The following is a 57,671-nucleotide window of genomic DNA, read 5'->3' as shown; positions in this document are numbered from 1 at the left end:
TCGGCTGGTTGTAACCGACCATCGCCGGCAGCCGGGAGTCCCCGATGCCGCGATAGTCGTAGGTGAGCACCGCGCAGCCGCGATGGGCGAGATAGGAGGCAAAGCCGCGATAGATCTTTCGCGGGACGGCGGTCGCCGAGTTGATCAGCACGGCATGCCGCTTGGCGCCGCGCGGCAGGAACAGGGTGCCGGTCAGCACATACCCATCGGTCGCCGGGAAGCTGATCTCGTCGATGAAAACGTCGTCGCGCGCCGCGTCCATGGGCAGCCGGAGTCCCGCCAGTTTCTTTGCAACTTCCCAGCAAATGCGAATTTGGCTTTTCCCGCAAGGGTTTGCAGTGCGAAATGGATTTACAACTGGCGGGGCGGGGCCAGCCTGTGTATAAGGCGGCCCTCGCAACCCACAGATCAGGTTGTACTTTTCGCTTCACGGAGAGATTGCGATGTCCGAGCGGTGGACGCCCGAGTCCTGGCGCAGCAAGCCGGTGCTACAGGTGCCCGATTATCCCAACGCCAAAGCCCTGGCCGACGTCGAGGCGCAGCTTGCGACCTTTCCGCCGCTGGTGTTTGCGGGCGAGGCGCGCAATCTGAAGAAGGCCCTGGGCCGCGTTGCGGCCGGCGAGGCGTTCCTGCTCCAGGGCGGCGACTGCGCCGAGAGCTTTGCCGAGCACGGCGCCAACAACATCCGCGACTTCTTCCGCGTGCTGCTCCAGATGGCGGTGGTGCTGACCTATGCCGGCGCCGTCCCCGTGGTGAAGGTCGGCCGCATCGCCGGCCAGTTCGCAAAGCCGCGGTCCTCGCCGACCGAGAAGGTGAATGGCGTCGAGCTGCCGAGCTATCGCGGCGACATCGTCAACGACATCGCCTTCACCAAGGAAGCGCGCATGCCGGATCCGCAGCGCCAGCTGATGGCCTACCGCCAGTCGGCCGCGACGCTGAACCTGCTTCGCGCGTTTGCGACCGGCGGCTTCGCCAATCTCGGCAGCGTGCATCAGTGGATGCTCGGCTTCCTCAAGGATTCCCCGCAGTCCCGCCGCTACAAGGAGCTGGCCGACCGCATCTCGGATGCGCTCAATTTCATGCGCGCCTGCGGCCTCGATCTCGAAAGCCACCCCGAGCTGCGCGCCACCGATTTCTACACCAGCCACGAGGCGCTGCTGCTCGGCTATGAGCAGGCCATGACCCGCGTCGATTCCACCACCGGCGACTGGTACGCGACGAGCGGCCACATGATCTGGATCGGCGACCGCACCCGCCAGCTCGATCACGGCCATGTCGAATATTTCCGCGGCATCAAGAACCCGATCGGATTGAAGTGCGGCCCGTCGCTGAAGGCCGACGAGCTGCTCAAGCTGATAGACGTGCTCAATCCCGACAACGAGCCGGGCCGGCTGACGCTGATCGGCCGCTTCGGCTCCGACAAGGTCGGCGAGCACCTGCCGAACATGATCCGCGCCGTGCAGCGCGAGGGCAGGGTGGTGGTCTGGTCGTGCGATCCCATGCACGGCAACACCATCACCTCCACGTCGGGCTACAAAACCCGGCCGTTCGACCGCATCCTCTCGGAGGTGAAGTCGTTCTTCGCGATCCACGCGGCCGAAGGCACCCATGCCGGCGGCGTGCATCTGGAGATGACCGGCCAGGACGTCACCGAATGCCTCGGCGGCGCCCGCGCCATCACGGACGAGGATCTCAACGACCGCTACCACACGGTCTGCGATCCCCGCCTCAATGCCGAGCAGTCCATCGACATGGCTTTCCTGGTTGCGGAGCTGCTCAAGCAGGAACGCGCCGGCAAGGCCAAGCCGATGCCGGCCGCAGCGGGGCTCTAAGACCTTGCTGCGGATCTGGAAGGCCACGATCAATTCCCGCAACGGTCTGGCCTTTGCGTTCCGCTCGGAGCAGGCCGTCCGCGAGGAGATCTTTGCGCTCCTTGTGTCGCTGCCGGTCGCCTGGTTCATTGGCGCGACCGCGATGCGGGCGGTCGAGCTGGTCTGCGCGGTCGCGTTCGTGCTGGTCGTCGAGCTGCTCAACACCGCGATCGAGAAGCTTGCCGACCGCCTGACCATGGACCACGACAAGCAGATCGGCCGGGTCAAGGACATGGGCTCGGCCGCGGTCGGCGTTGCGCTGCTGATGGCCGGCGCGTTCTGGATCTTTGCCATCGTCGAGCGGCTGGGTTTCGTCTAGCCAAAGGGATCGGACAGCGGGGGGCCATGACCGAACGTCTCAACGTATTCGCCGTCACGCTCGCCCAGCTCAATCCGACCGTGGGCGACATCGAGGGCAATGCCGCGAAGGCGCGGGCCGCGCGCGCGCAGGCCAAATCCGACGGCGCCGATCTCGTCCTGTTTCCGGAATTGTTCATCGCCGGCTACCCGCCGGAGGATCTCGTGCAGAAGCCGGCCTTCCAGGCCGCCTGCCGTGCCGCGATCGAGAGCCTCGCACGCGAGACCGCCGATGGTGGCCCGGCGATGCTGGTCGGCACGCCCTGGGTCGAGGACGGCGGGCTCTACAATGCCTGTGCGCTGCTCGACGGCGGCCGTATCGCGGCGCTGCGCTTCAAATGCAATCTGCCGAACTACGGCGTATTCGACGAGAAGCGGCTGTTTGCGCGCGGGCCTGCCGCAGGGCCGGTCACCGTACGCGGCGTGCGCATCGGCGTGCCGATCTGCGAGGATATCTGGCTGGAGGAGTCCGAGGATTACGAGAACGTGGTCGAGACGCTGGCCGAGACCGGCGCCGAGATCATCCTGGTGCCGAACGGCTCTCCTTACGCCCGCGACAAGAACGACGTGCGCCTGTCGGTGGCGGTCGCGCGCGTCACCGAGAGCGGGCTGCCGCTGGTCTATCTCAATCAGGTTTGCGGCCAGGACGAGCTGGTGTTCGACGGCGCTTCCTTCGTGCTGAACGGCGACCTCTCGCTCGCGGCGCAACTGCCCGCCTTCGAAGAGAGCATCACCACGTTGCGCTTCACGCGTAATGGCGAGGACTGGCGCTGCACGGGTCCGATCGCCGCCCAGCCGGAGGGCGACCATGCTGATTACGCCGCTTGCGTGCTGGGCTTGCGCGACTACGTCGCCAAGAACGGCTTTCCGGGCGTGCTGCTCGGCATCTCCGGCGGCATCGACTCTGCCCTGTGCGCAGCGATCGCGGTCGATGCGCTCGGCGCCGACCAGGTGCACGGCGTAATGCTGCCTTATCGCTACACGGCAGCACACTCGATCGCGGACGCCGGCGAGCTCGCCGGCCATCTCGGCATCCGCTACGAGGTTCTGCCGATCGCAGAAGCGGTGACCGGCTTCGAAACTATCCTGTCCGGCATCTTCAAGAACCTGCCGCCAGATATCACCGAGGAAAACCTTCAGGCCCGCACCCGCGGCACGCTGCTGATGGCGATCTCCAACAAGACCGGCTTGATGGTGGTGACGACGGGCAACAAGTCGGAGATGTCGGTCGGCTACGCCACGCTCTATGGCGACATGAACGGCGGCTTCAACCCGATCAAGGACATCTACAAGACGCAGGTGTTTCGCCTGGCAAGCTTGCGCAACGGCTGGAAGCCGGATGGCGCGCTTGGCCCCGCCGGCGAGGTGATCCCGCCCGACATCATCACGCGCCCGCCGACGGCGGAATTGCGCGAGAACCAGACCGACCAGGATTCGCTGCCGCCTTACGACGTGCTCGATGCCATCCTGGAGCGCCTGGTCGAGCGCGAGGAGCCGCTCGAGGCGATCATCGCCGCCGGCTTCGACCGCGAGACAGTCACCCGCATAGACCATCTGCTCAACGTCGCCGAATACAAGCGCCGCCAGGCCGCGCCCGGCGTGAAAGTGACGGCCAGGAACTTCGGTCGTGACCGTCGCTATCCCATCACCAACCGTTTTCGCGACAAGGGCGAGCCGCTGCCGGCGCACGACGAAACACTGGTCTCGCGCGGCAGCGGGGCGTCGATCGACGCGTTCGAGGGGTGAGCGGTAGCGCTGTCACGGCACATTCCGCCGTCATCATCCGCGAACGCGATGATCGAGCAAGCTGCGGCCTGTGCTTGGTCGGCCGAATTCGGCCATAGAGCATTCATAGGCATGCGCCCAAGCTGGTGGCGAGCGGACGCAGTATGGCAGACGAAATCTCTTTGGACATGGAAGACCTCCGAGAGGTTGCCGCCTATGCGGCGGAAAATGCCGTGGATGTGCTGGAGATATTCGAGCGATCGTATCCCGCGGATTTCCGTCCACGTGACGCAGTCGAAGCCGCGCGGACGTTCGCGCAGGGAGGCAAGCGGGCAAAGGCTCTGCGCGATGCAGCTTGGGCGGCGCTGAAGGCAGCAAAGGAAGCCGAAGATGCGGCAGCGAGCCAGGCTGCGCGAGCGGCGATGAGCGCCTCATCCGCGGCCTATCTTCATCCCCTGGCGCGATCGACCCAGGTCAGGCACATCCTCGGCGCGCCGGCCCACGCGGCCCGGGCCGTCGAACTTGCAACGGCTGGGGATCCCGGGGGCGGTGCCGATTATGTTGAGCGCGCCGTCCGTCGCGCGACGCCAAGGCTTGTCGAGGTCCTGCGGCGCTATCCGGCAGCACCGCCCGGCGGCGGGCGGGTAGGCGAACTGCTGCGCTCAATCGACCGGAGGCTTCGCGATGGGCTTGCGTAAGCTGTCTGCCGGTCACTCATTCCGCTGTCATCATCCGCGAAGACGGATGATCCAGTACTCTGCGGCGGGCGTTGTGGAAACAAACTGCTGCCGCGGAATACTGGATGCCCCGCCGGAGCCTGTCATCGGGCTCGCGGGGCATGACAGTGGAGTGAGGAGCGAACTCCCGTACTGCTACGACGGGCCTGCGAAGAACAGCACCCGAAGGAAGTGCGTATACTCGGATTCGAGCACCATGATCGCGACAAATACCAGCACCGCAATCGGCGGCGCCAGGATCGCATAGGCCAAGGCCAGCCGCTCCCAGGCCATGTGCATGAAGACGGCGACGATCAGGCCGGCCTTCAACACCATGAACAGCAGGATCAGCGACCACCTGAGATAGCCCTGCAGGCCGAAGTAGTCGACGAGGTACGAGAACGTGCTGAGGACAAACAACCAGCCCCAGACCACGAGGTAGAGCCTGATCGGGTGCTGTTGACCCTTGGCGTGAACGGCTCCTGTTGCGACTGCGCCATGCGCCGGAGCGTGGAGCTGGCCTTCCATGTGTACCGCCGCGTTTGTCATGCGCCGACCTCACCAAAGATAGAACAAGGCAAAGATGAACACCCACACGAGATCGACGAAGTGCCAGTACAGGCCCATGATCTCGACGATCTCGTAATAGCCCTTGCGGCTCGTGAAGAAGCCGCGCCTCTCGACGTCGAAGTCGCCACGCAGGACCTTCCGCGCAATAGCGATCAGGAAGATCACGCCGATGGTCACGTGGGTGCCGTGAAAGCCGGTGATCATGAAGAAGCTCGCGCCGAACTGCGGCGCGCCCCACGGATTGCCCCAGGGCCGGACGCCCTCCATGATCAGCTTGGTCCATTCGAACGCCTGCATTCCGACGAAGGTTGCGCCGAAGGCTGCCGTGACCAGCATCAAGGCTGCGGTTCTGACGCGATCGCGGCGGTAGCCGAAATTGACAGCCATCGCCATCGTGCCGCTGCTGCTGATCAGGATGAAGGTCATGATGGCGATCAGGATCAGCGGAATGTGGTTGCCGGCGATGTTGAGGGCGAAGACTTCGCTCGGGTTGGGCCACGGCACGGTCGTCGACATGCGCGCCGTCATGTAGGAGAGCAGGAAGCAACTGAAGATGAAGGTGTCGCTGAGGAGGAAGATCCACATCATGGCCTTGCCCCAGGACACGTTCTTGAACGTGCGCTGATCGGAGGCCCAGTCGGCGGCGATGCCGCGCCAGCCGTCAAGCCGCGCAGGCGATTGGCCCGAATGTGTCAGCACGGTTTCAGCCATCTGGTCTCGCCTCCCTAGCTCAGCAATTGGCGACAGATGTTGACGAAATCGTCGGTCCAGCCCGTGAGAAGCCCGAGCAGGACAAGCCAGACCAGGAGCAGGAAGTGCCAGTAGATGGCGCATAATTCGACGCTCAAGCGCATGTCGGCGCTTCCGGAACTGCGCCACACCTTGACCGAGGTTCTGCCCAGCGCCACCAGGCCGCCCGTCAGATGCAGCCCGTGCAGCGCGGTCAACAGGTAGAAGAAGGAATTGGCCGGATTGGACGCCACGAAATAACCGGCCGCGTTGAGCTGCTGCCAGGCCAGGAGCTGTCCGGCGAGGAAGATCACGGCAGATGCTCCGCCCGCGAGCAGGCCGATCATGACGTCCTCAGCATCGTGGCGGCGCGCGGCCATGTACGACCATTGCAGCGCGACGCTGCTCAGGACCAGGACGCCCGTGTTGAGCCACAGCAGCCGCGGCACGGGCAGCGCCCGCCAGTCCACCACGTTCATGCGCATCGAATAGGCGCTGATGAAGAGGACGAACAACGCGCTCGCGACGGCGAGAAACACGCCAAGTCCGATCTTCGCCGCCGGCCATGTCATGGCATCGCCGCCGGGGAATTGACCGGCCGGGCCTTCCTCCAGCCACGGCTTGGCCGTGAGCCGCTGCTGCATCAGCCACCATCCAGCGATCGCCGCGATCACAGCCAGGAACAGGATGATGGCGCTCACGAAGCAGCTCCCTCGACGACATGCGTCGCGCGCGGCGGCTGGTTCTGCGGAATGAAGTCCTCCTCGGCGCCGGGTACGCTGTAGTCATAGGCCCAGCGGTAGACGATCGGGAGCTCCTTCCCCCAGTTGCCGTGCCCGGGGGGTGTCTCCGGCGTCTGCCATTCCAGCGTTGTCGCCCGCCACGGATTGCCGCCCGAGGCCTCGCCCTTGAACAGGCTCCAGACAAGATTGAACAGGAACACCATTTGGCTGAAGCCGACAGCCAGGGCCACAACGGAAATGAAGGCGTTCAGTGAATGGGCCGAAGACGGGATGAATGCCGCATCGCCAAGTTCGAAGTACCGGCGCGGGACCCCAAGAAGTCCAAGATAGTGCATGGGGAAGAAGATCAGGTAGGCGCCGAGGAACGTGACCCAGAAGTGAAACTTGCCGAGGACGTCGTTCAGCATCCGACCCGTGACCTTGGGGTACCAATGATAGATCGCGCCGAGCACGACCATGATCGGCGCCACGCCCATCACCATGTGGAAGTGCGCGACCACGAACATGGTATCCGAGAGGGGAACGTCCACGACGACGTTGCCGAGGAAGAGGCCGGTCAGCCCGCCGTTCACGAAGGTGATGATGAAGCCGAGGGCGAACAGCATCGGCACCCTGAGATGAATATCGCCGCGCCACAGGGTCAGCACCCAGTTGTAGACCTTGATCGCCGTGGGGATGGCGATGATGAGCGTCGTCGTGGCGAAGAAGTAGCCGAATTGCGGGAACATGCCGCTCACATACATGTGGTGCGCCCACACGATGAAGCTGAGCGCGCCGATGGCCACGATCGCCCATACCATCATGCGGTAACCGAAGATGTTCTTGCGCGCATGCGTGCTGATCAGATCGGAGACGATGCCGAAGGCGGGCAAGGCGACGATGTAGACCTCGGGGTGGCCGAAGAACCAGAACAGGTGCTGGAACAGCAGCGGGCTGCCGCCGCCATATTTCGAAAGCGTGCCCATCTCGAGGAGCGAGGGCATGAAGAAGCTGGTTCCCAGGAGACGGTCGAACAGCAGCATCACCGAGGCAACGAAGAGCGCGGGGAATGCCAGCAAGGCCATGACCGTTGCCGTGAAAATTCCCCACACCGTCAGAGGCAGGCGCATCAACGTCATGCCGCGGGTGCGCGCCTGGAGCACCGTGACCACATAATTCAGCCCGCCCATGGTGAAGCCGATGATGAACAGGATCAGGGACGCCATCATGAGAATGATGCCCCAATCCTGCCCGGGCGTTCCGGAGAGGATCGCTTGCGGCGGATACAGCGTCCAGCCGGCACCTGTCGGTCCGCCGGGCACGAAGAACGTCGAGGCTAGCACCAGGACCGCAAGCAGGTAGACCCAGTAGCTCAGCATGTTCACGTAAGGAAAGACCATGTCCCGGGCGCCGACCATCAGCGGGATCAGGTAGTTGCCGAAGCCGCCCAGGAACAATGCGGTGAGCAGGTAGATCACCATGATCATGCCGTGCATGGTGATGAACTGGAGGTACTGGTTGGCGTCGATGAAGGAGAATGTGCCGGGGAATCCCAGTTGCAGTCGCATCAGCCATGACAGCACCAGGGCCACCAGCCCGATGGCGGAGGCTGTCAGCGAGTATTGAATGGCGATGACCTTGGCGTCCTGCGAGAAGACATACCGTGTCCACCAGCTCCTCGGATGATAGAGCTCGACATCAGGTACTTCGGCAGGCGGGATGCCCGCAATCCTGTCATAGGGAATATCGACCATAGAAAACCTCCTCGGTCGTTTCCATCGGGGACGATGAGTTGACCTCACGCACCCGATCTATCTTCGCGGCGGCGCCTCGCTACTTGCCGCCGGATTGGTACGTCGCCTTCACAACCGCCTTGCCACCCGACAACTCTGCAAACGTCTTCTGTTGCTCCAGCCAGGCGTGATACTCGCCCTCTTCGTCGACGATGACCTTGGCCCGCATCTGATAATGAGCAGCGCCACAGAGCTCTGCACAGAGAACGTCGAACGTTCCGGTTCGGATGGGCTTGATCCAGAAGTAGGTCACCGCGCCCGGGACCATGTCCATCTTGGCCCGGAACTCGGGCACGTAGAAATCGTGCAGGACGTCGACCGAGCGGAGGAGAATCTTGACCGGCTTTCCCACTTGAAGGTGCAGGTCGCCGCTCTCGATCACGACGTCGTCCTGAGCATGTGCATCGTCGCGATTGAGGCCCATCGGGTTGTCGGGATCGATGTTGCGGACATCAGATGTGCCCATCCGCCCATCCTTGCCCGGAAGACGGAAGCTCCATTGCCATTGCTGGCCCATGACCTCGACCTCGGTGGCATCCGCAGGCACCGTCACGAACTGGTGCCAGACGATGAGGCCCGGCGCCAGCATGGCCGCGACGCCGACGCCGGTCCCGACGCTCAGCCACCATTCGAGCCTTTTGTTTTCCGGATTGTAGTCAGCCCGTCTTCCCTCTTTGTGGTGAAAGCGGAAGACGCAATAGGCCATGAACGCGATGACCGCGACGAACACGAACCCCGTGATCCAGAACGTGATGTTGATGGTGTGGTCGATATAGGCCCAGTTCGTGGCGATCGGCGTCCACCACCACGGGCTGTAGATGTGAAACAGCACCGAGCCGATCGCGACCAGAAGCAGTATCAGTGCGACAACCATCCTGATTCATCCTTGCCATCGAAGGCTGCGGATACGAATCCAGGGCGGAGCTCATGTCTGTCGCGATGGCTGGCCTTTCTTGGTTGGCATCTTTGCCATCGCCGGCCTGTTGCCTCGCCCCTTCCACCGGTCGCGAAATCAAGAGAACGGTCGCGACCACCAAACTCATCGGCGCTGAGGGCGTCTGCGTTTAAAATGATACCTGCCTAACCCGGCGTCAAGCACGTAGACGTGCTGACGTGGCGCGGGCGTTGCGGTCGCCAGGCAAGTTGGGCGTGTCAGGCGGCGGGGTCTTGGCTGACGCAACGCACAAATCTGTGCACGTGCACAATTCACCCACCGTTTGCAGCCGTGCCCCGTGCGCGCTAAGTTCGTGAGACAGGTCGCGGCGGGTTCCGTCCGGCCAGGCTCGTTTCGCTGAACCTGAGTTGCCGTACCCGGCCCATCGCGTTCTCGCTCGTGAAGCGGACACGCGTGGCTGGAAAGCGCGTGTTGTAGCCAGCGCGATTTTCAGCACGGGAGGGTGCGTTCATGGCCACTCTGTACTCCCACGGCATGATAAGGCGGCACGTCTTCGGCGAAGCGGCCTCTTATCCCATTCGTAAGATCGATCTGTCCGACCTGACCCGCGCGCTACGCCTGGGTTGGGAGGATTTCCAGGCAATGCCAAGTCACGCGATCGTCGTGTGCGTGATCTATCCCGTCCTCGGCCTCGTCCTGTTCAGGGCGGTCCTCGGCTATTCGGTGCTGCCGCTATTGTTTCCGCTGGCCGCCGGATTTGCCTTGATCGGTCCCTTTGCCGCGATTGGTCTCTACGAGCTCAGTCGTCGCCGCGAGCGCGGCGAGGAGGTCGATGCATGGGACGCGATCAAGGTGCTGCGCGCACCGTCGTTCGGCGCCATGCTCGAGCTCGGCGTACTGCTGCTCGTCCTGTTCGGGGCCTGGATCGGTGTCGCGAACGCGATCTACGTCACCATCTTCGGTCACGCGCCGGCTGCAAGCATTCCCGATTTCGCAACGCGCGTCCTGACGACGCCGGAAGGCTGGTCGCTGATCATCGTCGGTTGCGGTGCCGGCTTCCTGTTTGCGGTCGTGGCCCTGTGCATCAGCGTCGTGTCGTTCCCGTTGATGCTCGACCGGCATGCGACTGCAATCGATGCGATCCGCACGTCGCTCCGCGCAGTGGCGGAGAATCCGGTTGTGATGGCCGGGTGGGGCCTCATCGTGGCGGCGCTGCTGGTGATCGGCTCGCTCCCGTTCTTCGTCGGTCTCGCCGTCGTTCTGCCGGTGCTCGGCCATGCCACCTGGCACCTCTATCGGCGGGTGATCGAGCCGAACCCAAATCCCCCGGACGAACCTCCACCGCCGCCGCAGGGAAAGCGCTACGCAGCGGACTTTCCGGCAAATCTCTTCCCGTGGAGCCGCGAGCGCGAGCAGTAACAGCGAAACGGCCGCCCCTGGCGGCCGCCTTCGCGGGACATGACAAAGAATAACGACCTATTTCTGCTGCTGCGGCAGGAAGGTCGGGCCGACCGAGCGGATCGGCTTGTTCTCCGAGCTCGTCGCCGGCGTGCTCGTATCGGCAGGCGGTGTCGCAGCCGGCGCGGTGGCGGTCGTCGGCGCCGGGGGCGCGCCCTTCTTGCCATTCGCCGCAGGCGTGCCCTTGTTGAGCCGCTGCTGCTGCATTTTCTTGGCGCTCTCCTCGGTGACGATGATGTCACCCTGCTGCTCGGCGGCGGCCTTGTCGTCGGCGGATTTCAGCGCGTCGGCCCAGCTCTGGCCCGCGGCCTTGCAGGAGCAGGACGGGTTGAACTCGCTGCGGAATTTGAACGCGGTCGGCAGCGCCGTGTAGGGTTGGCCGGAGACCGACACTGCCGAGTTCATGTCCTCGCCCGGATTGCGATAGGCATAGAGCGAGGCTTCCGCCGCCGGGCACAGCGCCTTGCAGGTCTTCTCGTCATCGGGGAAGCGGGCCGGGACGGTGGCAAAGGAGATCGGGAAATAGGCGCCGTCGCAGGTGCGCACGCACACGGTGCGGAAGGTGCCGGACTGCGGGCCGAGATCGGAGGGTGGCACGGCTTGCGGATTGTTGGGGTTGTTGCCGCCGCCGAACAGATTGCTGAGGAAGTTGCCGCCGCCCTGCGACTGGGCGGCGTTGACATATTGCGGGCCGCAATTGTTCTGCGCCAGCGCCATCAGCACCGAGCGGCGCTGGCTGTCGCGCTCGGGGCTGAAGCCGCCGGGACCGCCGCCGCGCAAGCGCTCGAGATTGCCGGTGATCTGATCCAGATTGGCGCGCATCTGCTGGATCTGGGTGTTGACCGGGCCGCATTGCGCCGACTGGCCGTTGAACAGCGAGAAGAAGCCGGAGGAATCGCAGCCCATGCGCTTGGCCTGCATGGTGACGCGGTCGAGCTCGGCCTGCTGACGGGTCTGGGAATCCTGGTAGCGGCGGATCTGCTCTTCGCGTGCGGGGTCACCACCACCGCCGCCGCGATCGAGCGCGGCGAGCTGGCCTTCCAGCCGCGCGCACATCGGATTCGGGCCAAGCCCGTTCTGACCGGGCTGCGGCGGCGGTCCGGGCGGGCCGGCCTGCGCGAACGCGCCGGTGGCGAGCACAACCGTGCTCAAGAGCACGGTGCTGGCGAGGAGGATGCGGGCACGGGAGAGGGACAAAAATTCAGGCATATCCGCCATTCTAGCGAGGTCACGGCCCAGCATGAGTTGGGGGCCGAAGCGCGCCCTCCCATAGCCGCTTCCTGCGGCATCGTCACGTCGTTTCGGGGGCCAAAGATTGGGCCTAAGGTGCGCCAGTTCCGAGCAAATTCAGCGCTGGCAGGTGATTGCAACATATTCGTCGCAGCGGCCATGGGAGCAGTTTGCGCCGGTTTTGGGGACGGAGCCGGTAATTTCGTCGGGATCGACCCGGCGATAGGCCGCAGCCTGGGCAAAATCCCGTGACTGGCAATAGGTACGCGCGACCTGCGCGCCGCACTTTTCGCCCCTAGCGAGGCATTGGTCGATGCCGTAGCCGTCGGCCTGGTTGGCGATGATGAAGACGCGGGTCTCGGCGGATGCGCTGGAGGCGGCGACGATGAAGGCGCAGGACATGAGCGCGAACAAGGATCGCATGAAAACACCTTGGGGCAAAAAGAAGGAACCGCCAGTTCCAGAATGGGCTCAAATGGTTAAGGATCATGAACCATCATGGCGGGGCGATCGCGCTTTGCGGAGATAAAACGGCGTTTTCGCGGCTCTCTTGACGCGGGGCCGCCTCATAGCCCATATGTGGCCGCATGAACGGTCTCCTCGCCATTTGCGCCATTTGCCGCGAGATTACGAGCTAGCGATTCGCTGGCTGGAGCCGTCTTTTCTCAAACACATTGAGAGCCTTGGACGCCCGGCCGAGAGGGATGGGTTGTCATGGAATTGCGTCTTCACGATACTCTGACGAGAGAAAAGCGCACCTTTGTGCCGCTCGATCCGAACAACGTCCGCATGTATGTCTGCGGACCGACGGTCTATGACTTCGCCCATATCGGCAATGCGCGGCCCGTGATCGTGTTCGACGTGCTGTTTCGGCTGTTGCGCCATCTCTATGGCGAGGCGCACGTCAAATACGTCCGCAACATCACCGACGTCGACGACAAGATCAACGACCGCGCCGCGCGGGATTTTCCCGGCCTGCCGCTGAACGAGGCGATCCGCAAGGTCACCGAGCAGACGGGAAAGCAGTTTCACGCCGACGTCGACGCGCTGGGCGCGCTCCGGCCGAGCGTCGAGCCGCGCGCGACCGAGCACATCGCCGAAATGCGCGAGATCATCGAAAGGCTCGTCGCCGGCGGCTTTGCCTATGTCGCCGAGGACCATGTGCGGTTCTCGCCGCAGGCGATGAACGCGGCCAACGCCTCGCTGCCGCGCTATGGCGCGCTGTCCAATCGCTCGCTGGACGAGATGGTCGCCGGCGCCCGTGTCGATGTCGCGCCCTACAAGAAGGGCAACACCGACTTCGTGCTGTGGAAGCCGTCCAAGCCCGGCGAGCCGTCATGGCCGTCGCCGGCCGGCATCACGGCGGAGGGCCGTCCCGGCTGGCACGTCGAGTGCTCGGCGATGGCCTGGAAACATCTCGGCGAGCATTTCGACATCCACGGCGGCGGCATCGATCTCGTGTTTCCGCATCACGAGAACGAGCTTGCGCAGACCTGCTGCGCGTTCCACCAGCAGCGCATGGCGAACTACTGGATGCACAACGGCTTTCTGCAGGTCGAAAGTGAGAAGATGTCGAAGTCGCTCGGCAACTTTATCACCATTCGCGAGCTGCTCGCGGACTGGCCGGGCGAGGTGCTGCGCCTGAACATGCTGAAGACGCATTACCGCTCGCCGATCGACTGGACCATGAAATCGCTGGAAGAGAGCGCGAAGACGCTCGACGACTGGTATCGTGTCGCGGCCGACGTCGAACCCGGCAGGCCGGCTGTGTCCGTGGTCGAGCCGCTGCTCGACGATCTCAACACGTCGCTCGCGATCGCCGCACTGCACAGCCTGCGTGGCAGCGATGTACCCGCTCTTGCGGGTTCGTTGCGGCTGCTTGGCTTCCTGTCCGAGAGCGCTGCACAGTGGGAAGGCCGCAAGCAACAGGCGAGCGGTGTCGATGTCCAGGAAGTCGAGCGCCTGATCTCGGAGCGAACGGCCGCCCGTAGCCGCAAGGATTTCAAGGAATCCGACCGCATCCGCGATCTGCTTGCCGCGATGGGCGTTGCGATCAAGGACTCCAAGGACGGGACGACCTGGGAGATCGCGCGATGAAACGGCCTGACACGCCTTTCCCGCGGCACTGGCTCTACTACATCGCGCTCAAGATCCTGCTGCTCGCGGCGGCCGTGGCGCTGGTGCTGAAACTCTATGGGATGTGGTGAAGACGATGGGACAGACCTTGCCTAAGCCCGGCTTGCGGCCCTTCCTGCCGGCGGACGTGCCGGTGCTCGCCGCGATCTTCGCCGCCAGCATCGAGGAGCTGACCGGCGACGACTATAGCGAGGCGCAGCAGGAAGCCTGGATGGAGGCGGCCGAGGACGAGGAGTTCGGCAAGCGGCTCGCATCCGACCTGACGCTGATCGCGACGCTCGATGGCTCGCCCGTCGGCTTCGCTTCGCTCCGCGGCAACGATCACATCCGCATGCTCTATGTGCATCCGGCAGTCGGCAGGCAGGGCATCGCGACCATGCTGGTCGATGCGCTGGAGAAACTTGCCGGCGGTCGCGGCGCGACGGGCCTGTCGGTCGATGCCAGCGACACCGCGCAGGAGTTTTTCGCCAAGCGCGGCTACACCGCCCAGCAGCGCAACAGCGTCACCATCAACGACGAGTGGCTCGCCAACACCACCATGAAGAAGACGCTCGGAGCCGCGCAATGAGCAAGGAGCGCCTCTATCTCTTCGACACCACGCTGCGCGACGGCGCGCAGACCAACGGCGTCGATTTCACGCTGACCGACAAGCAGGTCATCGCGGCGATGCTCGATGATCTCGGCATCGACTATGTCGAGGGCGGCTATCCCGGCGCCAATCCGCTCGACACCGAGTTCTTCGGCACCAGGCCGAAGCTCAGCCATGCGCGCTTCACCGCCTTCGGCATGACGCGCCGGGCGGGGCGGTCGGTCTCCAACGATCCCGGCGTCGCCGGGCTGCTTGAAGCGAAGGCGGATGCGATCTGCTTCGTGGCAAAATCTTCGGCCTATCAGGTGCGCGTCGCGCTGGAGACGACGAAGGAGGAAAACCTCGCCTCCATCCGCGACAGCGTCGCCGCCGCGAAGGCTGCTGGCCGGGAGGTCATGCTCGACTGCGAGCACTTTTTCGATGGCTACAAGGAAGATGCGAGCTTCGCGCTCGCCTGCGCGAAAGCCGCCTATGAGGCCGGCGCGCGCTGGGTGGTGCTGTGCGACACCAATGGCGGCACCATGCCGAACGAGGTCGAGACGATCGTCACCGAGGTGACGAAGCATATCCCTGGCGATCATGTCGGCATCCACGCCCATAACGATACCGAGCAGGCGGTGGCCAATTCGCTCGCCGCGGTGCGCGCCGGCGCACGGCAGATCCAGGGCACCCTGAACGGCCTTGGCGAGCGCTGCGGCAACGCCAATCTCTGCTCGCTGATCCCGACGCTGAAATTGAAGAAGGAGTTTTCGGACGCCTTCGAGATTGGCGTCACCGCCGAGAAGCTCGCAACGCTCGTCAAGGTCTCGCGCACACTCGACGACATGCTCAACCGCGTGCCGAACCGGCATGCGGCTTACGTCGGCGAGAGCGCCTTCGTCACCAAGACCGGCATCCACGCCTCCGCCGTGCTGAAGGATCCGCAGACCTATGAGCACGTGTTGCCGGAACTGGTCGGCAATCACCGCAAGGTGCTGGTGTCGGACCAGGCCGGCCGCTCCAATGTCATCGCCGAGCTCGACCGCGCCGGCATTGCCTATGAGAAGAGCGATCCGAAGCTGACGCGGCTCGTCGAGGAGTTGAAGGAGCGCGAGGCGCAGGGCTATGCCTATGAATCCGCCAACGCTTCGTTCGACCTGCTGGCGCGCCGCACGCTCGGCAAGGTGCCGCAATATTTCGAGGTCGAGCAGTTCGACGTCAATGTCGAGCAGCGCTACAACGCGCTCGGGGAGCGCGTCACCGTGGCGCTCGCGGTGGTCAAGGTCGACGTCGCCGGCGAGCACCTGATCTCTGCGGCCGAAGGCAACGGCCCCGTCAACGCGCTCGACGTTGCCTTGCGCAAGGATCTCGGCAAGTACCAGAAATACATCGAGGGGCTGAAGCTGATCGATTACCGCGTGCGTATCCTCAATGGCGGCACCGGCGCGGTCACGCGCGTGCTGATCGAGAGCGAGGACGAGAACGGCGACAGCTGGACCACGGTCGGCGTGTCCCCGAACATCATCGACGCCTCGTTCCAGGCGCTGATGGATTCGGTGATCTACAAGCTCGTGAAGTCGGGGGCGCCGGCGTAAGGCTTGGTGTCGTCATTCCGGGGCGCCTCGAAGAGGCGAACCCGGAATCTCGAGATTCCGGGTTCGATGCTTTGCATCGCCCCGGAATGACGAGGAGGAGAGAGGGGAGCTCGTCCATTGATCGATCACATCTCCGTCGGCGTCATCGATCTCGATCGCTCCGCAAAATTCTACGAGGCCACGCTCTCCGCGCTCGGGCTCGCGCGCCTCGTCACCCGGCCGCGCACGGTCGGTTTCGGCAAAGCCTATCCGGAGTTCTGGATCAATCTGCGCGAGGGCATGCCGCGCGTCCTGCCGGAGAGCGGCGTGCACATCTGCCTGCGGGCGAAGACAATCAGCGAGGTCGATGCGTTTCATGCCGCAGCTGTCGCAGCCGGTGGCGCATCCGACGGCGCGCCGGGCATCCGCCCGCACGACCGCGTGCGCTATTACGCGGCCTTCGTCACCGATCCCGACGGCAACCGGATCGAAGCGGTGACGTTTCCGAGCGAGTAGGGCGCTACAGCCGCCGCGCCACTTCCGGCGCGAGCTGCTTTTCCGCCTCGGCGATCTGGGCGACCGCGGTTTTCAGCTTCGGCAGGATCTCCTCGATCCGATCGGCCTTGAGGATGTCGACCGAGAGGCCGGCGCGAATGAACTCGGTCTGGCGCATGTGCGACAGCAGCGAGAGCAGCGGCTCCCAGAAATTGTCGATATTGGCGAGCAGCACCGGCTTGGCGTGACGGCCGAGCTGTTTCCAGCTCAACTGCTCGACCAGCTCCTCCAGCGTGCCGACGCCGCCCGGCAGCGCCACGAAGGCGTCAGAGCGTTCGAACATCAGCCGCTTGCGCTCGTGCATGTCGGGGGTGACGATCATCTCCTGCACGCGCGTCAGCGCGTTCTCGCGCATCCGCAGGAAGTCGGGGATGATGCCGGTGACGGTGCCGCCGTGATCGAGCACGGAGGTCGCGACCGCGCCCATCAGGCCGAGCGATCCGCCGCCATAGACGAGGCGGATGCTGTTCTCGGCGAGCGCCTTGCCGAATGCCTTGGCGCCTTCGGTGAAGCTGGGATTGGTTCCGGGGCCGGAGCCGCAGTAGACACAGACGGTTTTGATCGTGCTCATTGGTGCCATGATGCATTGCAGCGAAGGGGCGTCAAGCCCAAACGGTGATTCGAGCCCACCGGAAATCTACCGGTAAATGGCGACAAACAATCAAAGATTCGCCATCTGGCGGGGTGCGCTGGCATCGGGAAGGCTCTATATGACAGGCGAAAATCGTTAATCGCGGCGACGCCCGCATCCGGCGGGCTTTCAGGCTTCTTGATGGACCAACCTCAATCGTTCGACGGCGCCGACGTTCCCGATCCTGCCGGCGGGTCGCCGGCCGGGGCCACGCTGATGGGCACGCTCGCGCATCTGTGGCCCTATATCTGGCCAAGCGACCGCTTCGACCTGAAGATGCGCGTGGTCTGGTCGATGGTGCTGCTGCTCGCGGCCAAGCTGATCACGCTGACGGTGCCGTTCAGCTTCAAATGGGCGACCGATGCGCTCACCGGCGACAACACCGCGCCGGTGCAGGCCGACAATTGGCACCTCTGGGTGATCGCCGCGCCGCTATTGCTGACCGCGAGCTATGGCGCGATGCGCATCGTGATGGCGGTGCTGACGCAATGGCGCGACGGCATCTTCGCACGCGTCGCCATGCATGCGGTGCGCAAGCTCGCCACCATCACCTTCATCCACATGCACGAGCTGTCGCTGCGCTTCCACCTCGAGCGCAAGACCGGCGGCCTGACGCGCGTGCTCGAGCGCGGCCGCGAGGGCATCGAGGTCATCGTGCGCATGGTGATCCTGCAGCTGATCCCGACCATCGTCGAGGTCTCGCTCCTGATGGCCGTGCTGCTCTGGCAGTTCGACTGGCGCTACGTGGTCGCGACGCTGATCACGGTCACACTCTACATGTACTACACCTACATCGCGACCGAATGGCGGATCGGCATCCGCCGCAAGATGAACGATTCCGACACCGAGGCGAATACCAAGGCGATCGACTCGCTGCTCAACTACGAGACCGTGAAATATTTCAGCGCCGAGGCGCGCGAGGCGCAGCGCTACGACAAGTCGGTGGAGCGCTACGAGGAGGCGAGCATCCGCACCTATACCTCGCTCGCCGTTCTCAACACCGGCCAGGCCGTGATCTTCACGCTGGGGCTGACCGCGACGATGATGATGTGCGCGATCGGCGTGCGCAACGGCACCAACACGGTCGGCGATTTCGTGCTGGTCAACGCCATGATGATCCAGCTCTACCAGCCGCTGAACTTCATGGGCATGGTCTATCGCGAGATCAAGCAGGCGATCATCGACATCGAGAAGATGTTCGGCGTGATCGGCCGCGAGGCCGAGATCAAGGACGCGCCCGATGCGCAGCCGCTCGTCGTCTCCGCCGGCACGGTGCGGTTCGATGACGTGCGCTTTGCCTATGAGGCGACCCGGCCGATCCTGAAAGGCATCAGCTTCGAGGTGCCGGCCGGCAAGACCGTTGCGATCGTCGGTCCGTCCGGCGCGGGCAAGTCGACGATCTCGCGGCTGCTGTTCCGCCTCTACGACGTCTCCGGCGGCAGGATCCTGATCGACGGTCAGGACATCCGCGAGGTGACGCAGAACTCGCTGCGCGCCTCGATCGGCATGGTGCCGCAGGACACCGTGCTGTTCAACGACACCATCCGCTACAATATCCGTTACGGCCGCTGGGACGCTGACGACGCCGAAGTCGAGCAGGCCGCGCGCCTCGCCCAGATCGACCATTTCATCCGCATGGCGCCGAAGGGCTACGAGACCCAGGTCGGCGAGCGCGGCCTGAAACTGTCGGGCGGCGAGAAGCAGCGCGTCGCAATCGCGCGCACCGTGCTCAAGGCGCCGCCGATCCTGGTGCTGGACGAGGCGACCTCCGCGCTCGACACCCACACCGAGCACGAGATCCAGGGCGCGCTCGACCGCGTCGCCAAGAACCGCACCTCGCTGGTGATCGCGCACCGGCTCTCGACCATCGTGGGGGCCGACGAGATCATCGTGCTGGACCAGGGCCGTATCGCCGAGCGCGGCACCCACGCCAAGCTGCTTGCGCACGGCGGGCTCTACGCCAGCATGTGGAACAGGCAGCGCGAGGCCGAAGCGGCACGGGAGAAGCTGGCCAGGATAGCCGACAGCAGCGAGGCGCCCAACCGGGAGCCGCCGCAGGTCACGGACCCACTCACGACCCCGGCGGCGGCGGAGTGACCTTGTCTCCGGTCCCAACTCTGGCCTAAACAACTCCAACGCGCGGGTGCCCCCGCGCGGCATCAACCTTTCAGCGGCAGATAGCGATGTCCATTCTCGATTCGATCCAGCGTCAGATCCCGCCGATCCACAAGGAGGGCTATCCCTTCATCGGCGGCTTTGCGCTGGCCAGCCTCGTCCTGTTCTGGCTGTGGTCGCCTTTGGGATGGATCGGCACGATCCTGACCGTGTGGTGCGCGCTGTTCTTCCGCGATCCCGTGCGCGTGACGCCGGTGCGCGAGGGTCTCGTGGTGTCGCCGGCCGACGGCCGCGTCTCGATGATCACCATGGCACTGCCGCCGGCCGAACTCGGCCTCGGCGACCGGCCGCTGCCGCGCATCTCGGTGTTCATGAGCGTGTTCAACTGCCACGTGAATCGCAGCCCGGTGGCGGGCAGGGTGGACCGCATCGCCTACCGGCCCGGCCTGTTCATCAATGCCGAACTCGACAAGGCGAGCGAGGACAATGAACGCAACTCGCTCGTGATCTCGACCTCGCAGGGCCGCATCGGCGTGATCCAGATCGCGGGCCTCGTGGCAAAACGCATCGTCTGTTTCGTCAAGGAGGGGCAGGCGATCGGTGCCGGCGAGCGCTTCGGCCTGATCCGCTTCGGCTCGCGGCTCGACATCTATCTGCCTGTTGGCACCAAGGCGCTGGTATCGGAAGGGCAGACCGCGATCGCCGGCGAGACGATCCTGGCCGACCTTGCCGCCGAGGACCCGAACCGCGCCTACCGCGCCGGTTAACCAATAGTCGGTGCTCGAGGGCCTTCCGCCGCAATGGCGGAGGGGGACGCGGCTTGCTATATCTCGCCTTGAGGTGAGGACCAGCAATGACGCCCTATGATTTGAGAGATCCCGACGTCCGCCGCCGGCGGTTCCGCCCGATCCCGGTGCGGATGCTGGTGCCCAACGTCATCACGCTGCTGGCGATCTGCGCCGGCCTGACCTCGATCCGCCTGTCGATCGAGGGGCGGATGTCGCTCGCCGTCTACGCCATCGTGTTCGCGGCCGCGCTCGACGGTATCGATGGCCGCATCGCGCGCTTGATCAAGGGCCAGTCGAAGTTCGGCGCCGAGCTCGACAGCCTCGCCGACTTCGTCAATTTCGGCGTCGCGCCCGGCCTGATGCTGTATTTCTGGCAATTGCACGAGCTCGGCAATGCCGGCTGGATTGCCGCCATGGTGTTCGCGATCTCTGGCGGCCTGCGCCTGGCGCGCTTCAATGCCACGATGGACGATCCCAACAAGCCGGCCTTCGCCGCCAATTTCTTCACCGGCGTGCCGGCGCCGGCCGGCGCGATCACGGTGCTGCTGCCGATCTATGTCGCGTTCCTCGATCTCGGGCGCACCCCTGCGGCGGTGACGGCGGCCTACACGCTGTTGATCGCCTTCCTGATGGTGTCGCGCCTTCCGGTGTTCTCCGGCAAGACCAAGCGGATGCGCGTGCCGCCCGAACTGGTGCTGCCGGCGTTCGTCGCCGTGATCGTCTTCATCGCGCTCTTGATCGCCTATCCCTGGCACGTGCTGTCGATCGGCACGGTGCTGTATCTGCTCTGCCTGCCGCTCGGCTACAAATCCTATCGCGACCAGGCGCGCGCGATGGAAGCTGCCACGCCGGCGGGAGGCGAGGTCCCGTCGCCGCCTTCGGCGCCGACGCTGACCAACCTGTCGGAGCCGCCGCACGACGACGATCGGCCCGGGCGGCTGCACTGAGCGTTTTTCGCGGGATATCTGCCATGAGGCGCGCTGAGTTGGGTTGAGGCTCGATCTCGGCTATATCGCCCTGTGCCGGCGGCATCGCGCCAACAGCGGCCGCCAATCTGGGAGAGAACGCCGTGACCAATACCGCGACCGGGCCGCTGCCCGCTTCCGTCCTCGAAGCGCTGGGCCGCTATGACACGCCGACGATCTGCAATGCCATGGAGATCGTGGCGCCGGAGCGCCGGCTGATCGGCTACACCACCAAGCCGCTGGTCTGCCCGTTCCCCGATCTGCCGCCGATCGTCGGCTACGCCCGTACGGTTGCGATCCGCTCGGTGCTGAAGTCCTCGCTTCCCGCGGAGGAGCAATCCAAGCGCCGTATCGAATATTACGAATATGTCGGCACCGGCCATGGTCCGCGCATCTCGGTGATCCAGGACATCGACGGTCCCGACGTCGGCTACGGCGCATTCTGGGGCGAGGTGCAGAGCAACGTGCACAAGGCGCTGGGCTGCCTCGGCGTCATCACCGACGGCTCGATCCGCGATATCCCGCAATGGGCACCTGGTTTCCAGGCGCTGGCCGGCTCGATCGGCCCCTCGCATGCCTGGGTGCACGCGGAGAGCTTTGGCGGCGAGGTGCGCGTTGCGGGCATGACCGTGAAGTCGGACGATCTCATCCACGCCGACCAGCACGGCGCCATCGTGATCCCGCTCGACATTGCCGCGAAACTGCCCGAGGCGGCCGAGCTCTGCGGCCGCCGCGAGACGCCGATCCTGGAGATCGCCCGCAGCCCCGATTTCTCGCTGGAGAAGCTGAAGGCCGCGCTGAAGCGCTCGGCGGAGATTCACTGAGCGCGCGACGGAAGCCCTACGGCCGCGACGACGGCCGCAGGGCGCCCTGTTCCTCCAGAAACAGGGCGGCCTGATCCGGCTCGCCGAGCACCGCGGCGGCGCATCCGATCAGGGTGAAGCCGCCGGCAATATCCCACAGGGTGATGTCGTCCGCATTATCCGGGACGTGAATCAGGCGCGCTGCGATCACGGCGAAGGCAGCCTCGACAAAGAGCAGAGCGCTGAACACAGGCAGGACCAGCTCCGGCTCGAGCAGATGGACCGCCAGCACCGCGGGCAGCGCGGTGAGAAGACCGAACAGTGTCAACATGGCCAATGGCTCCCGCGATGGAGCAGCCGTAGGGCGATAGAATATCGCCACGATCCCTCGTCACCGATGTGGCGCAGGGCCGCAGTCGGAGGACGTACAATGAAAATGAAGGGCAAGACGGTCCTGATCACCGGCTCCACCGACGGCGTCGGCCGCTACGTCGCGCGCCGGCTTGCCGAAGAAGGGGCAGGGGTCCTGATCCATGGCCGCGATGCGGCGCGTGCGAAGGCAGTGAGCGACGAGATACTGAAGGCCGGCGGTGTCGCGCCGACCTTCTATCAGGCCGACCTGTCGTCGATGTCGGGCACGCGCGCACTCGCCGAGGCTGTGAAGCGCGATCACCAGCGCCTCGACGTGCTGGTCAGCAATGCCGGCATCGGTTCGCAGAATGACGGGCCGCAGCGGCAAGTCAGTGCCGACGGTCACGAGCTGCGATTTGCCGTGAACTATCTCGCCGGTTTCCTGCTCGTCCATCTGTTGCTGCCGTTGCTGAAGGCCGGGGCGCCTTCGCGCATCGTCAACGTCGCCTCGCTCGGCCAGCACCCGATCGATTTCGAGGACGTCATGATTGCGAAGGGCTACAGCGGTTCACGTGCCTATGCGCAGAGCAAGTTGTCGCAGATCATGTTCACGATCGATCTTGCGGAAGAACTGCAAGGCACCGGCATCACCGTGAACGCGCTGCACCCCGCGACCTACATGAACACCACGATGGTGCGCGCCGGCGGCATCACGCCGATGTCCACGGTGCAGCAAGGCGGTGCTGCCATCCTGCACCTCGTCGAGGGCGACGATGTTGCCGACAAGAGCGGGGCGTTCTTCAACGGCATGAACGAGGCGCGCGCCAATCCGCAGGCCTATGATGCCGAGGCACGCAAGCGCCTCCGCGCGCTTAGCCTGGAGCTGACGGGCCTGTCGTCCTAACGCGACCGGTTATGGTTAGCGAAGTGTTGAGATTCGTGCCGCTGGACGGCAATCGCAGCGCCTGCGGCGCGGCGTACCACACTGTCCAGACTTAACCTTTACGCGGCTTTAAGGGCGGCGCTCTAGGGTTTCCGATGCGGTTCGGGGTTGGGCCGCACCATCGGCCAGGACGGCCGTTGTTGCGTTCGCGTTGGAGTCTCCCATGGATATCATGACGGGCGTTGGCCTCACGGCGGGCATCATCGTCATTACCGCGATGATCTTCATGGGTGGCGATCTCCACATGTTCATCTCCGAACATGCCATGATCATCATCTTCGGCGGCTCGATCTCCGCCACCATGATCCGCTTTCCGCTCTCGGCGCTCCTGCACGGCCTTCCGCTCGGCGCCAAGTTCGCCTTCACCATGAGTCGCCTGTCGGCCCACGACCTCGTCGACGAACTCGCCCGCATCGCCGAGATCGCCCGCAAGCAGGGTCCGGTGGGTCTCGAAAAGGTCGAGACCGACGAGCCGTTCCTCGCCAAGGGCATCCGCTACGTCGCCGACGGTTACGACCTCGACTTCATCCGCGACAATCTCGAGCGCGACCGCGACAACTTCCTGATGCATCTGGACGAAGGCAGCAAGATCTACCGTGCCATCGGCGACTGCGCCCCGGCCTTCGGCATGATCGGCACCCTGATCGGCATGGTGCAGATGTTCGCCAACATGACCGACCCCTCCAAGCTCGGCCCGTTCATGGCGACCGCACTGCTCGCCACCCTCTACGGCGCGCTGGTCGCGAACCTGTTCTGTCTGCCGATCGCGGACAAGCTGCACGGCAAGCTGCTGGATGAAGAGACCAACCGCACCCTGATCATCGACGGCATCCTGATGATCCGCGACTCCAAGAGCCCGACCTTGGTGCGCGAAATGCTGCTGGCCTATCTGCCGGAGAAGCATCGTCACGCCGAAGGCGAGCCGGTGCCGGCCTGATCGCGCGCACCGGGATCTAGGTCATGGCCAAGAAGAAACGCGGCGATGCGCATGGGGGCGGTCACGGCTGGTTCGTGACCTTCGCCGACCTCATGGGCCTGATGATGAGCTTCTTCGTCATGCTCGTCGCGTTCTCGACGCAGGATGCCAACAAGCTGAAGATCGTCGCCGGCTCGATGCGCGACGCCTTCGGCGTGCAGAGCGAAGCGCGCTACGCCGGCATCGTCGAGTCCGACGGCCTGCCGACACGCCCGCGGCTGAAGAACGTCGACCACATCCAGCCGGAGGACGCCTCCAACACGCCGACGCCGGACCAGGAGGACCGCAACCGCACGTCGGGCGCGAAGATCAAGGTCGACCGCAATTTCGCGCTCGCCGCGGCCTCGCTGCGCCAGGCGTTGCAGGACATGCCGGAGCTGACCGAGATGTCCAAGCACATCATGTTCGAGGAGACCAAGCAGGGTCTCAATCTCGAGATCGTCGACCAGGACGGCCGCTCGATGTTCGCCGACGGCTCCAAGGTGCCCTACGACCGCACCCGCCGCCTGATCGAGAAGCTCGCGATTCCGCTCAAGGCAACGCCGCTCCGCGTCTCCATCGCTGGCCATACCGCGGCCGGATTCGTGCCGGTCCGCAGCGACTACGGCGCCTTCGACCTGTCGGCCGATCGCGCCAATGCCGTGCGCCAGATCCTCGAACGCGAGGGCCTGCCGCCGTCGCACATCTTCGCCGTCTCCGGCAAGGCGGATACCCAGCCGCTGTTTCCGGACGATCCCTCGCTCGCGGCCAACCGGCGGGTGACGATCACCCTGATGCGCGAAGATCCGCCGCTGCCGCCGAATCTGAAGCCATAGGCCACTTGCGCTACCATCCTACCTGAGGCATGTCGTCGCGCGGGCCACGAACGTGGCCACGCCGTCACAGCATCCGGCTCCGCGCCTGCTAAGATGGCGTGCCGATTGACAGGCGCGCCGGAAACGTCAAAAGGCGCCGGATCAATTCTCGGGAAGAAGCGTTTCTAGTTCCTCATGACGGCGAGCATCACATCGACCGACGCTCAGGAAGGGCAAGGGCCGGTCACCTCGGGTTTCTGGGCCCTCACGCTTGGGAGCATCGGCGTTGTCTTCGGCGATATCGGCACCTCGCCGCTCTATGCATTCCACGAGGCCGTCAAGGGCGCGGCCCATGGCGAGCCGGTCTCGCGGGTCATTGTGCTGGGCGTGCTCTCGCTGATCCTGTGGGCGCTGCTGATCGTCGTGACCGCCAAATACGTCCTGCTGCTGCTGCGCGCCGACAATAACGGGGAGGGCGGCACGCTCTCGCTGATGGCGCTCGGCCAGCGCGCGCTCGGGCGGCGAAGCTGGGTTTTGCTCGCGCTCGGCGTGGTCGGCGCCTCCATGTTCATCGGCGATTCCATGATCACGCCGGCGATCTCCGTGCTCTCGGCGGTCCAGGGCCTCAAGCTCGCAACCCCCGCGTTCGAGCACTACGTGGTGCCGCTCACGGTCCTCATCCTGGCGCTGCTGTTCGCGGTCCAGAGCAAAGGGACCGCGCTGGTGGCCTCGGCCTTCGGGCCGGTCATGGTGGTATGGTTCGCCGTCATCGCGGTGATGGGGGCCGTCCACATCGCCGACGATCCCTCCGTGCTGGCGGCGATCAACCCCTATTACGCGGTGCAGTTCGTGCTGTCGCACGGCACGATTGGCCTCGTGACGCTTGGCGCCGTGTTCCTGGCGGTGACCGGGGGCGAGGCGCTCTATGCCGATCTCGGCCATTTCGGCCGCAAGCCGATCCAGTCGGCCTGGATGTTCTTCGTGCTGCCCGCACTCTTGATCAATTATTTCGGGCAGGGCGCGCTGGTGCTGTCCGATCCCGCCGCGATCGAGCATTCCTTCTATCGCATGGTGCCTGAAAGTCTGGTGCTGCCGCTGGTGGGCCTTGCGACCGCTGCGACCGTGATCGCGAGCCAGGCGGTGATCACCGGTGCCTATTCGCTGGTTTATCAGGCAGTGCAGCTCGGCCTGCTTCCCCGCTTCGAGGTGCGCTACACCTCCGAGACTCACGCCGGCCAGATCTATCTGCCGCGTGTGAACCGGCTGCTGTTGATCGGCGTGATGCTGCTGGTCCTGCTGTTCCACACCCCCAGCAATCTGGCCTCGGCCTATGGCATCGCGGTCTCCACCACCATGGTCGCCGACGGCATCATGGGCTTCGTCGTAATCTGGAAGTTGTGGAACTGGCGCGCTGCCACGGCTGCTGCCGTGATCGTGCCCTTCGTCGTCGTCGACCTGAGCTTCTTCAGCGCCAATCTCTTGAAGTTGCTGGAGGGCGCCTGGGTGCCGCTGCTGTTCGGCGCGGCCATGGCGGGGACGATCTGGACCTGGCGGAAAGGCTCGGCAATCCTGATCCAGAAGACGCGCCGGATCGAAGTGCCGCTGGACGATCTGATCCGGAGCCTGGAGAAGCGGCCGCCGCACATCGTCAAGGGCACCGCGGTGTTCCTGACCAGCGATCCCGCTTTCGTGCCGACGGCGCTGCTGCACAACCTCAAGCACAACAAGGTGCTGCATGAGCACAACGTGATTCTGACGATCGAGACCGCGCAGACGCCGCGGGTCGATCTGTCGGAACGATTCCGGATGGACAAGGTCAGCGACAAGTTCTCGAAGGTCCGCCTGCGCTTCGGCTACATGGAGCAGCCGAACGTGCCGAAGGCCCTTGCGATCGCGCGCAAGCAGGGCTGGCAGTTCGATATCATGTCGACCTCGTTCTTCGTATCGCGCCGCTCGCTGAAGGCTTCGGCGCAGTCGGGCATGCCGCTCTGGCAGGACCATTTATTCATCGCGCTGAGCCGATCGGCCAACGACGCCACCGACTATTTCCAAATTCCGACCGGTCGGGTGGTTGAAGTCGGCACCCAGGTCACTATTTGAACGCGATTGGCGGACATATGCGGTTTTTGCATGCCAAGGGCCCAAAATCGGGCTAGGCTATGCCGGCAGCGCAGGCCTATAAGCCCGCGCGCTCCCTTCCGCCGTTGTGCCGTGAGCATCTTTAGAGGCCATCAGTCTCTCCCATGACAAGCGACGTAGCAGTTCCCGCCCCGGAAACGGCGGCGGCCAATGGGCTTGGCGATGCCCACACCACCGCCGGTTTCGGCGCGCTGACGCTCGGCAGCATCGGCGTCGTCTATGGCGATATCGGCACCAGCCCGCTCTACGCGTTCCGCGAGGCGGTAACGGCGGCCTCGGGCGCGGAAGGGGCGCCCACGACGGCCGCCGTGCTCGGTGTGGCCTCGCTGATCCTGTGGGCGCTCGTCGTCGTGGTGACGCTCAAATACGTCGTGATCCTGCTCCGCGCCGACAACAATGGCGAGGGCGGCACGCTCGCCCTCATGGCGCTGGCCCAGCGCGCGGTCGGCACGCGCGGGGCGACCATCGTCCTGCTCGGCATCATTTCCGGCGCCCTGTTCTACGGCGATGCCGTGATCACGCCGGCGATGTCGGTGCTGTCGGCCATCGAAGGCATGAAGGACGTCACCCTGACCTTCGAGCCTTACATCGTTCCGCTGACCGTGGTGATCCTGGTCGTTCTGTTCGCGGCGCAATCGCACGGCACCGCCCGCGTCGCGGCGTTTTTCGGTCCGGTGATGTGCGTCTGGTTCGCGGTGATCGCGATCGCGGCGATCGGGCCGATCATGCGGCAGCCGCAGATCCTGTTCGCGTTGAACCCGCTCTATGCGGTGTCGTTCATGCTCCATCACGGCATCATCGGCTTCGTCACGCTGGGCGCTGTGTTCCTGGCGGTCACCGGCGCCGAGGCGCTCTATGCCGATCTCGGCCATTTCGGCAAGCGGCCGATCCAGACCGCCTGGCTGTTCATCGTGCTGCCGTCGCTAGCACTGAACTATCTGGGGCAGGGGGCGCTGGTTCTGGATGACCCCGGGGCGATCGTGAGCCCGTTCTTCCAATTGTTTCCGCAAGGCTGGGTCCGCGGCAGCATGGTCGTGCTCGCCACCATGGCCACCGTGATCGCGAGCCAGGCTGTCATTACCGGCGCCTATTCGCTGACGCGCCAGGCGATCCAGCTCGGGCTTTTGCCGCGATTTGAAATTCGCCATACCTCTGAAGCCCATTCCGGCCAGATCTTCATCCCGCGGATCAACCAGCTCCTGCTGGTCGCCGTGATCCTGATGGTGCTCCTGTTCCGGTCCTCCAGTGCGCTGGCGTCCGCCTATGGCATCGCCGTCACCGGGACCATGGTGGTCACGGGGATGATGGGCTTTGTCGTGGTCTGGAAGGTCTGGCGGTGGTCGCCGTTCGCGGCAGCCGCGCTGATCGTGCCGTTCCTGTTCCTCGACCTGACCTTCCTGGCCGCCAATCTGCTCAAGGTGTTTGAGGGCGGCTGGGTGCCGCTGGCGCTCGGCTCGCTGATGATCCTCCTGATGTACACGTGGCGCCGCGGCAGCCGGCTGCTGTTCGAGAAGTCCCGCAAGCTCGAGTTCCCGCTCGCCGATCTCGTGGCGATGCTGGAGAAGCGGCCGCCGCAGCGCGTGCCCGGCACCGCCGTGTTCCTGACCTCGGACCCGCTCAGCGCGCCGACCGCGCTGATGCATAGTCTGAAGCACTACAAGGTGCTGCACGAGAAGAACGTCATTCTCACCATCGAGACCGCGCAGACCCCGCGCATCGATCCGGCCGAGCGCGTCAGGCTGGAGCAGATCTCGCCGACCTTCACCAAGGTGACGCTGAAATTCGGCTTCATGGAATCGCCCAACGTGCCGAAGGCGCTGGCGATCGCCCGCAAGCTCGGCTGGCAGTTCGACATCATGTCGACCTCGTTCTTCCTGTCGCGCAGGGCACTCAAGCCCGCCGCCCATTCCGGCATGCCGCGCTGGCAGGACCGGCTGTTCATCTCGCTGAGCCGCTCCGCCAACGACGCCACCGACTATTTCCAGATCCCCTCCGGACGCGTGGTCGAGGTCGGAACTCAGGTGACGATCTAGGCAGGCAAACCAAAGCCGCACTTCAAGTCGCTGCGATTTAGCTTTAACTTGCGCCGCACGGCTCAAGCCTTTGTAGCGCTTGATTTTCGTGAGCCGAGAGGCGAGGTTGCCCGCCGGCCGGGGGCGCCCCGGCTGGCAGACGCGACGTTGGAGGATGATGTGGCAAACCAGGTACAGGATCTGACCCCGGACGAGGTCTCCAAGGGTGTCGCGGAAGGGCGCTATCTGCTCGTCGACGTCCGTGAGCCGAACGAGGTCGAGGCCGAGGCCTATCCTTACGGCGTCGTGGTTCCGCTCTCGACCTTCGATCCCAAGGCGATCCCGGATCCGCAAGGCAAGGAAGTCGTGTTCGCCTGCCGCTCGGGCAAGCGCTCGGTAACGGCCTCGCTGGCGGCGCAGGCCGCGGGCCTTGCTTACGACAAGCATCTGGCCGGCGGCATGCTTGGCTGGAAGGCGGCGGGTCTTCCCAGCAAGGTCGGTGGCTGATCCGATCGATGTCCAAAAGCTCTTCGTTGAACAAGGTCTTCGCCGACCTTCCCGTCACCATCTTCGAGGCGATGTCGCAGGCCGCGCGCGACAACAACGCCATCAATCTCGGCCAGGGCTTTCCTGACGATCCCGGCCCCGAGGACATCCGCCGTGCGGCGGCCGACGCCTCGCTGAACGGCTACAACCAGTACCCCTCGATGATGGGCCTGCCGGAGCTGCGGCAGGCGATCGCGACCCATTACGGCCACTGGCACGGCCTCAAGCTCGACCCGATGAGCGAGGTGATGGTGACCTCCGGCGGCACCGAGGCGCTGACCTCGGCGATCCTGGCGGTGGTCCAGCCGGGCGACGAAGTCGTCTGCTTCCAGCCGGTCTATGATTCCTATCTGCCGATCATCCGCCAGGCCGGCGGCATTCCGCGCCTCGTCCGGCTCGAGCCGCCGCACTGGCGACTGAATGAGGACATGCTGAAAAGCGTCTTCAATTCAAAGACCAAGGCGGTGCTGTTCAACAACCCCTTGAATCCCAGCGCCGTGGTCTATCCGCGCGAGGACCTCGAGCTGCTCGCGCGCTACTGCCAGGAGTTCGACGTCATCGCGATCTGCGACGAGGTCTGGGAGCACGTCACCTTCGACGAGCACAAGCACATCCCGCTGATCACCATCCCCGGCATGCGCGAGCGCACTATCAAGGTCGGCTCGGCCGGCAAGATCTTCTCGCTGACGGGCTGGAAGATCGGCTTCGTCTGCGCCGCGCCGCCGCTCTTGCGCGTCGCCGCCAAGGTGCACCAGTTCCTGACCTTCACCACCGCGCCGAACCTCCAGGCCGCCGTCGCCTACGGCCTCGGCAAATCCGACGACTACTTCCTGTCGATGCGCAAGGATTTGACGCGGAGCAGGGACCGCCTGACCAAGGGGCTGGAGAGCCTCGGCTTTCCCGTGCTGAAGTCGCAAGGCACCTACTTCCTCACCGTGGACCTGTCGCCGCTCGGGCTGAACGAGAGCGACACCGAATTCTGCTGGCGGATCGTGAAAGACTACAAGGTCGCGGCGATCCCGGTCTCGGCCTTCTACGAGCAGGACCCGGTGACCTCCGTGGTGCGCTTCTGCTTTGCCAAGAAGGACCAGACCCTCGACACCGCCCTGGAGCGGCTGTCGGACGCGGTGCGCGGACGCAAGAGGTAGATTTGAAATGACGAACGTCAGCCGCACGAGGCTTTGCTTTGGTTTTGCAATCGCCGCCGCGCTGACGTTGCTCTCCGCCCCAGCCAGGGCCGAGGAGCGGGTCATCAACTTCTACAACTGGTCCAACTACATGGCGCCGGATGTCCTCGAGGCCTTCACCAAGGAGACCGGCATCAAGGTGGTCTACGACACCTTCGATGCCAACGAGACGCTGGAGACGCGCCTGATGGCCGGCAAGTCCGGCTACGATGTCGTGGTGCCCACGGCCTATTTCCTGCAGCGCCAGATCAAGGCGAACATCTTCCAGAAGCTCGACAAGTCGAAGCTGCCCAACCTCGCCAACGCCTGGCCGGTGGTGACGCAGCGTCTCGGCATCTACGACCCCGGCAACGTCTACGCCGCGAACTACATGTGGGGCACGACGGGCATCGGCTACAACGTCGCCAAGGTGAAGCAGATCCTCGGGCCCGATGCCAAGATCGACAGCTGGGACATCGTCTTCAAGCCGGAGAACCTGGCAAAATTCAAAGACTGCGGCGTGCACATGCTCGACTCCGCCGACGACATCTTTCCGGCGGCGCTGAGCTGGCTCGGGCTCGATCCGAACTCGACCAGGCAGGCGGACCTCGAGAAGGCCGCCGACGTCGTGGCGAAGGTCCGCCCGTCCGTACGCAAGTTTCACTCCTCCGAATACTTAAGCGCGCTCGCGACCGGCGAGATCTGCTTCGTGGTCGGCTGGTCCGGCGACATCATGCAGGCGCGCGCCCGCGCCGCCGAAGCCAAGACCGGCGTCGAGATCGGCTACGCCATCCCGAAGGAGGGCGCGCAGATGTTCTTCGACAATCTCGCGATCCCGGCGGACGCCAGGAACGTCAAGGAAGCCTACGAGCTGATCAACTATCTCTATCGCCCCGATGTCGCCGCCAAGAATTCGGACTTTTTGTCGTATGCCAACGGCAACCTCGCCAGCCAGAAGCTGGTCGATCCGAAGATCCTGAACGACAAGAACATCTATCCGGACGAGGCGACGCTCGCAAAGCTGTTCGTCATCACGGCGCGCGAGCCGGCGACGCAGCGGATCATCAACCGGCTCTGGACCAAGGTGAAGACGGGGCGGTAAATCGCCTCGCCAACTCATTTTCTGCAAAACAACCCCATGCACAGTAGAACCGCGCCTTCCGCGTTGCCGGCAGTGGCGGCGCGTAAGTCGCGATGCCGTTTGGCCTAATTGCTCCGCGGACGCAAAGGAACTGAGACGCCTCGCGCGTGATGAAAAGTGGGCCTGCGAGACAAGCCGGGCGCGCCTGACCTCATCAGCCTCCGCTGCTTTGACACGTCGGGCAAAACACTGGCACAATGGCATGGTGGCCATCAGGTCCAATGCCGCTCTCGGCGTGAAGCGTGTGTCAGGAGCGCAAACCGCTTCCTAGCCCTCGCTGTCATTCCCCGCGAAGGCGGGGAATCCAGTACGCCGCGGCTTCTCGATTCAATCACTGGCGTCACGGAATACTGGATCGCCCGGTCAAGCCGGGCGATGACAGCTGACTATGACGAAAGCGCGCTCCGAACCTTACCACGCATAACGCACCGTGCCCTTGCCTGTGTAAGTCTGCGTGCTCTGTGAAAACTCGCCCTCGACCGTTCCGGCGAGCGACAGACCATTTCGCCATGTCATCTCGGCACGGCCACCGACCAGTGCGGAATCGGCAGCTGGCCGCGCGCCGCTGACCGTGAAGGCCGCGCCCGGCAGTGTCTGGAAGGCGGCGTTCACGAAGCGATTGGTGTTGGTGTCGTGGGCCCAGGCGAGCCGGCTGCGCAGCGTGAGCACGCCATCGTTGACGAGGAAGCGCTGGTCGGTGCGGGCGCCGAACTCGGTGCGAACGTTCGTCGTGTCCTGCGAGGTGTACGACAACGCGAACTGGTTGCTGCCGACCAGCGCGGTCTCGCCGTAACCGGGAAGGTGGAACGCCGTGGCCTGCACCGCTGCGTAGGGCGTCACGCCGAAGGTGGAGGCGGGGATGGGCACGAAGCGCCAGCCGGTCTCTAGGCGGCCCGCAAAGGTGCTTGCCTTGAAGTTCGCAGTGAGCTTGTCGGTGCCCGACACCGTCACGGTGCGGTCGGTGGTGACGACCTGCCAGCCATAGGCGAGGGCCGCCGAGATGTAGGCCGGGCCGAAATTGTGGCGGGCATAAAGGCCGGCCTGGAAGACATCGGCGCGGCCGCTGCCGAGGCTATCGGCGACCGAGAAGTTGAAGCCGGCGCCGCCGAGCGCGAAGCCGAGCAGCGTGTCCGGCGAGAGGCGATAATCGGCGCCCACAGCCGTGCCGTAGATGCGGCTGGTGGTGGTGCTCGAACCTGCCGGAGCGTTGCCGTTCAGATTGCTGGCGCCGCCATAGCCTGAGGCCCACACGCCCCAGCGGCTGTCGAGGACATCGCCGCTCGCCTGGCGCGGCGTCACCGCGGCGTAGGCTTCGCGAACGCGGGCGTCGTTTGTTTCCGTGGAAGCGTAGCCCAGCGTGCCGCCGCCGGCAGTCCCGCCGCGCTCGCCGTCCGAGCCGCCATTGAGCGGGTCGAGCATGTTGACGAACTGCTGCGTGGCGTCGAACGCGGCTTGCGTGCTGGCGGCGCCAGGCTGGCCTGAGACTTGGCCGAGCGCGTGGTTGAGCTGCGGGTTGCCCATGTTGAGCAACGCATCGAAGCCGGCCGGCGGTGTCGCTCCGCCCGCGACCGCTCTGTTGATGGCGTCGGCAACATTGGTCGGGTTGGCGCCCGTGCCTGCCGGCAGCACGATCGTGCCGGGATCGAGCACGAGATAGACGTTGTTCGTGTCGTAGGTGAGATGCGGATTGCGCGTGGGGCTGAAGCTGCCGGAGGCGCTTAGCCCGGCGAATTGCGTTCCGCCGAGCCCGCCGGTCGCGTTGAGGATGGTGTAGGTCTGGCTGCGGAAGCTGCCGGGGATCGCCACCGCCTGCACGGTGGCGCCGGTGAGCGTCGCGGTGCCCGTGACGTTGGTGCGGTCGGCGGCGGTCGCGGAGACCTCGACCCTGTAGAAGCTGCCGACACTGAAGGCGACGTTGCCGCTGACGGAGAGGGTGCCTACGGAATTGCCCGGCGCCAGTGTGCCGCCACTCGCGATCGTCGTGTTGCCGACGGTGCCGGTGCCGCCGAGCGTGCCGCCGCTGTTCACGGTGACGCCGCTCGATGCCAGGACCGAGCCGTTCACCGCGAGCGTGCCGCCGTCGATAACAGTTGCGCCGGTGTATGTGTTGATGCCGGACAGGGTCAGTGTGCCGGTGCCGATTTTCACCAGAGAGGCGCCGGTGCCGCCGCCCGATCCGCCATCGGCGATCACGCCTGCGACGTTGGTGGACAGATTGTTGCTGCCGACCGTCAGCTCGTTGGCGCCGAGATGGAATGTCCCTACGCCGGAAATCGAGCCGGCGGTGAGCCTGTTGTCGCTATTGGGGCCTGATGTCATCGAGAGGTCGAACACGGCGGCGGACGCGGCGTTGACGAGCTGCGCGTTGCCGGGCGTCGAATTGCCGTCAAACACCACGTTGCCGCTGTTGGCGATGACGGCGTTGCCGGCCGTGGCACTGGCGCTGAACGCCAGCGTACCGGCGGAAACCGTCGCGCCGGAAAAATTCTCCGCGCCGGTCAGGGTCAGCTTGCCGGCGCCGGTCTTGGTCAGCGTGGTGCCGCCAAGATTCTGGCTCAGGACGAAATTGTTGGCTGCATCCGCAATGTCGAACGTGCCGCCGCCGGCACCCAGATTGATGGTCCGCGCGGTGGTGTTGAAGGCTGTGCCGGTGATCTGCAGCGTGCCGCCCTTGAAGGTCAGGCCGCCCGCGAGGTCGCCGAGATTGTCCTCGGACGCGACGCTGACAGTGCCGCCGGCGAAGGTGGTGCCGCCGGTATAGGTGTTGGTGCCCGTGAGCGTCAGCGTGCCGGTGCCGGTCTTCACCAGCGAGCCGCCCGCGGCGCCGCTGTAGCCGCCGTCGGCGATCACGCCGCTGACGGTGGTCGACAGATTGTTGCCGCCGACCGTCAGGGCGTTGGCACCGAGATAGAAGGTACCGTCGCCGGCGATCGAGCCGGCGCTGAGCTTGTTGTCGCCGTTCGGGCCGGAGCTGCCGGAGAAATCGAAGAAAGTATTGGCCCCGTTATTGATCAACTGCGCATTGCCGGCGGTCGCATTGTCCCGGAAAGAGGTCATTCCGCTGGAATTGTTGAAGGGGCCGCCGGCATTGTTGGTGATGACGGCGTTGCCGGCGGTGCTGGTGCCGGTGAATGATAGATTGTAGCTGTTGCTGATGGTCGCGCTGCCGGCCGTGCTGGCGCCGCCGAAAGACGCTGCCAGGTTGTTGGTGATGGTTGCGCTGGCCGCGGTGCTCGAGGCCCCGAACGTCAAGCTGCCATTGTTGGTGATGGCAGCGTATCCGGCTGTGCTGGTTTGACGGAAGTCGATTGAGTTGGTGCTGGTGATGACGGCATTGTCGGCGGTGCTCGTACCGCCGAAAGAAAGCGATCCATCGTTGTTGATGGTTGCGGTGCCGGCCGTGCTGGTGTTGAGGAAATACGCGTAGGCGAAGGTGTTGAGGGTGATGGTCGCGCTGCCAGCCGTGCTGGTGTCGCGGAAAGACAATTGGCCGCTGGTCGTGATGGTGGCGCTGCCGGCCGAGCTCGTGTTGTAGAAACCTGTGAAAGTGCCGCCGGTGATGATGGCGTTTGCGGCCGTGCTCGAGTCCTGGAAGATGACCTGTCCGGAGCTGGAACCGACGATGTTGGCATTGCCGGCCGAGCTCGTGCCGTAGAAATACGTCAAGCCGCTGTTGTTGATGGTCGCGTGGCCTGCCGTGCTGGTGTCGTAGAACGCCGTCGTTCTGTTGGTGCTGTTGCTAATGGTTGCGCTCGCCGCCGTGCTGGCGTCGCGGAAATAGAGCGTGCCGTCATTGTTGGTGATGCTCGCAGTGCCGGCCGAGCTCGCATTGTGGAAGATCGTGGTTCCGTCGTTGGAGATGCTGGTGATGCCGCTGGTGTTGGCGTTGACGACGTCGAACGTGCCGCTCGCGCCAACAATGACGGTCCCCAGAATAGTGCCGACGCTGGCGGCAGTGCCGAGCTGCAACGTGCCGCCGTTGACCGTGGTGCCCCCGGTATAGGTGTTCGCTCCCGACAGCGTCAGCGTGCCGGTGCCGATCTTGACCAGCGAGCCGCCGGTGCCCGCGATGACGCCGCTCACCTCGGTCGATTGATTGTTGGCGCCGACGGTCAGTTCATTGGCGCCGAGCTGGTAGAAGCCCGCGCCCGCGATCGAGCCGACGCTGATCTTGTTGTCGCCGTTGAGTCCCGTGGTGGGGCTGAAATCGACCGAGGCGTTGGCATTATTGATGATGGCCGCATCGCCGGCCGTGCTGTTGTCTTGGAAGGTTAGGCCGCCGTTGTTGACGATCGACGCGTCGCCGGCTGTGCTGAAGTTATCAAAAGTGATGCCGCCATTGTTGGTGATGGTGGCGCTGCCGGCGGTGCTGTAGCCTTGGAAATACAGGAGGTAGTCGTTGGTGATGGCTGCGTTGCCGGCCGTGCTGTTGGAGTAAAAAGTCGTCGTGCCGCCGTTGTTGTTTGTAATGGTTGCGCTGCCGGCTGTGCTGGTGTTGTAGAACTCCAGGCCGCTGTTGTTGCTGATGGCTGCGTTGCCGGCCGTGCTGCTGTTGGAGAATTGAAGGAAGCCGTTGTTGCTGATGGCGGCGGTGCCGGCCGTGCTGCTGTCGAAGAATTGAACGATGCCGTTGATGTTGATTGTCGCTCCGCCGGCCGTGCTGGTGTTCCGGAAATACAGGGAGAAGTTGTCGGTATCGATGGTAGCGCCGCCGCTGTTGATGACGATGCCTGCGCCCGTGAAGGTCAATTGTGAGCTGCTGAGGTCAAACGTGTAGTTCGAGGCGCCGGCATTGAATGTCCAGCCGCCGACCGTGACACCGCCAAAAAACGACAGGTCGGTGATGTTCGACGCGCCGAAATAGGCAGTGCCGGTCGGCCTTGTGCCGGTGTCCCAGTTGGCGCCGGTTGTGTAGCTATTCGAACTTGGCGAGGCGAGCCAGGTGGCATCCTGCGCCTGCGACGGCGTGGCCGGCAATGTCCAGGCCAAAGCCAGTGCCGACGACGTCATCAGTGCAGCCCGCAGGCGGCGGGTCGCCACGAAACAATCTTTCCCCGTCTTCATCACGTCTCCCAAATCGCGCGAACCGCGAGTCCTCGACGGGATTCATCGCATTGGGGCCGGAGGGGTGTCCTGATACGGGGGCGGGCGGTTTCTGAAAGTTTCTGATATTTCCGCTTCAGGGAAACTTTTCGGGCTTTTTCGACACAGTTCCTCTATATGAGCCGGCCAGAAAGAGGCGGGGGGATCAATTGCTTCGTTTCGCCGGCTTCGGGCTGGATCAACAGCGCGGCGAGCTGCAGGGGCCGGATGGCGTTGCGATCAAGCTCCGGCCGAAGACCTTCGAGATGCTGCGGCTGTTCGCGACCAGCGGCGGTCGGGTCCTCAGCAAGCAGGAGCTGATGGAGGCGGTCTGGCCGAACGTCCATGTCGGCGAGGACAGCCTGTTCCAGTGCATCCGCGAGCTGCGCACCGCGCTCGGCGACGAGCGGCGGCAGCTGATCAAGCTCGCCTCCGGCGGCGGCTATTCGCTGACGGCTGATGTCGTGATCGAGCCGGAGGCGAGCGCGGTTCATGCCGAGGTACTGGCTGCGGTTGTGGCCGAGCCAGCGGTCCCTGCCGAGGCCGAGGCGGCGCCGATACAAACGCTGGCACCGCGCTCCATCTTCAACCTGCGCAGCCCGGCCGTGATCGGCGCCGTGGCCGCGTTCTGCGTCATCATCATCGGGCTTGCGGTCGCAGCTCCGGTGCTGAAGCCCGACTTCCTGTTCAAGCGCACGCCGCCGCGGATCGCCGTGACGGCGATCGTTGACGGGAGCAATGATTCCCGCGGTGCAGCCGTGGCAGCCGAGGTCACCGCTCGCCTCACCGATGGTTTTGCCAAGATCCAGAACATCAGCGTGGTCGCGCCGCGCGCGACGGCGGGTGTCGAGAGCGCAAGCGCGGTGGCCGCATCGCCCGATTACGAGATCCGCGGCGAGCTGCAGCACGGCGATCAATCCTGGACCTTGCGGGCCCGCATCATCAAGGCCGGCAGCGGCGAGGTTCAGGCGGTCGCCGCTGCGTCGGCCGTTGCCGACGAGGCGGATGCACAAGTTCAGCAGTCGCGCCTCGTCGCCGGCGTGGGGCATGTGCTGGCGCGCCGCCTCAACGAGCTGTTGGAGCCCAGCGCCTCCTCGTCAGCGAGCCGGAAATCGTCCGCGGGCGGCGACAAGGTTGCCGTCGAGCAGTCGCTCGCATCGATCAACCAGACCACGCGCGAGCGTTTCGGCATGGCGCAGTCCATGCTGCAGAAGGCGCTCGACGAAGATCCTGACAATGTCGATCTCGCCGTCGCGCTCTCATCGCTGCAGATGCGCGGCATCCAGATGGTCTGGTTCAGCCCGGAGGAGGCTGTTGCGGTCGAGGCCAAGGCCAATGCGACGCTCGAGCGCGCATTGCGATTGAAGCCGAATTCTATTCCCGTGCTCGAGGCCTCTTGCCGCTTCCTCAGCGCGACCAATCATTTCGTGGAAAGTCTCGTCACCTGCGCCAAGGCCTTGAGCTTCGATCCGTGGAACGGCTCTGCGCTCTATTTGATCGGCCTCGGCCAGATCTATCTCGGCCGCTTCGACGATGCGCTCGCGACATTCCAGCAGGCCGATCGTTACGATACGCCGCCGGCCTCGCGCTGGACCTGGCTGCTCGGAGCAGGCATGACTTATGCCTTGATGGAGCGCTACGAGGAGGCGCTGCCGTGGCTGCAACGCTCGATCGCCATCACGCCGGGGACCGGCCGCTCGCACTTTCTGCTCGCCGCCGCCTATCAGAGATCGGGCCGGTCCGAGGAGGCGAAGGCGGCAATCGCGGAGGGGCTGCGCTTGCGGCCCGGGACGAACCGGCGCAGCGTCTGGCCGCCGATGAAGAACGCAAGTCCGATTTGTATCGCGGCCTGGGACCGCGTCGTTCAGGCCGAGGTCGACGCAGGATTGCCGGAGCAGTGAGGGCTAAAACGCGCTGTCATGCCCCGGCTTGACCGGGCCGCCCAGTACGCCGCGGCCTCTCCGTATTCGTCAAAGTCTCTGGAATACTGGATCGCCCGATCAAGTCGGACGATGACAGCGGAGTATGAGGAGAGCGCGCCTCCGCAATGACGGCGGAGCTACCGCCACCGCCGGTGCAGCCAGAGCCACTGCTCGGGATGCTCGCGCACCCAGCTCTCCACCACGCTCGTGATTGCCTGGGTCGTGCCCTGGATGTCGATCTTGCCCTCGGCATCGCGCACCGGCTGAACCTCTTCGGTCAGCTCGCCGCGAAAGCGGCCGCCGGGCAGGCGGATGATGCGGACGCCGTGGATCGGGCATTCGATCTGGCGCAAGAGCCGCGCGAGCATCGGATTGGCGCGGGTCTTGCGGCCGAAGAAGGTGACCTCGACCCCGCCGGTCAGATACTGGTCGATCAGCATGGCGACGTGCTTGCCGTCCTTGAGCGCCTGCGCAAGCCGCAGCGGCGCGTCGCGGCCCGCCGGGATCAGCGTGCCCATGTTGACCTGGCGCATCTCCTGGATGATGCGGTCGGCGGAGGCGATGTTCGGCCGGCGATAGAGAATCGCGGTGTCCAGCCCATGCGCGACGGCCGCGAGCGCCGGCAGTTCCCAGTTGGCCAGATGCGCGGCGAAGATCAGTGCCGGCTTGCCGTCGTCGCGGATCTGGTCGAACAGCTCGATGCTGCGCTGGGGCAGCTCGATCTTGCTCTTCTCCGGATGGTCGCGGTCATAGTCCCAGACATGGTCCATATGGGCGAATTCGGCGCCGACGCGGCCGAGATTGTCCCAGACGCCCATCAGGATCTGTTCGATCTCCTCGGGCGACTTTTCCGGAAAGGCAGCGGCGAGGTTGGCGCGGCCGATGCGGTGCTCGCGCAGGCGCGGGCCAATCAGCTTGACGACGCGCGCGAAAAAGTCCGAGGTCTTGGCCGGATCGAAATAGCGCGTGGTGCGCAGCATCGCGACGGTGGCGGCGCCGATCAGGCCTCCACCGACCGACTTGGCAGCCTCCCGCGCGCGGGCCTTCGTGCTCGCAGTCAGCAGCGCCATGCGTCCGGTCAGGCCGGTTCGCGCGTCAGGATCAGCGAGGCGTTCTGGCCGCCGAAGCCGAACGAGTTCGACATGACAGCGGTGACGCGGGCATCGCGTGCCTTGTTGCCGACGACGTCGAACAGGATCGTGGGATCCGGATTGTCGTAATTGATCGTCGGCGGGATGCGCTGATGCTCGAGGGTCAGCAGCGAGAAGATCGCCTCGACCGCGCCGGCGGCCGAGATGGTGTGGCCGACCATCGACTTGTTGGAGGTGACCGGAATCTTCTGCGCGAGCTCGCCGAACACGGCCGACGTCGTGTTGAACTCCATCTTGTCGTTCTCGGGCGTCGCGGTGCCGTGCGCGTTGATGTGGTCGATCTGGTCCGGCGTCATGCCGGCATCGGCCAGCGTCTTGTTCATGCAGCCGATGATCGGCTTGCCATCGGGCGAGGAGCGGGTGCGGTGGAAGGAATCGGTGAGCTCGCCGCAGCCGGCGATCACGCCGAGGATCTTTGCACCGCGCGCGACCGCGGCTTCATAGCTTTCGAGCACGAGGGCGCCGGCGCCTTCGGCCATGACGAAGCCGTCGCGGTTCTTGGAGAAGGGGCGGGAGGCCGCCTGCGGCGGATCGTTCTGGGTCGACAGCGCCGAGAGCAGCGAGAAGCGTACCAGCGCTTCGGGATTCACGGTGCCGTCGGTCGCCACGCACAGCGCGGCGTCGGTCTCGCCGCGCCGGATCGCCTCGACGCCGAGCTGGATCGAGGTCGCGCCGGAGGCGCAGGCCGTCGACAGCGAGATCGGCGAGCCCTTGGTGCCGAAGGTTTCGGCGAGATGCGCGGCTACCGAGCCGAACATGAAGCGGTGGTGATAGGCGCTGTACTTGCCGCCGCCGGAGATACGCAGCAGGTCGTCGTAGGTGAAGTCGAGCTTGCCGACGGCGCGGCCGAGCTCGCGGCGCTGCGGCCATTCGACTTCGACCGGCGCGACCGCAAGGAAGAGTGGCCCCGGGAAATCGGCCTTGGCACCGATGCCGGCCTGCTCGAGCGCTTCCTGCGTCACCAGCTCGGCCATCCGCTCGGACAGGCCGGTGGAGGAGAACGGATCGACATCGATGAAATCGACCGTGCCGGCCATCGTCGTCTTCAGGCCGTCGATTGGAAAGCGCGTGATGGTACGGATGCCGGATTCGCCGGCGACGAGCTTTGCCCAGTTGTCGGCCTTGCCGGTGCCGAGCGAGGTCATGATGCCCATGCCGGTGACGACGACGACGGGACGCCCGAATTTGTCGCGTGGTGCAGTCATGTCGATCCCCCGATAAAGCTAGAGCATCCGCCAAAGCGCGCCGCGCTTCAGCTCACCGCCTCGACCAGCGCCATGCCTTCGCCGCGCCAGTGTCCGGCCCCCACCACCACAATCTGGGTGGGCGCCCCCTGCATTTCAATCTCGGTCCCGGTCGAATCGTTCGGCGGGAACAGCGCGCCGCGCGAGATCGAGAGCGCAGCGAGCGCGATCCCGAGTGGGAATTGCGTCTCCATCGTGTGCCCGAACATCGTGCCGGTCGCCCGCACGGGCAAGTCGGCATGGCTCTTCAGGAAGCTGCGCTCCTCGGACGTGGCCGGCTCCGCGCCGGTCGCTCCCGTGATGATCGCCGCCTTGCCCTCGCGCCTGGGCAGCTTGGCCCACAGCGTCTCCAGCGTCGCAGCCATGTCGCCGGGCTGCTTGCGCTTGGCGAGATCGGCGACGACGCTCGACAGCTTTGCGAACGGCTTGGCGCCGCGGGCTTCCGCATGCGCCCTGGACTCCAGCACCAGGAACGCGCCGGCCGAGCCGAGCGCGAAGCCGGCATGGTCCTTGCGCGCCCAGACGGGAGCGAACTTGTCCTGCAAATTGAAGTCGCCGAATTCGTAGAGGACCAACAGATCCTTGCGCTCGCCATTGTGCGAGCCGCCGACGAGGGCAATGTCGCTTTCGCCCGATGCGATGCGCGACAGCGCGATGCGGGCCGCGTCGGCTCCCGCAACCTCTTCGCCCATGAAGGTGCGCGAGGTGCCGCCGAGACCATGCACGATGGCGATGTTGCCGGCGAGCAGGTTGGAGAGCTGCGCCAGGAACAGCGTCGGCCTGAGATCGCTCATCAGCCGTTCGTTGAGGAAGCCCGGCGCATTGGCACCCTTGGCCTCGGCCGTGAGCACGCCGCAGTCGACGTTGAGATCGCGCTCGCCGCCGCCGGCGGCCACCACCATGTCGATCTTCGACAGAATGTCCTTGTTGCCCTTGATCCCGGCGGAATCGAGCGCCAGGCCCGCGGCATAGGTGCCGATGCGCTGCCAGGCTTCCATCTGGCGCTGGTCGCCCTTCTTGGGAATCTGGCTGTCGAAGCTCACCGGCATCAGCGGATGCACGACGTAGGGCGCAAAGCCCTTGTCGTCGACATTGATGCGCTTCTCCTGAAGCGCGGTCCAGTTGGCGTCCAGCCCCTCGCCGAGCGAGGTGGCGAGCCCAATGCCGGTGATCCAGACTTCCGTCTGGCCGGGCTTCGAAGCAGTCTCAGTCATGGCGATACGGCCTGTTGCGGAAAGCCGACGCGCTCGGCGACCTTCGCCATGTACCCGCGCATATCCGCATTGGGGAAGGGGATCAGCGTGAAGGTGAGTGTCGAATTCGCGCGCAGCTTGCCGCCGACCCTGATCTTGGCCTCGGTCATGGCGTAGCCCGAGCCCTCATGGGCCATGCTCGCCTCGATGCTCATGAGATCGCCCGGGAACACCGAGCCGCGCACCTTGGCCTCCTTCACGGCGGCCAGGATCGGCATGCGCTCGAACTTGAACAGGCCAAGCTGAAGCCAGCCCGAGGCCTGCGCCATCGATTCGATCAGGAGCACGCCGGGCATCAGGGGATAGCCCGGGAAGTGCCCCTCGAAGATGGTGCTTTCCTTCGGGACCTGCGCTTCGACGACGATCTTCTTCTCGCCGACGTTGAGGTCGACGATGCGATCGATCATGTGGAAGTATTCGAGTTGCATGACCGCCCGATTAGGCGCTCGCGCCCTTGGCCGCAACCAGTTCGTCGATGCGGGCGCACAGGTTCTTCAGCACGAAATACTGCTCGGTGGTCGCCTTGCCGTCGTTGACCTCCTGAGTCCACTTTTCCAGCGGCAGCTTGATGCCGAACTGCTTGTCGATCGCGAACGCGATGTCCAGGAAATCGAGGCTGTCGATGCCGAGGTCATCGATGGCATGGCTATCCGGCGTGATCGTGTCGCGCGGGATGTCGCAGGTTTCAGCGATGATCGTAGCGACCTGATCGAATGTGGAGGACATCACTAAGCCTTTGATATATTGCGGATATTTGTCAGATATTCCAGAGTGGCATGGTGGGTGGGCATCGCGCCCCGATGACGCCCTCAAACCCCCCTCTGGCCGGGTCGAAAGCCCGTATATCGGAGCGCCGCCCTGAGTTCAATGGAGCCGGACGGCCGCAGGGACAGGGGTTGGGGATGCCTGCCAGAGGCGCTTCGGCCAGGGGCCGGCGCGGGGCGCACCTTAGATGTGCGGGGTCGTGATCTTGACGCAGTCGCGACGGCCCATCAGCACGCAATCCTGGGTCCGGCGCAGGTCGGCGATGCTGACGGCGAGCCATATCCCGATCGCTGTCAGCGCGATGGTGAAGGCGAGCGCCGCGATGTTGGCGAGCATGCGATGGCGGAAATCGCCCGGTTCGGCGCGCGGCTGCTCGTAGCGCGACAGGTCGAGCCGCTCGGGCGCCGCGCGCATCGGCTGCACGGTGCCGCTACCCCGGTGAACCACCGGGGAAGACGAGTTGCGCGGCCTGAACTGGAGCACCCGGTGCTCGTCATCAGAGCTTATGGGCCGCTGGGTTTTCATGGTGAGGGGATCACTCCGAAGCAGCGATTTTTAGATAGCACACGTGATGCACCGGTTGCAGAAAATCTTGTCAACGCAGACGTGCATTGCGCGTTCGCACGCCCTCTCATTGAGGGGCGCAAGTGACTGCGGAACCGGCCGCCATGCCGCCGTCGGGACGCGCCGGGGTGCGTTGCAGCAACCGCCGCGAAGTGCGCCTCCGTCCCGTGAACATCGGGTTGTGATCTCCGCGCCTCTGCCGGACGCATTTTGCAGCATGAGGGGCCATGGCATAGTCCGGGGAACCTGGACGACCTTCTGCAACCGTGTGAGGAGCCCTTCGACCATGACGAATACGCGCGAGCCGCGAGTGCATCCGGTGCCGATCCTGTCGCTTCGTCCGACGCAGATGACGGTCGGCATGCGCGAGGTCAAGGAGAAGCGCAAGCGCTGGCGCGAGCACGACAAGAACAAGCAGGCCGATCTGCTCGGCAAGCACATGATCCCCGTCGTCTTTGGGCCGGACGGGCGCTACTACGTGATCGACCATCATCATCTCGGCCGCGCGCTGCACGACGAGGGCGTCAAGGAGGTGCTGGTGACCGTGATCGGCGATCTCAGGATGGTCGAGCGCGAGGCGTTCTGGGGCGTGATGGACAACAAGCGCTGGGTCTACCCCTACGATACCAAGGGCGAGAGGCGGCCGTTCCGCGATCTGCCGAAATCGGTCGCCGATCTCAAGGACGATCCGTTCCGGAGTCTTGCCGGCGAGCTCCGCCGCATGGGCGGCTTCGCCAAGGACACCACGCCGTTCTCCGAATTCCTGTGGGCCGACTATCTGCGCCGGCAGCTGTCGCGCAAGGCGGTGGCTGCCGATTTCGACAAGGCGATCGAGAAGGCCATGTCCGCCGCCAGGAGCAAGAATGCGATCTACCTGCCCGGCTGGTGCGGTCCGGCGGACGATGACTAGGGCGCAACGCCATATCAGCACGCCATGCTGCCTCGCAGACCGGACCTCATCACAGCCTCTTGAGCGAAATCATTTTTTGCCCGCACGAAGCGGTCCTGAAACAGAGCCGTCCCATCTCTTGGGGTATCGAGCTCACACAGGAGGCAGGAATGCGCCGTCTGGTCTTCACCATTGCCGTGCTCGCGGTCGCCTCAGCAGGAATCTCGGCATCGTTTGCCGCTGTTCACCACGCCAAGACATTGACATTCGCCGAGCGTTTTGCCCCGGCGCTCGAGTTGATGGCAAAGCATTAGGGGCATAACGCTTCGTAGCCGTAGGCAGCGCAGCACTGTCGCGCCACAAGCCGGCATGGGCGGCGCAGTTGCTGGCCGGCCGGATCGGGCCGATGGTCGATATCGTGCTTGACCTGCCGCAAATGAATATCGGCGCACCCCGCTAGGCTCCGCTCTGCATGATTGCCGAAGCAGCGTTGCGCCCCGATGTCGAGGGCCCGTGCTCCAAGTCATGCTGACCTGGAGAAGCAGCCATGAGCTTGATCTTTCGCATCCTCTTTGTCGCTGCCGGCGCGATCACCGCGCTGTTCGTCGCGCGCGATGCGCTCAACTTCACCATCATCCAGACCTTCGTGGCCATCCTGCTCGTGACAGCCATCCTGGGCGCCGGAGCGCTCTGGAGCCTGCGGCGCAAGACGTGAGTGAACGGAGCCAGGAAAAATGACGATGGGCGCTGAACGGCGCCCATCGGTTGAGCTTGGAGGCGTGCGCCTCTTCAGCGCAGGATATCGCGCAGCACTTCGCCGTCGACCTGCTGCGGCCTGACACCGAGGATCCGCATGATGGTCGGCGCGACGTCGAGGTTGCGCATACGCCGGATCACCGTCTTCTGGATATCAGGGCCGGCGGCGATGAAGGTCGCGCTCATCACCGGCAGCTCGGGGTCGTGGCCGTGGGCTCCGTAGAAGTTCGGCATCGACAGCGTGGTCGTCGCCGCATTGAACGGAGCGTCGCCGAGGCGGGCGACGCCGGGGTTCTGGATGCCGTCGAAATTGTAGCCCGGAGCCATCAGCGCGAACACATCGCCAAAATCCTGGCCGATGGTCTTGCTGGTGCACTGGCCGAGCCCGGCGTTGCATTGCAGCGGCCGGGTTTCGACGACGGTGAAGAGCCGCCCGCTGTCGAGCGAGAAGTTGAACTTCGGGTTCGGATCGACCGCGTTCTTCACCGCATCCGTGATCTGCATGACCAGTGCCCGGTAGGTCGCGGGATCGACGCTGCCGCCCTGTTCGCGGTTCTGCAGGTTGACGTAGATGTTGACGGCCGGACCCGAGGTGCGGATCGCAACCTTGCTGGTGTCGACGCCGGCATTCTTCAGGATGTTGGTCATGCTGACGGAGGTGTGGAACGGCGCGAAGCCGTGGTCCGACACCACGATGACGTTGCTGTCCGGGCCGGCCGCATCGGCGATCCGCTTCACCGCCTTGTCGGCGGTCTGGTAGGCGAAGCGAATGTACGACGCGTAGCGCGCCACCTTGGCGGCATCCTGGTTGGCGCCGATCGAGTTCGGATCCTTCGGATTGGTGCCCTGGCGCGGATCGGTGAGCAGGAACTGATGCTCGGAGCCGTCGGGCTGCTCGATATAGACCATGACGAGGTCGGCTTCGGGATGGTTCTGGATCGCGCGCTCGCCGATGTCCGCCTGATAGCGTACGAAGGTCTTGACCATGTCCTCGTACATCGTCTCGATCTCGATGTCGGGGAAGTTGGTGAAGCCCGGGCTCAGCCGCTCCGGAATGCGGAAATCGGCCTGCGGACGCCAGAAGCCGATATTGTTGTTGATGTCGTCGACGTCGGCCAGCACCGCCGCGTTGCGCGGGATGTAATTGGCGCCGTAGCGAGCGAAGCGCACCACCGAAAGATCGGGTGCAAGCTGCGAGACGAAGTAGGCGGCACCGACCTTGGCACCGCTGCCTTCGAAGAAGAAGGGTGCGTTCTCGCCGCCCAGCCTGACGTAGGCCGGCCCGGTCGACGGTGCGTGGAACGGTCCCGGCTTGATGCCCTGCATCGCATCGAAGAACACGAGGGTGTCGTAGTTCACCACGTTGTCGTTGGTGGTGTCGAGCGCCGCCACCCGGATCGCGTACTTGACGTCGAGCGTCGACGCGCTGGTGCAGGTCGCAGGCGCAGCCGACGAGCAGGAGAACGTCTCGATCGGGTTCGGCGTCGCGAGCACCGGGCTGTAGGAGAATTTGCCGGCCGCCTGGAGCGCCGTGATGATCGCCGGATCAGGCGCGAAGTCCGTCTGGGACAATGAGAAACCCTGAGCCGAAAGGCCGCCGAAGGCGCCGAACGGCACCGTATAGTTGGTGACGCGGATCGGCTGGGCCGGCTGCACCACGGTGCCGTTGATGGCAATGTCGGCGCCGTCGCCGCCGGGCCATGTCGCGGTGGCCACCTTCTTGCCCTGCTGGCGAAGCTGCACCCACAGCGGTGTCGCGGTCGGATGCGGCGACGGCCCGAGGGGGCTTTCCTGATAGCCGCCGATCGGCGCGGCGAAGCCGCTGATGCTCGACGAGATCGGTGCGACGACCGCCTGGAAGGTGTTCGAGGGGATGTCGTTGTGCACGGCGTTGGAGCCGGTGGCGATCTCGATGTGCGAGACCGCGGTGAGCGAGGGCGATGCCGTCACGTTCTGGATTGCCACCGCGCCGCGATGCATGAGCCGGGCCAGGCCACCGTTGCGTGGCAGCACGCCTTCTTCGATGAACTGCCGGATGAAATCGGGCTTGGCGCCGTCGAGCGAGATCAGCACGACCTGCGGCTTGCGGCCGTGATGGCCGCCGCCGTGGCCGTGATCGGGGGAGTTGCCGAAACCGCGGTCGCGGTCGTCGTTATCGGCGCGCGCCGGGACTGCAACGCCGGCCAGCGATGTGGCGAGGAACGTCGCCGCCATCAGGGAGAAAACGGTCTTCTTGCTCATGTTGATGCCCCAAGCTCGCTTGCGCAATTCCGGCGCGGTGTAGTGTGGAATGGGGCGCGATTATCGAGCGAGGCCGACGACGCGGATGTGACGCGTGTACGTCGTCGAGATTACACAGCGGAGCTGTGGCTTTGTGATCGCTGACACGCGACACGAAAGAGCAATGCATTTGCTCTTCGAAAAGACCATGCTCAAACAACGATCTAATGCGCGATGATGTCGACACCTGACATCATCTTGTTTGGCCACTGGTCAGAAATTGGAACCCGGGCGTTGCGTGTGCGGTCGCATCGCTGTTGCGCTGCCGCTTCCGCGTTCACCCGGGATCGTCGCTCCCGCCAAGCTGGCGGTGCAGCCAGCGCTCGACGCGATGGCCGATCGTGAGCAGGATGAAAGCCAGTGCCATAGCGATCAGGACGATCTTCCACTGCCCGGCGCCACAGATAATGCCGAGACAGGCGGCGAGAAAGGTGCAGGCCGCGCTGGTCAGGCCGCGCACGCGGAAACGTTCGCTCTCGTGGACGATCACGCCCGCACCGAGGAAGCCGATTCCGGTCAGGATGCCCTGGATCACCCGGCTTGCGGCATCGGTGATCTTGCCGGGCTCGGCGAACTCGACTGCGAGCAGCACGACGGCTGCGGTGGAGAGCCCGACGATGCCGAGCGTCTTCAGGCCGATCGGCTTGCCGTGCAGGTCGCGATTCAGGCCGATCGCGCCGCCGGCGAGTGTCGCGGCGCCGAGGCGCAGCAGGATTTCGGGCCAGTCGAGCTCGGTCACGGCTTGTCGGTCATGTCTTGTTGTTGGTCATGTCTTGGGCAATCGTCCCATCAGGTAGAACTCGTCGTTCGGGCGCATGCCGGTGAAATTCGCCAGCCGGTTCGACAGCGCGAAGAAGGCGGAGATCGCGGCGATGTCCCAGACGTCGTCATCGCTGAAGCCGTGAGGCTGGAGTGCGGCGAAATCCTCCTCCGAAATGCGCTGCGCATCGGCCGAGACCTTCATCGCGAAATCGAGCATCGCCTTCTGCCGCGGCGTGATGTCGGCCTTGCGGTAGTTCACCGCGACCTGATCGGCGATCAGCGGGTTCTTGGCGCGGATGCGCAGGATCGCGCCATGCGCGATCACGCAATACTGGCACTGGTTGGCCGCCGAGGTTGCGACCACGATCATCTCGCGCTCGGCCTTGGTGAGGCCGCCGTCCTTTTCCATCAGCGCGTCGTGATAGGCGAAGAACGCGCGGAACTCGTCGGGGCGATAGGCCAGCGTCAAAAACACGTTCGGCACGAAGCCGCTCTTCTCCTGCACGGCAAGGAGCCGCGTGCGGATGTCGTCGGGCAATGCGTCGATGGCGGGAGCGGGGAAGCGTTGCGCGGGCTTTGTCATGGGTGCGGATTCCGGCCTGGGGCCGGCAACCATAGTCGATGCAGGCGGCCGCCTCAACGTGCCTGCTGCAATGCCAATTGAAGAAGCGGCGCTGTCGCCCTTGGGGACGAGCGCGGCCTTACCGCAGCGGCTTCTTCAGCAGCGAGAAACGGTCGGGATCGAGCCCCATCGAGGGTTGCAGCATCGGGGCTTCGAGGCTGGACGTTGCCTTGGTAGGCGGTGCCGCGAACACCGGGTCGTTCGGCACGTCGCGCTGCGAGGTGGCGCCGCGCCAGCGTTCGAGCACGGCGCTGACGAAATGCATGTCGTGACCCGAGGTGACGGACGGCACGCTCGAGATGGTGGCTTCGCCGCGCGGCAATTGGTGCGGCGGCACCTCCTTGAAGCGCAGCCGCGTCGGCAGCGCGACGCCTTCGCCGAATGCCAGCACTTCCCGGGTGCCGAGCGACGGCACGAAGGAGAGCAGGTTCGCGGCCGCGTCCGACACCGCGGCGCGCAGCAGCGCCTGGTCGCGGTCGTTGGCAAGACGCATCGTGAACAGCGTGTTGCACTGGGAGATGATGGTGGCGTCGAGCTCGGCCGGGCGCTGGGTGATGAGGCCGAGATAGACGCCGTATTTGCGGCCTTCCTTGGCGATGCGCGACACCGCCTTGCGGGTCGGCCCGAAGCCGATGTTGCGGTCGGCGGAGGCGTAGCGGTGCGCCTCTTCGCAGACGAACAGCAGCGGCGAGACGCCGTCGCTCCACAGGCCGAAGTCGAAGGCCATGCGGCACAGCACCGAGACGACGGAATCGATGACCTCGGCCGGGAAGCCGGCGAGCTGCATCACCGTCATCGGCTTGCCGTTGGCGGGCAGGCGGAACAGATGGCTGATCACCTCGGCCATGGTGTCGCCGCCGACATTGGCGTTGTCGAACATGAAGGCGTAGCGCGGGTCGTTGCGCACGGCCTCGATGCGCGAGATCAGCTTGTGATAGATGATGCGCGAGGAGCGGTTCTCGAGCTTGCCCATGCGCTCGTCGATCAGGGATAGCAAATCGACCAGGCGGTACGGCACCGGCGTGTCGACCGTGTAGCCGATTTGCTTGGGATCGATGCGCTTGAGACCGATGCGGTCGGCGTTCTGGTACTGGGTGTAGACGCCCTTGGCGAGCGGGATCACCTCGGCGAGGATGTCGAGCTCCTCGGGCACGCCGGCGCGGCCGCCGAACAGCACGTCGACGATTTCCTCGAAATTGAACAGCCAGAACGGCAGCTTCAGATTGCGCGGGTTGAGCACCAGCGCGCGGTCGCCGAAGCAGCGGCCATATTCGTTGTGCACGTCGAGCAGGAAGATGCGCAGGTTCGGCCGCGCCTTCAGGATCTCGTTGAGCAGCAGCGAGACGCCGGTCGATTTGCCGACGCCGGTCGAACCCAGAACCGCAAAATGCTTGGACAGCATTTCCTCGACGTCGACATAGGCGACGACTGAGCGGTCCTGCTGGAGGAAGCCGACATTGATCTGGTCCGACCCGGTCGGCGCATAGATCGTGCGCAGCTCCTGGCTGGTGATCAGGTCGACGGCATCGCCGATGGTCGGATAGTTGGTGACGCCGCGCTGGAATTTCGGCTTGTCGCTGGCGTTGAGGATCTCGCCGAGCAGGTCGACCGAGGCGATGGCGATGTAGTTGTCTGCGCTCGACAGGTTCTCGCAGGAGACCTCGGTGATCATCGCGACGATGACCGAGTTTCCGCAGCGGATACTGACGAAACGGCCGACGGTGGCCCGAACCTCCGAGATCGGCATCTGGCTTTCCGCCAAAAGCCCGACCCGGGCGAGCGATCCGCGAACCGAAATCACGCGTCCAAAGGATGTCACGATGAATGAACCTGGCAAGAGCAAGGGATTTGTTCCGGACTATGCGCGGCCGTCGCTGCACAAACGGTTAAGCGGCTGGCGCGGGCGCTGCGTTAAATCCCGGACAATTCTGCCGGGATATTTGTTCCCAATGCCCGGTTGCGAGCTGAAAGAGCCGAGAAATACTGCTTTTCCCGGCCGGCGGGGAGCGAGGCCGGGTTAAGGAAGGTTTTACCACGCGGGGAGTCCGTCCGCCGTTCGGGGATTGATTGTCATTTTCGGTGGCGCCGAGGTCGATCTGGCGGCGCCTTTTGATTTGTTGACGGGACCTAATCATTTGTACATTAGTACAAATGAAGTCGGCGGCCGCGGCGCCGCCCTGGGCGCATGAGCTTGTCGCAGCGCTGCGCCCGATTGCGCGACCCGGTCCAGCGGATCGCAGCCACGCCTGGAGGAAAGCATGCAACCGGAACCGATCCTCGATCTCGCCCATCTCGGCCACATGGAGCTCTTGACGCCCAAGCCCGATGAGAGCCTGAAATTCTTCGTCGACGTCATGGGCATGACCGTCAGCGGCCAGAAGGGCGAGTCGGTCTATCTGCGCGGCTGGGACGACTACGAGCGGTATTCCCTTAAGCTTACGGCGTCGAAGACGTCAGGCATGGAGCACATGGCGCTGCGCGCGCGCAGCCAGCAGGCGCTCGAGCGCCGCGTCGCCGCACTGAAGGGCTCCGGCTTCGACATCGGCTGGATCGACGGCGACATGGGGCAGGGGCCGACCTTCCGTTGCCGCGATCCCGATGGCCACATCGTCGAGCTCTATTACGAGACCGAATGGTATCAGGCACCGCCGGAGCTGAAGCCCGCGCTGAAGAACCAGGCGCAGCGCTTTCCCGCGCGCGGGGTCAACGTCCGCAGGCTCGATCATCTCAACTGTCTCGCCGTCGACATCAAGGCCAATCGCGAGTTCTTCGAAAACTATCTCGGTTGCCGTCTCACCGAGCAGATCGTGCTCAACGACGGCCGGGAAGCGGCGATGTGGCTGACGATGTCGAACAAGAGCTACGACTTCGCCTATTCGCTCGACCATTCAGGCGTGCCCGGCCGCTTCCACCACGTCACCTATGCGCTCGACAGCCGCGAGGAGATTTTGCGCGCTGCAGATATCTTCCTTGAGAATGGGGTGCACATCGAGACCGGCCCGCACAAGCACGCGATCCAGCAGACCTTCTTCCTCTATGTCTACGAACCAGGCGGCAACCGCGTCGAGGTGGCCAATGCCGGCGCGCGCCTCATCCTCGCCCCCGACTGGAAGCCGATCGTGTGGACCGAGGAAGAGCGCAAGAAAGGCCAGGCCTGGGGGCTGAAAACGATCGAGTCATTCCACACCCACGGCACGCCGCCGGTGGAGATCAAGAAGCACGGCTAGTGTTGTTCACACAGTGTCATTCCGGGCTCCCTCGCAATGCTCGGGCCCCAGAATGACGCTAGTGTGTTGAGGCCCGCACACGCGTGATCGTCTCGCGCACACCGGTCCACGCCGGCTTGTCGGGCGCGAACTGCTTGCGCAGGAAGGTGACGAGTTCCTCGACCTGCGTGTCGCTCATGCTGTTCCTGAACGCCGGCATGTAGCCGAGGTCGCTGGAGACGGGCTCGGTGATGCCGTGCAGGATCACCTGCACGAGATTGTCCGAACTGGCGCTGTGCAGATTGCTGTTGAGTGCGAGCGAGGGCCTGGTGCCGAATAGCGGCAGGCCGCCGACCTCGTGGCATACCGCACAGGCGCCCTGATAGAGCCGCGCGCCGGTGGAAGAGGCGACGGTGACTTGCGTTGCGCTTTCGAGTTTTGTCGCGAGCGCATCCTGTGCTTGGCGGTCGGTCGCGGTGTCGTTGAACGAGTTGAGGTAGACCGCCATCGCGCGGATGTCCTGATCGGGCAGGGCCTTGAGGTCCCGGACGATCGGCGCCATCGGGCCGGCGGCGACACCGTGATGGCGCGAATGGCCGGTGCGCAAGTAGGCGAAAAGCTCGTCCTCGCTCCACGGGACCGGCGCGTGCGAGAGCGAGGTCAGCGCCGGCGCCTCCCAGCCCTCGGCGAAACCGCCGGCGAGATAGGCCTCGCGCCGCTCGGCGCCGAGCGCATTGCGCGGCGAATGGCAGGCGCTGCAATGGCCGAGGCTCTCGACGAGGTAGGCGCCGCGATTCCATGCCTCGGACCTGGCAGGATCAGGCTTGAACTCGCGCCCTTCGTGGAACAGGGCATTCCATCCGGCCAGTAGCGGACGGAGATTGAAGGGGAAGCTGAGCGCATTCGCGGGCGCCGTCGCGCGCACCGCAGGCTGCGCCATCAGGTAGGCATAGAGGGCCTGAAGGTCGGCCTCGCTGGTCTTCGCATAGTGCGTGTAAGGGAAGGCGGGATAGAGCTGACGTCCGCCGCGATGCAGCCCGTCGCGCATCGCGCGCTCGAAGGCGGGATAGGACCAGGCGCCGATGCCGGTCTCGACATCGGGCGTGATGTTGGTCGCATAGATCGTGCCGAACGGGGTCTGAAGCGCGCGGCCGCCGGCGTTGAGCACGCCGCCGATCGTGGTGTGGCACTCCGCGCAATTGCCGAGCGCGGCGAGTTGCTGGCCGCGCGCGATGGTCGCGGCGGAATAGACTGATGCATCGGGGCGTGCGATCGGCGCGATCGCGCGGCCGGGCAGGAGGGCGGTGCCGATGCCGATTGCGGCAGTGCAGACGGCCGCGATCGTCGCGAAAATGCCGGCGCGTTTGGCGAACGGATTTTCCCAGATCCGCGACCGCTGCGGCGGAGCGGGAGCGGGCAGTGCCTGCGGCCTCGCCGGTGCATCGCCGTGCAGCCCCTTCAATATGCGCTCCGACGTAAACGGCGGCTCGCGAAAACGCACGCCGGTGGCATCGAAGATCGCATTGGCGATCGCGGCTGCGCTCGGCACCGAGGCGGACTCGCCGACGCCGAGCGGGGGCTGGTCCTGACGCGGCAGCATCAGCACGTCGATCTTGGGCACGTCGGGGAAGGGGATGATCGGATAGGCCCCCCATTCGCGCGCCGCCACGGTGCCGCGCTCGAACGAGACCTCCTCCATCAGCGCGCGGCTGGTGGACTGGATGACGTTGCCCTGGATCTGGTGGCGCACGCCGTCCGGATTGATCATCAAGCCGGAATCCTGCCCGGCGACGACGCGCGTCACGCTGACGTCGCCGGTCGACTTGTTCACGGCAACGTCGGCTATCCAGGCCGACCAGGCCGCGCCATAGCCCGGAAACTTGCTGTGGACGTAGAGCGCATAGGCAAAGCCGCGCCCGTGCACGACCTCGCCATCCTTCTCCTCACGCACCGGTCGCGGCGTCCAGCCCGCACGCTCGGCGACCGCATTGACGAGGTCGACCGCGCGCTGGTCCTTCAGGTAGCGCAGGCGGTATTCGATCGGATCGATGCCGGCCTCGGCCGCGGCCTCGTCGATATAGGACTCATGCGCAAAGGTGTTCGGCAACGCCGAGACGCCGCGGAACCAGGACGCGCGCACGATCGGCGGCATGTCGTGGGCGACGACACGCATGTGATCGTAATCGTAGGGCGGGATCGCGGTGCGGTCGCCCATCTGGAGCACGGCGGGCTCCGGCGAGATCCGCCCCGTCAGCAGCAGTGCCAGCGTCGGTGCGGCGTTCGAGGGGTAGCGCGTGGCGAGATCGTAAGCGGCGACGCCGCCGTCGGCGTCGAGGCCGCCATTGACGTCGATGAGCTGCGCGGTGCCTTTGGGCTCCCAGGCGTGCTCCTGCTCGCGCGTCAGCTGCACGCGCACCGGACGGCCAACGGCGCGCGAGAGCAGCAGTGCGTCGGCGGTGACGTCGTCGGCGCAGTTGCGGCCGTAGCAGCCGGCGGCCTCCAGCCTGATGACGTCGATCTCGCTCTCGGGACGCTCGATCAGCAGCGCCAGGTCGGTGCGCAGCAGGTGCGGATTCTGCGTGCCGGACCAGACGCGGATATTGCCGTCCTGGAAGTCGGCGACGGCGCAGGAGGGACCGATCGAGGCGTGCATCTGGTACGGCCAGACGTAGGTGCGCTGCATCGGCTTGGCCGCGCCTGATATCGCCGCATCGACGTTGCCCTTGTCGATCAGCGTGCGCGGCGTCGAAGGATTGGCGCGCAGTGCCGTCTCGACATCTGCGAGATCGGTGAGAGCAGGCGTTGGCTTCCAGCTCACGTTGAGCTGCTCTGCCGCGCGGATCGCGTTCTCCTCGCGCTCGGCGACCACGCCGACGAAATCGCCGATACGCACGACGGCGATGATGCCGGGAATGTCGCGGACCGAGGTTTCGTCGACCGCGATCAGGCTGGTGCCGACGAACGGGCCGGCATCGACGCCGGCATAGGGTGGGCGCACCACGCGGCCGTGCAGCATGCCGGGCACGCGGACGTCGTGCACGAAGGTCAGTTCGCCGGTGGTCTTGGCCGGCAGATCGACGCGCGGCACCGAGTGGCCGACGACGGCGTAATCGCCGACCGCCTTGACCGCGACGTCGTCGGCGAGCTCGAGGCGGATGGTCTCGCCGCCAATCAGCTCGCCATAGCTGATGCTGCGGTTGTCGTGCCCGCGCACGAGGCCGTCCTCGATCCTCAATTCGGAGGCCGGCAGCTCCAGCCGCTCGGCCGCGCGCGCGATCAGGACCTGTCGCGCTTGCGCCGCGGCCTTGCGCAGGGGGACGGCGGTGATCTGGATGGTTTCGCTGGCAATCGTCGCGCCCTGGTTCGGCACCAATGCGGTGTCACCGAGCACGACGACGACGCGGGCAAAGGACACATCCAGCTCTTCGGCGACGATCTGGCCGAGCGCAGTGCGAATGCCGGTGCCGAGATCGACATGGCCGTTATAGGCCGTGACCGAACCGTCCGCGGTGATGCGGACGAAGGTCTCCGATGTGACCTCGTCCACGGTGCGGACGACGACGAGCGAACCGGATGGCCGCTCAGCTTCGTTCGAGACGGGGGAGGCCATCAATCAGCAGCCTCGGTGAGCTGGCCCGATGCGCGCATCACCGCGCGCAGGATCTCGACATGCGTGCCGCAGCGGCAGAGATTGTAGCGCAATGCCGCAAGTGCCTCCTGTTCGGTCGGTCGCGGATTGATCGCGAGCAGCGCCTTGGTCGTTATGATCATGCCGTTGAGGCAGTAGCCGCATTGCGCGGCCTGCTCGTCGATGAAGGCCTGCTGCACCACATCGGGCGCCTCGCGGGTGCCAAGCCCTTCGAGCGTCACGATGTCGCGGCCGGCGCAGCCGCTCACGGGAAACACGCAGGAACGTGCTGCGGCGCCGTCGATCAGGACAGTGCAGGTGCCGCATTCGCCGAGGCCGCAACCGTATTTCGGGCCGTTCAGAGCGAGGTCGTTGCGCAGCACGTAGAGCAGCGGCGTGTCTCCCGCCGCAGTGATCTCGTGGATCCTGCCGTTCACGGTGAGGCGGATCGGTGTCTGCGTCATCCTCGTTCCCAAGCCCGCGTAAAAATCGACGTCGTGACGATACCGTTTGTACACAAACGTGCAAGCCGTGCATGCCGCACTGCAGCGCAGCTGCCTTCTTTGTGGACAGAGCGGATAGGCAAATGAGGTTTTATGCGGCAGGCGCATCTTTTGCGCCGCACCGCCGCTTGACAGCTATCGGGACCGCGCGCAACATCGTTCGTATACGAATGATAACCGCGGTGTCCGCCGGCTCTGACATGGTGATGGAAACAACGAGCGCTGCCATCGACAAGATCCGCTGCGATGCTTGTCCGGTGATGTGCTACATCAAGCCGGGCGCGGCGGGCGCCTGCGATCGCTATGCCAATCACGACGGCAAGCTCGTTCGCGTCGATCCGCATGTGATCCTGGAACGCACCGTCTCGCACGGCGGCAAGCTCGTTCCGTTCAGCCGCACCGAAGACTGGGATGGCAAGATCGTCCACGAGCCCTCCACCTTCGTCACCGCGATCGGCGCGGGCACGACCTATCCCGACTACAAGCCGGCGCCGTTCATCGTCTCCGCGGAGGTCGACGGCATCGACATGGTGACCGTGGTTACCGAGGGCATCTTCTCCTATTGCGGCATCAAGGTGAAGATCGATACCGACCGCTATCTCGGCCCTGAAACCGCGACCGTCCGCGCGCAAGGCGAGGCGGTCGGGCATGTCACCACCAGCGAATACGGCTCGCAGATGCTGTCGCTCGGCGGCGTGCATCATCTGACCGGGGGCTCCAAGAAGGAGGGCCGCGTCACCTGCGACACGCTGATGGATCTCGCCAATTGCAAGGC

At 64.9% G+C, this 57,671-nt stretch carries 50 protein-coding genes (2 of these 50 running past the window's edge); 27 read left to right on the top strand and 23 right to left on the bottom strand.

All coding sequences use genetic code 11. The features are described from left to right. Positions 1-262, bottom strand: the 5' end (the start) of a protein-coding gene (locus tag GPL20_RS28775; protein WP_157334001.1) for an alpha/beta hydrolase family protein. The gene continues 635 nt to the left of window position 1, outside the view; the window shows 262 of its 897 coding nt (coding positions 1-262); its start codon is at positions 260-262; its stop codon lies beyond the left edge, outside the window. 181 nt (positions 263-443) lie between these two features. Between GPL20_RS28775 and GPL20_RS28770 the strand changes: the two genes are divergently transcribed. The 4 genes from GPL20_RS28770 (at position 444) to GPL20_RS28755 (ending at position 4,651) form a co-directional block, all read left to right on the top strand. Further along, positions 444-1,832 (top strand): class II 3-deoxy-7-phosphoheptulonate synthase, encoded by a 1,389-nt coding sequence (locus tag GPL20_RS28770; RefSeq protein WP_157333999.1) that lies wholly within the window; start codon positions 444-446, stop codon positions 1,830-1,832. 4 nt (positions 1,833-1,836) lie between these two features. Further along, entirely contained in the window at positions 1,837-2,190 is a 354-nt protein-coding gene (locus GPL20_RS28765; RefSeq protein ID WP_157333997.1) for a diacylglycerol kinase, read from the top strand. Positions 2,191-2,216: 26 nt separating this feature from the next. Beyond that, entirely contained in the window at positions 2,217-3,974 is a 1,758-nt protein-coding gene (locus GPL20_RS28760) for an NAD+ synthase (RefSeq protein WP_157333995.1), read from the top strand. Between the two features lie 143 nt (positions 3,975-4,117). Continuing rightward, complete coding sequence (locus tag GPL20_RS28755; protein WP_157333993.1) at positions 4,118-4,651, top strand: putative immunity protein; 534 nt, start codon at positions 4,118-4,120, stop codon at positions 4,649-4,651. Between the two features lie 174 nt (positions 4,652-4,825). Here the strand turns inward: GPL20_RS28755 and GPL20_RS28750 are convergent, their stop codons facing one another. The 5 genes from GPL20_RS28750 to GPL20_RS28730 form a co-directional block, all read right to left on the bottom strand. Beyond that, on the bottom strand, positions 4,826-5,218 hold the full coding sequence (locus tag GPL20_RS28750) for a cytochrome C oxidase subunit IV family protein (protein WP_167533265.1): 393 nt from the start codon (positions 5,216-5,218) through the stop codon (positions 4,826-4,828). 9 nt (positions 5,219-5,227) lie between these two features. Next, positions 5,228-5,950, bottom strand: coding sequence for a heme-copper oxidase subunit III family protein (locus tag GPL20_RS28745; RefSeq protein WP_157333991.1), 723 nt, complete (start codon positions 5,948-5,950; stop codon positions 5,228-5,230). 14 nt (positions 5,951-5,964) lie between these two features. After that, positions 5,965-6,669, bottom strand: coding sequence for a cytochrome c oxidase subunit 3 (locus tag GPL20_RS28740; RefSeq protein WP_254125117.1), 705 nt, complete (start codon positions 6,667-6,669; stop codon positions 5,965-5,967). Further along, positions 6,666-8,444 carry a cbb3-type cytochrome c oxidase subunit I gene (locus GPL20_RS28735; protein ID WP_157333989.1) on the bottom strand — a complete coding sequence of 593 codons (1,779 nt, stop codon included), beginning with the start codon at positions 8,442-8,444 and terminating at the stop codon, positions 6,666-6,668. Before GPL20_RS28735 ends, GPL20_RS28740 begins: the two co-directional genes overlap by 4 nt. A gap of 79 nt (positions 8,445-8,523) precedes the next feature. Then, positions 8,524-9,357: a cytochrome c oxidase subunit II gene (locus GPL20_RS28730; RefSeq protein WP_157333987.1), complete on the bottom strand. Its 834-nt coding sequence runs from the start codon at positions 9,355-9,357 to the stop codon at positions 8,524-8,526. Positions 9,358-9,888: 531 nt separating this feature from the next. Here GPL20_RS28730 and GPL20_RS28725 point away from each other — a divergent pair. Further along, positions 9,889-10,797 (top strand): DUF2189 domain-containing protein, encoded by a 909-nt coding sequence (locus GPL20_RS28725; RefSeq protein WP_157333985.1) that lies wholly within the window; start codon positions 9,889-9,891, stop codon positions 10,795-10,797. A 57-nt stretch (positions 10,798-10,854) separates the two neighbouring features. Here the strand turns inward: GPL20_RS28725 and GPL20_RS28720 are convergent, their stop codons facing one another. Together GPL20_RS28720 and GPL20_RS28715 are read right to left on the bottom strand one after the other, a co-directional pair. Continuing rightward, positions 10,855-12,054 (bottom strand): DUF2865 domain-containing protein, encoded by a 1,200-nt coding sequence (locus GPL20_RS28720; RefSeq protein ID WP_157333983.1) that lies wholly within the window; start codon positions 12,052-12,054, stop codon positions 10,855-10,857. Between the two features lie 129 nt (positions 12,055-12,183). Continuing rightward, on the bottom strand, positions 12,184-12,489 hold the full coding sequence (locus GPL20_RS28715) for a hypothetical protein (protein WP_157333981.1): 306 nt from the start codon (positions 12,487-12,489) through the stop codon (positions 12,184-12,186). Between the two features lie 291 nt (positions 12,490-12,780). On the opposite strand from GPL20_RS28715, the gene cysS reads away from it, so the two are divergent. The 4 genes from cysS (at position 12,781) to GPL20_RS28695 (ending at position 16,860) form a co-directional block, all read left to right on the top strand. Next, positions 12,781-14,163, top strand: a complete 1,383-nt coding sequence (gene cysS / locus GPL20_RS28710) for a cysteine--tRNA ligase (RefSeq protein WP_157333979.1) — start codon at positions 12,781-12,783, stop codon at positions 14,161-14,163. Between the two features lie 115 nt (positions 14,164-14,278). Further along, the gene (locus GPL20_RS28705; protein WP_157333977.1) at positions 14,279-14,770 is read left to right on the top strand and encodes a GNAT family N-acetyltransferase; all 492 of its coding nucleotides are present in this window, start codon (positions 14,279-14,281) and stop codon (positions 14,768-14,770) included. Further along, positions 14,767-16,365 (top strand): citramalate synthase, encoded by a 1,599-nt coding sequence (gene cimA / locus GPL20_RS28700; RefSeq protein WP_157333975.1) that lies wholly within the window; start codon positions 14,767-14,769, stop codon positions 16,363-16,365. Before GPL20_RS28705 ends, cimA begins: the two co-directional genes overlap by 4 nt. 117 nt (positions 16,366-16,482) lie before the next feature. Next, positions 16,483-16,860, top strand: coding sequence for a VOC family protein (locus GPL20_RS28695; protein WP_157333973.1), 378 nt, complete (start codon positions 16,483-16,485; stop codon positions 16,858-16,860). Positions 16,861-16,864: 4 nt separating this feature from the next. Here GPL20_RS28695 and GPL20_RS28690 read toward each other — a convergent pair whose 3' ends face one another. Then, the gene (locus GPL20_RS28690) at positions 16,865-17,470 is read right to left on the bottom strand and encodes an LOG family protein (protein WP_167533264.1); all 606 of its coding nucleotides are present in this window, start codon (positions 17,468-17,470) and stop codon (positions 16,865-16,867) included. Positions 17,471-17,671: 201 nt separating this feature from the next. Here GPL20_RS28690 and GPL20_RS28685 point away from each other — a divergent pair, with 201 nt between their 5' ends. The 4 genes from GPL20_RS28685 to GPL20_RS28670 all read left to right on the top strand — a co-directional run bounded on the left by GPL20_RS28685 (position 17,672) and on the right by GPL20_RS28670 (position 22,222). Next, a complete protein-coding gene (locus tag GPL20_RS28685; RefSeq protein ID WP_157333969.1) occupies positions 17,672-19,627 on the top strand; it encodes an ABCB family ABC transporter ATP-binding protein/permease in 1,956 nt (651 codons plus the stop codon). 80 nt (positions 19,628-19,707) lie between these two features. Further along, the gene (locus GPL20_RS28680) at positions 19,708-20,412 is read left to right on the top strand and encodes a phosphatidylserine decarboxylase (protein WP_309143208.1); all 705 of its coding nucleotides are present in this window, start codon (positions 19,708-19,710) and stop codon (positions 20,410-20,412) included. Positions 20,413-20,498: 86 nt separating this feature from the next. Continuing rightward, positions 20,499-21,380, top strand: a complete 882-nt coding sequence (locus GPL20_RS28675; protein WP_157333965.1) for a CDP-alcohol phosphatidyltransferase family protein — start codon at positions 20,499-20,501, stop codon at positions 21,378-21,380. 122 nt (positions 21,381-21,502) lie between these two features. Then, entirely contained in the window at positions 21,503-22,222 is a 720-nt protein-coding gene (locus tag GPL20_RS28670; protein ID WP_254125111.1) for an RraA family protein, read from the top strand. A gap of 16 nt (positions 22,223-22,238) precedes the next feature. Here the strand turns inward: GPL20_RS28670 and GPL20_RS28665 are convergent, their stop codons facing one another. Next, a complete protein-coding gene (locus GPL20_RS28665) occupies positions 22,239-22,532 on the bottom strand; it encodes a hypothetical protein (protein ID WP_157333963.1) in 294 nt (97 codons plus the stop codon). A 99-nt stretch (positions 22,533-22,631) separates the two neighbouring features. Between GPL20_RS28665 and GPL20_RS28660 the strand changes: the two genes are divergently transcribed. From GPL20_RS28660 to GPL20_RS28625, 8 genes are all read left to right on the top strand, one after another. Beyond that, positions 22,632-23,456, top strand: coding sequence for an SDR family NAD(P)-dependent oxidoreductase (locus GPL20_RS28660; protein ID WP_167533263.1), 825 nt, complete (start codon positions 22,632-22,634; stop codon positions 23,454-23,456). Between the two features lie 202 nt (positions 23,457-23,658). Continuing rightward, a complete protein-coding gene (locus tag GPL20_RS28655) occupies positions 23,659-24,432 on the top strand; it encodes a motility protein A (protein WP_018645542.1) in 774 nt (257 codons plus the stop codon). 23 nt (positions 24,433-24,455) lie between these two features. After that, positions 24,456-25,286, top strand: a complete 831-nt coding sequence (locus GPL20_RS28650; protein ID WP_157333959.1) for an OmpA/MotB family protein — start codon at positions 24,456-24,458, stop codon at positions 25,284-25,286. 174 nt (positions 25,287-25,460) lie between these two features. Further along, a complete protein-coding gene (locus tag GPL20_RS28645) occupies positions 25,461-27,365 on the top strand; it encodes a potassium transporter Kup (protein ID WP_157333957.1) in 1,905 nt (634 codons plus the stop codon). Between the two features lie 143 nt (positions 27,366-27,508). Continuing rightward, positions 27,509-29,437, top strand: coding sequence for a potassium transporter Kup (locus GPL20_RS28640; RefSeq protein ID WP_157333955.1), 1,929 nt, complete (start codon positions 27,509-27,511; stop codon positions 29,435-29,437). 159 nt (positions 29,438-29,596) lie between these two features. Beyond that, positions 29,597-29,923 carry a rhodanese-like domain-containing protein gene (locus GPL20_RS28635; protein WP_212436684.1) on the top strand — a complete coding sequence of 109 codons (327 nt, stop codon included), beginning with the start codon at positions 29,597-29,599 and terminating at the stop codon, positions 29,921-29,923. A gap of 8 nt (positions 29,924-29,931) precedes the next feature. After that, positions 29,932-31,110, top strand: coding sequence for an aminotransferase (locus GPL20_RS28630; protein WP_157333953.1), 1,179 nt, complete (start codon positions 29,932-29,934; stop codon positions 31,108-31,110). A 7-nt stretch (positions 31,111-31,117) separates the two neighbouring features. Beyond that, a complete protein-coding gene (locus GPL20_RS28625; protein ID WP_157333951.1) occupies positions 31,118-32,230 on the top strand; it encodes a polyamine ABC transporter substrate-binding protein in 1,113 nt (370 codons plus the stop codon). Positions 32,231-32,680: 450 nt separating this feature from the next. Here GPL20_RS28625 and GPL20_RS28620 read toward each other — a convergent pair whose 3' ends face one another. Further along, entirely contained in the window at positions 32,681-37,333 is a 4,653-nt protein-coding gene (locus GPL20_RS28620; RefSeq protein WP_157333949.1) for an autotransporter domain-containing protein, read from the bottom strand. 188 nt (positions 37,334-37,521) lie between these two features. Here GPL20_RS28620 and GPL20_RS28615 point away from each other — a divergent pair, with 188 nt between their 5' ends. Continuing rightward, complete coding sequence (locus tag GPL20_RS28615; protein WP_157333947.1) at positions 37,522-39,252, top strand: winged helix-turn-helix domain-containing protein; 1,731 nt, start codon at positions 37,522-37,524, stop codon at positions 39,250-39,252. Between the two features lie 158 nt (positions 39,253-39,410). Here GPL20_RS28615 and GPL20_RS28610 read toward each other — a convergent pair whose 3' ends face one another. From GPL20_RS28610 to GPL20_RS28585, 6 genes are all read right to left on the bottom strand, one after another. After that, complete coding sequence (locus tag GPL20_RS28610) at positions 39,411-40,343, bottom strand: lipid A biosynthesis lauroyl acyltransferase (RefSeq protein ID WP_157333945.1); 933 nt, start codon at positions 40,341-40,343, stop codon at positions 39,411-39,413. A gap of 8 nt (positions 40,344-40,351) precedes the next feature. Next, on the bottom strand, positions 40,352-41,629 hold the full coding sequence (locus GPL20_RS28605) for a beta-ketoacyl-ACP synthase (RefSeq protein ID WP_157333943.1): 1,278 nt from the start codon (positions 41,627-41,629) through the stop codon (positions 40,352-40,354). A 47-nt stretch (positions 41,630-41,676) separates the two neighbouring features. Further along, positions 41,677-42,882 carry a beta-ketoacyl-ACP synthase gene (locus GPL20_RS28600; RefSeq protein ID WP_157333941.1) on the bottom strand — a complete coding sequence of 402 codons (1,206 nt, stop codon included), beginning with the start codon at positions 42,880-42,882 and terminating at the stop codon, positions 41,677-41,679. Continuing rightward, complete coding sequence (locus GPL20_RS28595; RefSeq protein ID WP_157333939.1) at positions 42,879-43,349, bottom strand: 3-hydroxyacyl-ACP dehydratase FabZ family protein; 471 nt, start codon at positions 43,347-43,349, stop codon at positions 42,879-42,881. Before GPL20_RS28595 ends, GPL20_RS28600 begins: the two co-directional genes overlap by 4 nt. Positions 43,350-43,359: 10 nt before the next feature. Then, positions 43,360-43,647 carry an acyl carrier protein gene (locus tag GPL20_RS28590; RefSeq protein ID WP_007592476.1) on the bottom strand — a complete coding sequence of 96 codons (288 nt, stop codon included), beginning with the start codon at positions 43,645-43,647 and terminating at the stop codon, positions 43,360-43,362. A 222-nt stretch (positions 43,648-43,869) separates the two neighbouring features. Further along, positions 43,870-44,211 (bottom strand): hypothetical protein, encoded by a 342-nt coding sequence (locus GPL20_RS28585; protein WP_157333936.1) that lies wholly within the window; start codon positions 44,209-44,211, stop codon positions 43,870-43,872. Between the two features lie 325 nt (positions 44,212-44,536). Between GPL20_RS28585 and GPL20_RS28580 the strand changes: the two genes are divergently transcribed. From GPL20_RS28580 to GPL20_RS39015, 3 genes are all read left to right on the top strand, one after another. Continuing rightward, entirely contained in the window at positions 44,537-45,160 is a 624-nt protein-coding gene (locus GPL20_RS28580) for a ParB-like protein (protein WP_157333934.1), read from the top strand. A gap of 149 nt (positions 45,161-45,309) precedes the next feature. Further along, a complete protein-coding gene (locus GPL20_RS39020; protein ID WP_167533261.1) occupies positions 45,310-45,453 on the top strand; it encodes a hypothetical protein in 144 nt (47 codons plus the stop codon). Positions 45,454-45,686: 233 nt separating this feature from the next. Further along, on the top strand, positions 45,687-45,854 hold the full coding sequence (locus tag GPL20_RS39015) for a hypothetical protein (RefSeq protein WP_167533260.1): 168 nt from the start codon (positions 45,687-45,689) through the stop codon (positions 45,852-45,854). 74 nt (positions 45,855-45,928) lie between these two features. Here GPL20_RS39015 and GPL20_RS28575 read toward each other — a convergent pair whose 3' ends face one another. From GPL20_RS28575 to GPL20_RS28560, 4 genes are all read right to left on the bottom strand, one after another. Further along, the gene (locus tag GPL20_RS28575; RefSeq protein WP_157333932.1) at positions 45,929-48,136 is read right to left on the bottom strand and encodes an alkaline phosphatase family protein; all 2,208 of its coding nucleotides are present in this window, start codon (positions 48,134-48,136) and stop codon (positions 45,929-45,931) included. Positions 48,137-48,452: 316 nt separating this feature from the next. Further along, positions 48,453-48,914 (bottom strand): MgtC/SapB family protein, encoded by a 462-nt coding sequence (locus GPL20_RS28570; protein WP_254125199.1) that lies wholly within the window; start codon positions 48,912-48,914, stop codon positions 48,453-48,455. 27 nt (positions 48,915-48,941) lie between these two features. After that, positions 48,942-49,520: a peroxidase-related enzyme gene (locus tag GPL20_RS28565; protein ID WP_157333930.1), complete on the bottom strand. Its 579-nt coding sequence runs from the start codon at positions 49,518-49,520 to the stop codon at positions 48,942-48,944. Positions 49,521-49,638: 118 nt separating this feature from the next. Beyond that, positions 49,639-51,378: an ATP-binding protein gene (locus GPL20_RS28560; protein ID WP_254125201.1), complete on the bottom strand. Its 1,740-nt coding sequence runs from the start codon at positions 51,376-51,378 to the stop codon at positions 49,639-49,641. A 439-nt stretch (positions 51,379-51,817) separates the two neighbouring features. On the opposite strand from GPL20_RS28560, the gene GPL20_RS28555 reads away from it, so the two are divergent. Beyond that, positions 51,818-52,786 carry a catechol 2,3-dioxygenase gene (locus tag GPL20_RS28555; RefSeq protein ID WP_157333926.1) on the top strand — a complete coding sequence of 323 codons (969 nt, stop codon included), beginning with the start codon at positions 51,818-51,820 and terminating at the stop codon, positions 52,784-52,786. A gap of 58 nt (positions 52,787-52,844) precedes the next feature. Here GPL20_RS28555 and GPL20_RS28550 read toward each other — a convergent pair whose 3' ends face one another. Beyond that, positions 52,845-56,375: a molybdopterin cofactor-binding domain-containing protein gene (locus GPL20_RS28550; RefSeq protein ID WP_157333924.1), complete on the bottom strand. Its 3,531-nt coding sequence runs from the start codon at positions 56,373-56,375 to the stop codon at positions 52,845-52,847. Continuing rightward, positions 56,375-56,857 carry a (2Fe-2S)-binding protein gene (locus GPL20_RS28545; RefSeq protein WP_157333923.1) on the bottom strand — a complete coding sequence of 161 codons (483 nt, stop codon included), beginning with the start codon at positions 56,855-56,857 and terminating at the stop codon, positions 56,375-56,377. Before GPL20_RS28545 ends, GPL20_RS28550 begins: the two co-directional genes overlap by 1 nt. Positions 56,858-57,096: 239 nt before the next feature. Between GPL20_RS28545 and GPL20_RS28540 the strand changes: the two genes are divergently transcribed. Then, positions 57,097-57,671 carry the 5' portion of a 6-hydroxynicotinate reductase gene (locus GPL20_RS28540; protein ID WP_167533267.1) on the top strand. Its footprint extends 883 nt past the window's final position, so 575 of the gene's 1,458 nt are visible here — the first part of the coding sequence; the start codon lies at positions 57,097-57,099; its stop codon lies off the right edge, out of view.

It is taken from the genome of Bradyrhizobium cajani (assembly GCF_009759665.1).
In the GTDB taxonomy this organism is placed as follows: Bacteria; Pseudomonadota; Alphaproteobacteria; order Rhizobiales; family Xanthobacteraceae; genus Bradyrhizobium; species Bradyrhizobium cajani.
This window is presented reverse-complemented; position numbering and strand designations above follow the sequence as displayed.

What these genes read in the sequence shown, in the direction of transcription:
- GPL20_RS28770 (WP_157333999.1), top strand. Translation starts at nt 444, where the DNA reads ATGTCCGAGCGGTGGACGCCCGAGTCCTGGCGCAGCAAGCCGGTGCTA.
- GPL20_RS28760 (WP_157333995.1), top strand. Translation starts at nt 2,217, where the DNA reads ATGACCGAACGTCTCAACGTATTCGCCGTCACGCTCGCCCAGCTCAAT.
- GPL20_RS28755 (WP_157333993.1), top strand. Translation starts at nt 4,118, where the DNA reads ATGGCAGACGAAATCTCTTTGGACATGGAAGACCTCCGAGAGGTTGCC.
- GPL20_RS28750 (WP_167533265.1), bottom strand. Translation starts at nt 5,218, where the DNA reads ATGACAAACGCGGCGGTACACATGGAAGGCCAGCTCCACGCTCCGGCG.
- GPL20_RS28745 (WP_157333991.1), bottom strand. Translation starts at nt 5,950, where the DNA reads ATGGCTGAAACCGTGCTGACACATTCGGGCCAATCGCCTGCGCGGCTT.
- GPL20_RS28735 (WP_157333989.1), bottom strand. Translation starts at nt 8,444, where the DNA reads ATGGTCGATATTCCCTATGACAGGATTGCGGGCATCCCGCCTGCCGAA.
- GPL20_RS28730 (WP_157333987.1), bottom strand. Translation starts at nt 9,357, where the DNA reads ATGGTTGTCGCACTGATACTGCTTCTGGTCGCGATCGGCTCGGTGCTG.
- GPL20_RS28725 (WP_157333985.1), top strand. Translation starts at nt 9,889, where the DNA reads ATGGCCACTCTGTACTCCCACGGCATGATAAGGCGGCACGTCTTCGGC.
- GPL20_RS28720 (WP_157333983.1), bottom strand. Translation starts at nt 12,054, where the DNA reads ATGGCGGATATGCCTGAATTTTTGTCCCTCTCCCGTGCCCGCATCCTC.
- GPL20_RS28715 (WP_157333981.1), bottom strand. Translation starts at nt 12,489, where the DNA reads ATGCGATCCTTGTTCGCGCTCATGTCCTGCGCCTTCATCGTCGCCGCC.
- cysS (WP_157333979.1), top strand. Translation starts at nt 12,781, where the DNA reads ATGGAATTGCGTCTTCACGATACTCTGACGAGAGAAAAGCGCACCTTT.
- GPL20_RS28705 (WP_157333977.1), top strand. Translation starts at nt 14,279, where the DNA reads ATGGGACAGACCTTGCCTAAGCCCGGCTTGCGGCCCTTCCTGCCGGCG.
- cimA (WP_157333975.1), top strand. Translation starts at nt 14,767, where the DNA reads ATGAGCAAGGAGCGCCTCTATCTCTTCGACACCACGCTGCGCGACGGC.
- GPL20_RS28690 (WP_167533264.1), bottom strand. Translation starts at nt 17,470, where the DNA reads ATGAGCACGATCAAAACCGTCTGTGTCTACTGCGGCTCCGGCCCCGGA.
- GPL20_RS28685 (WP_157333969.1), top strand. Translation starts at nt 17,672, where the DNA reads ATGGACCAACCTCAATCGTTCGACGGCGCCGACGTTCCCGATCCTGCC.
- GPL20_RS28675 (WP_157333965.1), top strand. Translation starts at nt 20,499, where the DNA reads ATGACGCCCTATGATTTGAGAGATCCCGACGTCCGCCGCCGGCGGTTC.
- GPL20_RS28665 (WP_157333963.1), bottom strand. Translation starts at nt 22,532, where the DNA reads ATGTTGACACTGTTCGGTCTTCTCACCGCGCTGCCCGCGGTGCTGGCG.
- GPL20_RS28660 (WP_167533263.1), top strand. Translation starts at nt 22,632, where the DNA reads ATGAAAATGAAGGGCAAGACGGTCCTGATCACCGGCTCCACCGACGGC.
- GPL20_RS28655 (WP_018645542.1), top strand. Translation starts at nt 23,659, where the DNA reads ATGGATATCATGACGGGCGTTGGCCTCACGGCGGGCATCATCGTCATT.
- GPL20_RS28650 (WP_157333959.1), top strand. Translation starts at nt 24,456, where the DNA reads ATGGCCAAGAAGAAACGCGGCGATGCGCATGGGGGCGGTCACGGCTGG.
- GPL20_RS28645 (WP_157333957.1), top strand. Translation starts at nt 25,461, where the DNA reads ATGACGGCGAGCATCACATCGACCGACGCTCAGGAAGGGCAAGGGCCG.
- GPL20_RS28640 (WP_157333955.1), top strand. Translation starts at nt 27,509, where the DNA reads ATGACAAGCGACGTAGCAGTTCCCGCCCCGGAAACGGCGGCGGCCAAT.
- GPL20_RS28630 (WP_157333953.1), top strand. Translation starts at nt 29,932, where the DNA reads ATGTCCAAAAGCTCTTCGTTGAACAAGGTCTTCGCCGACCTTCCCGTC.
- GPL20_RS28625 (WP_157333951.1), top strand. Translation starts at nt 31,118, where the DNA reads ATGACGAACGTCAGCCGCACGAGGCTTTGCTTTGGTTTTGCAATCGCC.
- GPL20_RS28620 (WP_157333949.1), bottom strand. Translation starts at nt 37,333, where the DNA reads ATGAAGACGGGGAAAGATTGTTTCGTGGCGACCCGCCGCCTGCGGGCT.
- GPL20_RS28610 (WP_157333945.1), bottom strand. Translation starts at nt 40,343, where the DNA reads ATGGCGCTGCTGACTGCGAGCACGAAGGCCCGCGCGCGGGAGGCTGCC.
- GPL20_RS28605 (WP_157333943.1), bottom strand. Translation starts at nt 41,629, where the DNA reads ATGACTGCACCACGCGACAAATTCGGGCGTCCCGTCGTCGTCGTCACC.
- GPL20_RS28600 (WP_157333941.1), bottom strand. Translation starts at nt 42,882, where the DNA reads ATGACTGAGACTGCTTCGAAGCCCGGCCAGACGGAAGTCTGGATCACC.
- GPL20_RS28595 (WP_157333939.1), bottom strand. Translation starts at nt 43,349, where the DNA reads ATGCAACTCGAATACTTCCACATGATCGATCGCATCGTCGACCTCAAC.
- GPL20_RS28590 (WP_007592476.1), bottom strand. Translation starts at nt 43,647, where the DNA reads ATGTCCTCCACATTCGATCAGGTCGCTACGATCATCGCTGAAACCTGC.
- GPL20_RS28585 (WP_157333936.1), bottom strand. Translation starts at nt 44,211, where the DNA reads ATGAAAACCCAGCGGCCCATAAGCTCTGATGACGAGCACCGGGTGCTC.
- GPL20_RS28580 (WP_157333934.1), top strand. Translation starts at nt 44,537, where the DNA reads ATGACGAATACGCGCGAGCCGCGAGTGCATCCGGTGCCGATCCTGTCG.
- GPL20_RS39020 (WP_167533261.1), top strand. Translation starts at nt 45,310, where the DNA reads ATGCGCCGTCTGGTCTTCACCATTGCCGTGCTCGCGGTCGCCTCAGCA.
- GPL20_RS39015 (WP_167533260.1), top strand. Translation starts at nt 45,687, where the DNA reads ATGAGCTTGATCTTTCGCATCCTCTTTGTCGCTGCCGGCGCGATCACC.
- GPL20_RS28575 (WP_157333932.1), bottom strand. Translation starts at nt 48,136, where the DNA reads ATGAGCAAGAAGACCGTTTTCTCCCTGATGGCGGCGACGTTCCTCGCC.
- GPL20_RS28565 (WP_157333930.1), bottom strand. Translation starts at nt 49,520, where the DNA reads ATGACAAAGCCCGCGCAACGCTTCCCCGCTCCCGCCATCGACGCATTG.
- GPL20_RS28555 (WP_157333926.1), top strand. Translation starts at nt 51,818, where the DNA reads ATGCAACCGGAACCGATCCTCGATCTCGCCCATCTCGGCCACATGGAG.
- GPL20_RS28550 (WP_157333924.1), bottom strand. Translation starts at nt 56,375, where the DNA reads ATGGCCTCCCCCGTCTCGAACGAAGCTGAGCGGCCATCCGGTTCGCTC.
- GPL20_RS28545 (WP_157333923.1), bottom strand. Translation starts at nt 56,857, where the DNA reads ATGACGCAGACACCGATCCGCCTCACCGTGAACGGCAGGATCCACGAG.